We start from the raw sequence: 57671 nt of genomic DNA, 5'->3' as shown, positions 1-57671 counted from the left end.
CGTTTCCATTGACTTCTGCTGTCATCAGTTGATTGATTTCCGCAGCAGATTTAGCACTGCTCCATAACCTGAACTTCTTCATGTAACCAGTCATACCACGATTATTATCTTCGGGTTCGACAAAAGCCCACATTTTGAGGTTACGACTATTGGGTTGATATTTTTGCAAGATGCCAGCAGGATCTTTAATATCGTTAGATTTAGAAAAAAGCAATTGACCATTGATATACATTTTCAATTGATCTGAGGCCAGAGATTCGTCATAGACAGTTACAAGATGATTCCATGTGCCATAATTGGTCGGATAAGCCGCACCCCACTCTAATACACGATCTTGCTGAGGTCCCATTCCTAAGGTAGTACGGAGATTGCTACCCATAAAGTTGATCATCCAGCCCTCTTTTACGCCTTTACCATCGTGGCTAAATGTCGCCAAAAAATCACCGATCGCAAATTCAAAAAACCCAGGGTCGTATTTGATCCAAGACTCAATGGTGAATTGCTTAGAAGAGCTGAAGAGATTGGATTCTCCAAAATCGATATATCCTTTTTTATCAATACCAAAAACCTGCAGTTCGCCTGCTGTACCTGGGGATAAAGTTTCTTGATAGGAATTTCGAAAAGTTTGAATTGCTTTACTCGCGTCAATACAATAACTGTTCACTTCAAAGGGTAAAACAAAAAATCCCGCTTTCGCTTTGGAAATTCCTGTTTTAAGGTGATCAAGTGCCTGTTCGAATTCAACAGCATTCGCTTTAGGATATGTTCCGTCTACTTCACCAATTTGTGCTGTATCCAACAAGGTTTGCATGGTATCCAAATAATTGTTCAAACAGGAAAGATCCAGTTTAGTTGGTTCCTGTTTATTTTTGACACAGGCGGTCAAGAATAAGGCACCGCAAAAAATAAGAAGCAGTTTGCTTTTAGTCCATTTCATAATCAGATTGGTTAATTTATTATAATTGGAATATGTTATTTGCTAAATTGATTTACTAATCTTAGCATTCTCCGACATAATTCAAAAACAATATTAATCCAAGCTGGTTAATTCAAGGGTTAATCAAGAGGTTAATCCTAAAAAAAATGCACTAATCCTTATTGAATAGAGATTCAAAGGGTACGATATAGTCTGAACCCATCCATTTAAGATACCTTTTTTGAAATTTACGATATGATTTTTTAGCTTTTGTCTCCTCATGCATGTGTTGCCAAATGCCAATTTCAATTTTAAGTGCTTCAGTGGATACTGGGTCTGTCAAATAAAGAATCTGAATAAGCTGCAGTGCCATTTTTAGCTCGTTCAGTGAACAAGCTCGTTGGATTTCTTGCATCAAAAACTCAATGAGGTGTTGTTCATTTTGAGATTTTAAGGTATCAAGACCATCAGCACTTTCCTTAGATAAAAATTGTCCTCGGTTCAAAATTGTCCATAATTCATTGGTCATTTTGCCCTGATCGATCATCTCTTTAAAGCGATAGCTATCCAAGTAGGTGCCATCCAGTTCTATTTTATAATAAGGTTGTGTATAATTTAACTTAATACCTTCCAAATATTCCAAGGATTTTCGTAGATGATTCAAGGTAACACCACGTATGTTCTTTGACACCGTATGCTCCTTATCAGGCCAAAGTAAATTGCTGATCATTTCAGATCTAATTCCCCTATTTGGATCATGCAAAAGAATCAGAATAAACAGATGTTTTACCTTTCCTTTAAAAAGGTGTGTAATATCTACTCCTTTGGCATCTATGACTTGAAAATCACCAAAAAAATGAATACAGTTTTTAGAGGGGAACAAAAAATTATCTTCCAAAATCAATTCTCCGTAGGAGCTCTTGGATGACGTGACTTCTGTGAATGGTAAATGATCCGAATACTTCGAGACAGAATTTGATTCTGAAGTATTACGTTTCTTTAATCCCCAATAGAGCCCATAAACAATAAGAACTACACTGACAATGACCCAAGGCAAAACATTTAACTTTTTCTGATCTTGTTCCATCTCCCAAGCTGTTCTGGTTAAAACGGGCAACCTTAACCTATAGATTATTATTTCAGATTTTACCTCCTCATTATCATACACTTCTGTCACTGCGTACAACCTATTTAATGGTTCGAACTGAAAAAGATTTGCATTGGTCTTTATTTTATCAGATTTAATCGGAATCGAATCAGCCAAAACCTGATAATTAGGTTTATCAATAGAAAACTGATACAGATGCAAGAAGGAACTGGATTCATATTCTGCATACATTAATCCATAAAAATTTCGTTTACCATCATAAACCAATTGTCTAACCGGAACTTTATTTTTATCCTTCCATGTCAATTGCCACATTTTCTTGACCACGCGACTTTTTAGATCCAACTGGTACAAATCATAATAATAACTTCGCCCTAAATTATTATCACCCTGTGCGTTACCCATCCCAGCAAAGATGTAGAAGTTATTAGATCGATCGATAAAAGAAGAAGTAAAATAACGGGGATGAATTCTATCCCCTGTAGTGCTGAGGGTATCCCAAATCCCAGTTTTGATATTTAATTTAAGAAAGTGTCCATTGTAACGTTCATTACCAAAACCTCCAAAAATCATATAATCCATTTGTGAAAGCACTTGTCCCGTATGGTGATGAAGCTGCATAGGTAACTGGTGCTTACTCATGCAGACGAGGTGTGGATTATCCAAATCTACCTGAACAATCGAACAAATTCCTTCTGCCAGGTTATTGACTTCATATATGTATAATTTATTGTCCAGTAAGAAGCTATTACCAAGTTGAATCTGAAAAGGAAGATTGGCTGGCATAGGACTTACAGTCTCTTTTCCTGAATAGAGGTCAATTAATCGAATACTATCTTGTGAAAAGACAACCAATCGTCCACGCTCTTGATCCATTTGATACCCCCCTACGGATTTTAGATTCACAGTTTTCCATTTCTCCCAAAAGAAAGATTCCCTGGCCAACCAATTGGGATTGGTCACTTTTCCAATTACTTTTCCCTGATTGTCGTGGATTACATTTCCTTCTCGCTCTTTCAAAGGAATTCGGCATTGCAAATGTCCATTGGAAAGCTGTAAATCTTTAATCGTAAAATCTGCAACATCAATAACATATCCATGCTTTCCGAAGATCAGTTCTTGAGGTATCGCCTTATTTTTGAATCCGATAATTTCTGGTAAGATGACAGATTTGTCCATGACTTTCCAGGTAAGACTTTTTTTAATCAGATCAATATGTAAGGCTATAGGAAACCATTGTTGAATTTTGAGTTGGCTTTTATCAAAGACAAAATGTCCGAGTCCGCTTATTCCTTCCAAATTAAGGCTAAACTCAATTTTATCATCATGAGTATCTTTAAGATTCATCGAAATTACTTGGTCTGAACCAGCAAATTTCAATTTAAATATTCCACCCTGATTCGATTTCTCGTCAAGTGCCAGATGAAAAGAGAGTTGAAAATTTCCATTTTCAAATGATTCAATATCAGAGATTTGACTGAAAGAGATTTCAGCAGCTGAGCGTTTGTTGATAGGATAGCTATTCCCATTGATTCGCAACCCATTTGCACATACCTCTCCCAATAGGAAAAACAAGCCTATCGTGAATACATATTTAAAAAACGTATACCCTATGATTCTAGAAAAACACCTTCCCATGCGGCAAACAGTCAGAAAAATTAATGTTAAACCTCAATAATTGATTAATAAGTTTCACGAATCTAATAACAAAAAATGAAAGATAGTTCAGGTTTTCATTTTTTCGTATCATATTTTTATTTGATCAATTTCAAGCCATCAATAGTTCATTTATGGACTATTCTTCCCCAACATTTCAATCCAGTATTTACCCTACTCACCCAGTTCCATGAAAATGAATTTTCCTTGTAATAAGTCCACGCGCTTACTCCTCTTCACGGAGATCTGAAAATACTGGCATCAGAGATTGAAAAAACGAACAACAAAATGTATCGATTTTTATTCATATCGGATCATTTGTCAAAAATTCAGAAATTACTTCATCATATTTTTGTCAAATGAGCACATGAAAGGTTTAGTTTTTACAGAAAACAGACGATCATCCAATTTGAATTTTTATACCTTTGGCCAATGAGTATTTCTATTGAAAATACAGCAAATCTTTATAACTGTATTTCTGATCCAACTTTCGTTAAGTATCTGAATGGATTAAAATATCACATTTGACTAGGTGCTCACAAGCATATTGTTCTACGAAATTCCCAATACACGTATATTCATTATCGTAGACATAATCTTGTTATTAACATAACTGCATGAACAACAACATACATTCACGAAAATCCATTATTCCAACGCTACTTGCATTTGCTTTGGTTCCAGTCTCAGGTTTAGCTACTGATATCTATTTACCATCCATGCCTCAGATGGCACAAGAGCTAGGGTTAGCTCAAAGCAAGATACAATTGACGCTTTCCCTTTTCCTGATCAGTTACGGTGTCGCCCAATTCTTTACTGGTGCACTTGTCGATGCTTGGGGACGATATCGAATTACCTTACTTTCTTTATTTCTATTTATCTTAAGCTTTTGGATAACCGCTACGACACACAGCATATTGGTGATCTATCTGATGCGTATCCTGCAGGGAATTCTGTCAGCCTTTGTTGTGGTTTCAAAAAGAGCTTTTTTTGTGGATGTGTATGAAGGTGAAGAGCGTAAGCGCTATTTGAGTGTCATCACAATTGTTTGGTCTCTTGCTCCAATTATTGCCCCTTTTATTGGTGGTTATTTACAAGCTCAATGCGGTTGGCGTTCCAATTTTATGGTCTTAGCGGTTTATTGTGCTGTACTATTTGTATTAGAGTTAATTTTTTCAGGAGAGACCATCCGTCAGAAAAATCCACTACGTGTGGAATTTTTAATCAGCGAATTTAAAATGATGCTGCAGACCAAAGACTTTACTTATGGGGTCTTTATGTGTGGAGTCAGTTATGGATTGGTGATGTTCTATAACCTGAGTGGACCATTTTTCATCGAACATCAATTGGGATACAGTTCCATTACCACAGGATATATTTCGCTCATTATGGGTTTGGCCTGGATGTCTGGAGGATTTATAGGTCGAGCATTGATCAAGAAAGCATTATTACCAAAATTAAGAGCTGCAAACTTTTTACAGATCGGCTTTATCCTCTTGATGATCATTATATCGCCTTATGTTACGAACTTGTATACCCTATCCCTATTTGCTTTCCTCATCCATATGACAGCAGGGTTTATCTTCAATAATTATTTTGGCTATTGCTTAGGTCGGTTCCCATCATCCGCAGGTATAGCTGGTGGATTGGCAGGTGGAATTACCTACCTCATCACATCGTCCCTCAGCTATCTTGTTGTAAGTTTGGTTCAACCCGATACACAAGTACAAATAGGAATTGGATACATTATATTTGCCCTACTTGGATTCGTAATTTTGATTTTGATCAAACTAAAAAAAGCATATTAAATGATCCCGTCTAGTCGGAATAGATGCCGACTAGACAACTTATTCGTGTATTATTCCTGAGCTATGGCATAGTTAACCGATAAATTCTATCGAACAATAGCTAATTTTCAATATTTTAATATTGAATCACTTGACTCGATTCCATTGGTAAATCAGGCACTGAGATGGAAGCACCAGCAGCAAATACAGCTCTAAATTTCTCCATATGTTTTTGTTTTCAACTTATATCGGGCCTTTCTGGTATGTTTATGCATTGAATAAATTTGAGATTCTATGGAATGAAACTTTTCGTAAAAGTCACTGTCACTCATTAATTTTTTAGTATATTAGGTATACTATTTTATTTCTGTTACTCGTTAATATTTAAGACGAAAATAGAAAAATACAACATATAATAGATATGATTACTTCTACGATCAGTATACAAGCAAAGGCAGCCAATATATGGCAAGCACTCACCCATAAGGAGGAATTCAAACAGTGGTATTTTGACATTCCTGATTTTGAATTATCGGTGGGTTCAACATTTGATTTTTATGAACCAGGCGATGAAAAGAAATATCTACATCGTTGTACATTACTCGAAATCATCCCCAACAAGAAGCTTTCGTATACTTGGACCCACCCCGATTATAGTAAAGGCATAACGACTGTCACTTGGTTGCTGGAAGAAAAAAATGAGATAACTGAAGTTACCTTGCACCATCAAGGACTAAATCATATTCAGGATGCAGGTTCTCAATTTGCTCCAGAAAATTATCAACAAGGTTGGGATGAAATATTAGCTAATCTTAAAAAATATTTAATTAAAACCGTTTAATTGAGGAAAGGTAGTTACAATAAAATTCTAAAAAGATGAGGCCATTTTGCAAAAAATGGCCTCATCTTTTTGTCATAATCTAAGTACACTTTATTATTAAAATTGAACATCATATGACATCATTTGCTATCACAAGATAATTTTTTTTGAAAAAAAATATTTTATACTATCTTTGAGCAATTTAAATTCAATCTAAATAAAATTAATAATGAAAAGTACGTCCACTTTTTATGCTTTATCCTTAATAGGAATATTATTTTTTTGTCATTCTACCGCATGGGCACAACAATTTGAAGTAGTCATCAAAGACCCACAAAATAAACCACTGAGTCAAGTCAATATTACACTGAACGGTAAAAAAGCTGGATATTCAGATCAACAAGGAAGATTTGTTACAGAAAAAGGATCATGGAATAATCCCATTCAAATTCGTGTTTCTTATACAGGATTTACACCAGTAGAAAAGACGATCAACCTAGATACCGTTCAAAGCCCTATTTACTTCCAGCTCAATACCACTCGTGTTTTAGATGAGATTGTTGTGACTGCTGGTCGTAAACCAGAAAGCATATCAACAGTTCCTTCATCGATTTCCATTTTAAATTCCAAAGAAATAGAAGCACAAAGTCAGATCAGTACCAATCTTTCCACTATTTTGGGAAATACAATCCCAGGATTAGGTACCTCGACCAACAAAGCAACCAATTCAGGGCAAACGCTTCGTGGACGTGCAGTATTGGTCTTAATTGATGGAATTCCGCAATCTACACCCTTAATGAACGGTCAGCGAGATTTACGTACGATCGATCCAAGTGTTATCGAACGTATTGAGGTTATCAAAGGAGCAACTTCTATTTATGGAAATGGTTCTGCAGGAGGTATTATCAATTACATCACCAGAACTCCATCCGTAACTTCATCAGTGCTACAAGGATTGACGACTTTACGTACAACTTTCAATCCTGTTCATCCAGATGGAACAATGGGTTATCGTGCTAGTCAAACCTTTTTTGGAAGAAAAGAAAAATGGAACTATACGCTCAGTGGATCTGCAGATTATACCGGACTCCAACGCGATGCTGATGGTGTACCTTTAGGACAAACCGATGGATTATCTAATACATATCAATATAATGCGTTTTTTAAGCTCGGATATACTATTGACAGCAGCTCCAGTCTAACAGCTGTTTACAATTTCTACCGAAGCAATCAGCATAATCGTTACATTAGTCAAACGGGTGTATATGGAAAAAATCCGACCATCGGTATACGAGGTGAAGAACCTGGCAAACCAGCCGGAACACCTTACAACCACAATGCGATGTTAACCTATATTAAAAGTAATCTCATCGGACAAACTTCCTTAACAGCATCCGCTTATTATAACACTTTCCGTTCCATGAATCGGTATGTCCAAAATGCTTCTGCTTGGTACGGTCCAGGACAAACGCAGATCAATTCGGAAAAGAAAGGATTGCGTATTAACCTGAACACGCCATTCACATTTTTTCACTCTCCAGCAGATATTACATACGGATTGGATTTACTGAACGATGTTACTGATCAAAACCTGACGGATGGACGCGTTTATATTCCTTACATGGATATGCTCAATTTTGCTCCTTATGCGCAGATTAAAATTGATTTTTTCGAAAATTTAATCTTTAAAGGTGGGGTACGTTATGAGAATGCAACGGTTAAGATCAAAGACTTCAACACCATCGCCACTGGCCCAAATAACGAAGGGAGCATTGCGGTTAAAGGTGGTAAAATTCCTTATAAAGGAGCAACTTTCAATGCTGGATTGCGATATAATAAATATGCTGTATTCAATCCATTTATAAGTTTTTCACAAGGGTTTGCTATCAATGAACTCGGTCGTATTGTGCGTCGAGCTACAAATAACGACTTAGATAGTATACTCACAGATCCAATTGTAACCAACAACTATGAAATCGGGTTTTCAAGCAATTATAGCATTTTCCAACTTTCAGCATCCTATTATTATAGTACATCAAAAATGGGTGTTGAGTTAGTCGATGTTGGTGGGTATTTAACTGCACAGCGTCTTCCTGAGGATGTATATGGCTATGAAATTGCCTTAAATGCCAATCTTAACAGACAATTTACTGTTGGTGGAACGCTGGCCTATGTTGAAGGTAAATCTAAAAAAGAAGATGGGACAAAAACTTACCTCAATGGCTCTCGTATAGCACCTTTGAAAGCCACTGCATACCTTTACTTCACGCCAATCAAGCCACTTAGTTTCCAATTCTTTTGGGTACATACTGGCTCACGTGACCGTTTTTTACCTAATGATAAAGGCGTATATAAAAACAGTGAGGGAACGATTAAATCCATTGATCTGTTTAATATGAATGGAAATTACCAAGTCAATCAACAATGGTCACTGGGTCTAGGAATCGAAAATCTTTTTAACAAAAATTATTTCCCCGTTGTCAGCCAATACCGTGCACTAAATGAGGAATATGTAAAAGGCCAAGGTATGCTAGCTTCGTTCAACATAAACTATAAATTCTAGATGATAAAAAAAGCTGTGCTATGGGTGCATAAGTGGTTGGGTATCATGAGTGGGATAGTTGTGTTGATCCTAAGTTTAACAGGATGTATCTATACCTTTCATGATGAACTTAAACTATGGGTGTATCCTGAAAAATACTTTATTACAACAGAGACAACAACATCTCGACCACTTGCGTTAAGCCATTTAATCCGCCAAGCACAAGCAAGTCTGGAGAAGGGAGAGAAAATCAGCCGTGTTGATCTCTATCCTACCAAGAATCGGACTTGGATATTTCGGGCCGTAAAAACCGATGAACAAGCTTTTGGTCATTGGAACTATTACACCTATTACAAACGCGTATTTGTTAATCCTTATACCGGAGAAGTACAAACAATCGAGAATTCGAAAACCGAATTTTTCCAAGTGATGCTACAACTTCACCTCAATCTCCTATTGGGTAAAAAATATGGTAATACCGTTGTCGCTTGGTCCACTGCCATTTTTGTCCTCATTTTATTGACTGGTATCGTCCTATGGTGGCCAAAAAAATGGAAAGGAAAAAAAATAAAACGAAGTTTTTGGTTAGACAGTAAGGTTAAATGGAAGCGTCTGAATCATGATCTTCACAATGTTATTGGTTTTTATAGTTTACTATTTGCTTTGGTATTAGGTATCACTGGACTTGTCTTTGCCTTTCCAGGGTTTAAAAAAAACTATATCGCTGTCTTCAACATGTTTGAAACGAACACAAAAACAGCTGTCAAAAAACCAAAGCTATCGATGCCTTTACCGACTCTATATCCTAACGTTCAAGATAATGCCTTTGCGTATACTCTATTGCGTTACCCAACAGCACAGATGCTATCCATTCGCTTAAAAAAAGAAAAAGAATCAGAAATTGACATCCAAGTCAGAATGAATGAAAAACAAAGTGGACAATTCGAATGGCTATATTTTGACCAAACCACAGCAAGTTTACAAAAAATTAAATCGAGTAAAAATCTACCCTATGGGGATAAATTAGGATCGCTCAACTATGATATCCATACTGGAAATATAGGAGGCATGCCCACTAAAATATTGGCATTTGTCATCAGTCTTTTATGCGCATCACTACCCATCACAGGATATATGATCTGGATCAATAAGATGGGAAAAAAGAAGAAAAGAAATTAGAAAAAGGAGATTTGTCATCCTTCTAATTATTTGTTTCAGTTATTTCAATTTTTCTTGAACGCAAGAGCAAGTCAACACCAACATAGCCGTAGGACACAGCAAAGTATCAAAATGTAGTGCCAAACTTCCCGAAATCTTTTAGTCACACGTCACCAATTGGTAACTACAAAAGAATAGAAATAATTATTAAGTATATACAGAATAGTGTTGGACCATTTTAGACTTATATATTTAAAGCGTAACGAACTATTTAAAAGTCGTTATCCACAGAACAAAATCAACATCCGAGCTTATTTTCAACTTTTTTCTGATGCGGTACTTTCGATTCTCAACCGATCTAACCGTATCTTTTCGACATATGGCAATGTCCTTTGTCGCGAAACTTAATTTAGTATAGGCACAAATTTCCAACTCCGCATAATTCAATGAAGGGTCTGCCACCTCATTTAACTTTTGAACGAATAGCGGAAAGCATTCTTGGAATTTCACCATAAAAGAAATATCATTTTGTTTGGCAAGTTCATAGAGTTCCACAATCTGTTCTGCAGTAATGGACTCTTCCTCGCTATACGAAGATTCTCCTTTAACCTCTTCTTCTATAGCTTTATTAAGCCCTTTATTTTTCTTATTAGATATCTTAAAGAAGATAAAATAAAATACCGTATTTATACATACGAAAAGAATCAATACATACATTTGCAGCCCTTCTTCATTTCAAAATATTTGTTTACAACTCCTTTATTTGCAAATAGCGTAAGCATTGAGTAGAATTTTTTAAAGTGGTGACTACCTGCATACAATAACAATACATGCTACAGCATTTTTTAAAGTAATTATACTTAAGATATCCTAGTCATATGATTAGGATAAATCACTAAACAACTTCTAATAATCTCCCTTTAAATTCATTATTGATTCAGCGTTTTTGGCTACGCTCCATCAACAGACAATCCTATACTGATTTTTATTGGATTGCATTCCCTTTCTACAGATAACTCATATACATGAGTGCTATACTTATTCTTATTTGCAAACTATTCCACTATAGATTACAAAATAAAATTTTAACTATTTCGAACACCAAACAATTTAAGTAGCTTATGTTCTAAATCTTCTTAATAAAATAAATCTTTTAGCTGGTTATACAGCTCTAAGATAAACTATTTTTACTTTTTCAACCAGTCCATTTTGTCACAAAATAAAGACTAAGTAAAAGGCGGTCCCAAAAACTGAATACTGTTTTCAGAGACCGCCCTTTGATAGGTAGGTCAATTACTCGTATCTAATTTTTTACACAACGAATATTCGCACCATTTTCCACATCTAGATTTTCCTGAACGTCAAGAGCATATGTAGTAGAGTTCGAATAATATTGATTTATAAATAAGTAATAACCATCATTACTCGATTGTGGTGTAGAAGTCCAGTAATACCCTATTGCTCTATGATCAGTTCCAGTCCATCTATAGTCATCAATGGCTCCATTTCCTTGAACACGGTAACCAAGAGAAGGGAAAGTTACAGAACCTCCTGCAATGGTAAAGGTTACATAACGATTTTTAGCCGTTGTATTTTCTCCAACTGTTTTGGTAGAATTCGCAATTAAGTCTAGATAATCTTGTCTTGTAGGCATTCTCCATCTTCCAAGAGGATAAACCAATCTACATGGATCTTGATGAGGACCTGTAACAGAATGCACATAATTTGCAACATATGGAACCAAAGCATCCGGCATCCACTGCCAATATTCTTTGTTCATTTCTGCTGCATCAGTAGTCGTGTTGAATATATTGGAAGGCTCACTCCTGAATTTGTATTTGTAGCCATCTGGTGCTACAGCATCATAATACAGATTTCCTGGTGCCCAAATTGTTGGACCTACAGGTGAGCCACTCGGCACAATATTGATGATAGCCGTATGCGAGGTTCCTGCTACAGGTGTAAAACCCGTATTATTATTCGTATAAGAGAAAACAGTATTTGGTGTATAGTTTGTCTCTGTTCCAACATCATTCTTGATTTTGACAGAATGTAATCTTACTTTCAGGTCAGCAATAAGTGCAGCTGTATCCGCTGTGTAATAGTAAAGAGTTCTTACATTTTTTTCTGGAGCCGTACCATCCAGAGTTGTGGTAACAACTGGGGATGTAAGGTTTGATGTGGTACCTGTCTTCAGATTAAAAGTCCCTTCTTTAAAATAATTTTGTTCAAAAGAAACAACTGCCTGCATCACATCTCTGGCAAACATACCTGTTGCATTGATTTCTACTGCTACTCGACCTAGCCTACGTTTAAAAGTAATAGGCAAATAGTCGTTCGCTCCTACTGTTGACGAAATTGTAATTTGACCTGTTGCGTGTAACAGTTCTTTGGTCACAAAAGTGGGAATGCTTGGATTGGTAGCATTGACAATTTCAGCAATGGGTTCAGTCGTATTATATGAATAAGCAATCCAACTATATTTTTCACCTGCTCTTACTGGGATATTTGCTGGTGTTCCGGCAGTCAGCTCTACCGATTTACTAAACTGTCCATTTTCCAAATACAAAAGTAATCGGTATTTCATGCCATTTCCCATTGGTACATTTGCACGAATACCTTTCGATATACTTGGCGTACCTGATGATTGCGAAATAGGTGAAACACCATAACCGTCCTGTTTTAACGAAATTAAAGCATCAAATTCTGGTAATTTGATAGTCTCACCGTCACTTGCTTTTGTGATTCCATCTGTTGAGGATAAATTTGCACGACCTATTTTTGAATTACCTGTTTGGCTAACCAAAGTCTCATTACCAAATACACCAGCAACAAATACTTTCATTACAGCATTATCATTATTCACGACGTTCTGTTGATCATTTTTGGAACAGCTAAATAATAAAACTATACTGGATAACAGAATAGCGATCATTATACTTCTATTCAGAGTGTTTCCTAATATCATATTCATATCTATATAAATAAATTAGTTTAAATCAATAAAATACTACAGTTCTAAATTATTTTCACCTATTGGTCCGTTATCTTGCCACTCTTCTATATCTGGATTGTTATACACCCCCCCTGGGGTTAATATATTATCCGATGAAGTGGCAAGACCATATTCCATTTCTAGGTACACTACTTCTAAAATAGCACCTACATACTCTTTTTTCTTTTCCATTGTTTAGTAATTTTTTCCTCTCTTGTAGGTACTTGGAATGATGTAAACTACAAACAGAGAATAATGGTTTGTTTAAGTTGATTTTGATCAACACAAATTAGATACATCTTGCTACAGAAACGCCACTCACTTTTACTCACGATTTTTTTTGTAGGCTTTAAACGACACAACAGATTTCATTTACCTTCCAGAGCATGTCGTGAAACGAATAAGTATGATCAATTTTTTTTCAAGAAATAGTGATTTTTACATTTTATTGTAAAATTGAGTATAGGTGAGTATTTTATTGGTTAAAAAAATAAAATGCTAAAACCTTTTTTCTAATCAATTTTCAATCAATTACATAATTTTTATAAAAATATTATAAAAATTTTATTTGATATTTATACCTCAATTTTGATATTTTGTTATACAATAAGTGTGTTTATTTGATATGAGTATGCTAGAAGATGAACCTCAATACAAAACAACCAGTGCTATGTATTACATAGAAACCTTCTCTAATGATTTATTTTCAATTTATTTTATTGATCTTTAAGATTTACCAACACGTTATCAATCCCATAATGGTTTTCCAAGATTGTATCCCCTTTCTTAAGTTAGCTCATACATATATGAAAATCAAGTAGTCCGAGTTATCTTAAAGCTAATTCCTCTTAAGAAATTCAAGCGAGTGAATGCAATTATAAATTAGAAACAAAATAAAGGGCGATCTTAAAAACTAAACTAAATGCTGTTTTCAGAGACCACCCTTTAATAGATCGATTAAGTTGTTAACACGAGATATTAATTATTCTTTATACATCTGATACCTTTAGCAAAATCTTTGATTTCAGATTCTATTTGATAGAAACCTGATTCATCGATTTCAAAACCAGATCCATGATTAGTATTTATAGACTCTGAAGACCAATATTTTCCATCATCTGTATTGGTTACATTACAGCCAGGATTAATAATATGGCCATTTTCATGAAAGTAAACTCTTTCACCATCAGCTGCGTTAAAGTAACATACTCCTGGACTACTATTATGTCCTTGACCTAAGTCATTGAAATCTTGAACGGTTGGAGTTTTCCAAGTACCTTCAGGTAAGACTTTTGAACATGGATCACCAGGATAAGCTAGCGATTGATTCGTGATGCTTCTCGGATATATTGAATTGAAATTCCAGTAATAATTACATGAATGGATTGTTGCCGTTAAAAATGGTTCTGAAATTTTATATGGATTTGTAGGATCTGTTGGATCATAATACAGAAGTCCCTGTGCCCATTCTGTATTTCCAATCACACCACCTTTATATTTCAATGTAACCAATCCTCTTCTTAGGCTTTCCGGACTTGTCGAGAAATTCCCAATTACAGCAGCTTTTGGGTTTGATGCATTAATTAAGTTAACTGTACTCCCTGATTTGTTTATCGTCAGTTCTGTAAAATTTACCTGAAAACTGGTCAAAGCTGTTGATGTATAGAGTACATTTGTGGATATTTTTACTGCTGGAGAAGCTTCATTCACAAATGTAACCGCATTATTGTAGTTTACTGTTGAGAGTACTGGACTATTCAATGTACCTGTTTTTAACCCAAAACCTTGTGTTGTTAACGGTAGGTTAACAAAATTTGCTTGTATACTCGTAATACTGTTTGCAAACACCTGTAATGCATCTACTTTAACTTCGATCTTCGAAATCTTATGTTCAAATTGAATATCAACCATGCTTTCTGTTGTCGCGTTAGTTGTTATCTGTCCTTCGTCATACAAAAACGGAGCATCAGTACGTGTTGCAATTACCGGATTATTTACATCCGAAGGAAGAGGTATTGCATTTCCATCATTATAGGAATAAGCATACCAGTGGTAGGTTACATTGGATGCAAGATTTAAGGTATAACGACTTCCAGAGACTGAAATCTCTTCAGATGCACGATAAATTTGATTAGCACCCTGAACTTCATAAAACAATATCCTATACTTTTTCCCAGTTGCCATACTTGTAACTCCAGCAACAAATTGAGCAGCTGCTTTTTTTACAGAGCCACTGCTGTTTAAGCTAGCAGAATTCGTCGGCTGAGAAGTAACTTCAGGGGACAAAGACCATGAAAAGTTTTCAAAATCTTGTTCAGTACCCGATGTTGAACCTATCACCGCACTGGTTTTTTGAATAGATGCCTTTTTGGATTGTCCATCTCCAATAGCTGATGTTAAAAGCATGGGTTCTTTAATGCTATTGACACTGATGGAAACTGCACCAGATTTATTGCTATCATTTACATCGTTGCTCTCTTTTTTGTCACAACTCACAAAAAAGAGAGTAGTCAACAACAAACAGATTAAGACTGATATACTCGTAAATTTGTTATTATATATATGTGGTTTCATTCGATTTATTAGTTTCATTTTTAATTTTATTAAAATTCTAAGTCTTGGTTATTTTCTTCAAATGGTTGATCGAAAATATCAGGTTGTGCACTTCCATTAGGACCTCCAACAGATACTGTTGCTGTTGATCCAGTTGCAATACCTTCTTCCATGTAAATATTGAAAATTTCAATTTGAGGTTTCATGTACTCTTTTTTCTCTTTGTTCATTTTGTTTTTAATTTTTTCTCTTTTTCTTTTTAGCAATTCTTACTCTCCTCTGTGTAGATCGTTCAAATGAACAAGTGTTAAACAGATGAAGAATTTTAATTAGTTTTGATTGATGCAAAGAAGGCATATATTGGCCACAGAATGAATACTCACTTTCACGCACAGGTTTTCTTGTAGGTTTTTAATGACGGGAAAAGCTAGATTTGCCCCTTATACGATGTTACAACACAGATTGATGTAATCAAGATTTTTATTAATAAAATACTTACTTTTATGTTTTATAACGAAATTGAGTATAAGTGAGTATAATACCAATTAAAGAAATTAATTGCTAAAACCTTTTTTCTTTTCTTTTTTTTGATTTTGCTGTATAGTTTTTATCAAAATTTAATCTGTTTTTATAATTATTTAGATATTTTCTTATGTCCTAAGTGGGTTTAGTTTAATGGAAGTCGTTTTTATTTGGCAATATTACGTTCTTTAACTAGCCCCCATTGAGAATAACGATATTTGATGCTGTATCACTCCCAAATAGATGACACAATAACAGGTAGCATAAGTTAATCTTGAGATTAATTTTTCTCAAAAAAAATCCTTTATTCTATATAATACAGTTTTAAACTATTTTTAATTCAATCAATTTTATACTTCACCACAATAAATAAGGACAAAGTAAAAGGCGACTCCGAAAATAACATACTGCTTTCAGAGACCGCCTTTTGATAGGTAGATCAATATGTATATCTAATAATTTCTTACACAACGAATATTCGCCTCATTTTCCACATCAAGGTTTTCTGGAACTGAAAGTTCAAAAACACCAAGGTTTGTGTAAAATTGATTTGTAGTTAAATGATAAGCATCGTTAGATGTTTCTGTCATAGAACTCCAATAATAGCCTCTTGCTTTATGATCATTGGCAGTCCAATTATAATCTGCAATTGCTCCATTTCCAGCAATACGGTAACCGAGAGAAGGGAAAGTTACAGAGGCATTACCCGTTTGGTTCACCAAAACCTCATTACCAAACACACCGACAACCGATACTTTTAATACTGTATCATCGTTATTGATTTCCTAATATCATACTCACAACATTAGTGGATATTTATTTTTTTGATTCTATTGCTGCAAATAAGGGGTATATTGACAAAATGAGCACTACGCACTTACACGCATGCACTATCTTGTAGATTTTTAGCTACAGTAAAAATTGCATTTATTCTCATATGCTGTTTCAACAGAGATTAACAGGTTTAAAATTTTTGTTAAGAAAATAATAGATTTTTGATATACTATAATCAGATTGAATGTACTGCGTATTTTCTTGATTATTAAACCACTCATAAAGACTTGTTGTATACCTTTTTGCTTTACGAAGGCAAACATAGTATCTCAAGATGGGGTTTGTCAATAGCTAGAAGAAGCTTGTCGGTGATTTGTCGCTACTATTCAACAATATTGTCGGCAAACTGTAGGTGAATTTAACACACACATATATAGAATAGGTATATGGTCTTCAAAAAGAGAATCAATACTTTTTTACAATAAAAATTTATTTCGAAAAGGTCTAATTATTTACTATATTCATGATTTTCTCTTTAAAATTAAGGGAATTAATACTTGAATTTTATTTTATGCTAAAAACACAAACCTCAACAGCTTCATTTACCGATACTAAACCGCATTATAAGGTGCTCGATGGATTGCGTGGAGTGGCAGCTATCACCGTTGTCTGTTTCCATATATTTGAAGCTTTTGCGACCAGTCATGTGGATCAACGTATCAATCATGGTTATTTAGCCGTTGATTTTTTCTTTATTTTATCCGGATTTGTTATCGGTTATGCTTATGACGATCGTTTGAGGGCAACTTCAGTTAAAGATTTTATCAAACGTAGAATTATCCGGTTACACCCAATGGTTATCATGGGCGCTGTCATAGGAGCAATTCTATTTTATTTTCAAGTATGCTCCGTTTGGGATGTATCGAAAGTAACGGTCACAACTTTGTTTATCGCGACATTATTAAATGCACTATTAATCCCAGCTATTCCCGGACAGGAAATTCGAGGTTTGGGAGAAATGTTTCCTTTGAATGGACCAAGCTGGTCTTTATTCTTTGAGTATATCGGTAATATTCTTTATGTTTTATTTATTCGTAAATTTTCAACCAAAGTGCTTGCATGGTTAGTTTTTCTTGCCGGATGCGGTCTGGCAACATTTGCTATAGTAGGGCCATACGGTGATATATGTGCTGGATTTTCACTGACCAAAGTCGAGTTTACTGCAGGGTTCTTTCGGTTGCTGTTTTCTTTTTCTGCCGGATTATTCCTTTCTCGTATTTTCAAACCTACCAATATAAAAGGAGCTTTTTGGATATGTAGCCTAGCCATCGTTGTGCTCTTGGCTATACCACGGATTGGGGGAGCTGAACAATTATGGATGAACGGGCTATATGATACTGCTTGCTGTGTTGTGATCTTTCCAGTTCTTGTTTATCTCGGAGCTTCAGGAAAAAGTACCGACAAGTATACTGCTCAGCTATGCAAATTCTTAGGAGATATTTCCTATCCTTTATATACAGTACATTATCCCTTTATTTATCTGTATTATGCATGGGTAAAGAATAATAAGCTCACCTTTCAGGAGTCATTGCCTGGTGCAGCAGGAGTTGTTATCGGAAGTATGATTTTAGCGTATATCTGTTTGAAGTTTTATGATATACCACTTAGGAAATACTTGACAAACCGATTTTTAAAATCAAAAAGAGGTTAAAGAATTAGAAGCTAAATTTCTTCGTTTTTATGGAGAAATTGTAACAACCCTAGTTCTAAAGATTCGCAATAGTACATCTCAGTACTATTGGATACTTTTACTTATGAATATCTTTTTAAGAAGACCTTTGGAATTTTTTAACGTTAAAGTAACCTGTGTTTTTCCTTCTAATATTTTTGTTTTTGTAATCAGGTCACAAGGATTGATGTCTTCATAATTCATGTCATCAACAGCAAGCAATTCATCGCCTTGACTGATTTCATCTTTTAACTTTTCATCCCACACTGTTCCTATCACAGCTTTATTCTTTTTAATGCTAATTGTTATTGGAAAGTGCTTTTCTAATAGATCAACAGTTGTGTCAAATGGTTCGAAATAAAATTTCTTATTCTTATAATCGACTGTCACAATCCCATACTTTAATAAGTTAGCCCCTATTCTAGAATTCAGATTGGGAGTTGTTTGGATAGATACATTTTTAAATAGAGTACCATTAATAGTTAACTCAGGCACGCGCAACAGATGCTGTATAGTATCATTCCCGAGACCGTTTAGACCGAGTAAGCCTTGCCCATTTGATTTTGCCAACTCATCAAAAATATTTTCCTTTTCAAGAATAGCATAATGTTTCAATGCCAAATCAAACATTCCCTCCATCCCAGTATCAAAAAGTAATTCGATTTTTCCCTTACCTTTACCTTTTACTGTAGTTGTCAAAAAAGGAGAACTTTGTGCCGGTGTTAAAATCAGATCTGAACGTTGATTTTTATTTAAGGGTAATTGGATTGTCTCATCTGTTAGAATAATTTTATGATCTTTTGACGAAAAACGTACAATCGTATTTCTTAACATGTTACTACCAATAAAACCATCAACTTCATGACAATCGAAAATAAAGGTATCTTCTGCCACCAAAGTAGGTATGTTATTAAAAGTAACATTTCCCAGCTTAATTTCACTTAAGAGCACTACCGTTAAACTGTCGGTTTTATTATTCGCATCAGCGATGGGTATTTTTTTTAATATGGTAGGATTTAACGCTTCGAATACTTTTTTTGTAATCATATTAGGAGCCCCTGTGTCTACAATAAAGCGATAATTTTTACCATTAATAATCGCCTTAACGATTATCTTATCCCTCACAGATTCATAATTAACTTCAGAAAAATAAGCTTTTTGATCAGTACCACCCTGGTTCAACGTGAAGATCTCTTGTGAATAAGAGTATGAAACGATGAGGCTAAATAAGAGGAGAAAGTATGTTTTAATCATAAAAGATAAACTTTTGCTTCATTATAGAATAAACCAAATATATAAATAAAACGACAAATCAACTACAAACGTTAACCTTGATTTAGCTCAGCTTTTACAATTCACTACTACCTTCTATATTTTAAAATAAGCATTTTTTTCAAAAAAATAAAATAATTAGTTTTAATATTCAAATAATTTTAAATTATCTAATATTTTTAGTAATTTTAATCATCAAATTTTTAACTTTATAATCATGGAACAAGATAACGTTTATGATAATCAGGATTTACGGGTAGGTGACATTGTTCGCTTCCACACGCCTTATATTGATGAAGATCCCAATACAATCTTTATTGTACTATGGTCATACTATGATCCTGAAGGCAAGTCTTCAAGAGCAGAGGTTGTGAAATTCGATCGTGCACTGAAACATCATCCTTTGATTCAAAAATGGTTTATCCGTGATCTGGAAAGAGTGGCTCAGGTAAGCCCTGAACTTATGCAAGAGATTAAGGAATTTATGAAAAATAAGCTTGGCAATGCGATCGTAAGCAGATTGCTTATTTAAACTTTAGTAAAACACTAAATTATATAGGATAAAACCCTTATTAACAACCGCTTATTTTCATATATAAATCTCGACAATATACCTTCTAAATATACATCATGGAATCATTCATCAAACAAATTATCAGTTATCAACTGCCGAAAATAGTTCCTATAGAGGTGCGAAATCAAAATTGGCGCTACCAATTAATGGATCTAAAGGACAAAAAACTCTTAGACAAGCTTTCGGTATTAAAAAGGCAAGAACTGATTGTGTGGCTACAATGGAATGACCCGAATGGAATATATTCGGATAGTGAAAAGATAAATGAAGGACTCCCCTTACTTAGCAGACATCAAGCGCTTGCCCATGTATATCACGCAGTCATGCGTGACTTGGAGGAATGGGATGGTTATATGGGCAAAGAATATATAAGAGGGTTCGGGTTTTTGAAATGTTAAATCGCCAACATTTGATTTTTTGATGAGATCATATCGTATTCAGTTCTTGGATAGCGGGTATAATGGCAGACTAATTCTCTTGTAGATAATCAGATCGAGTTTTAAAAATTATGCTTACAATTTCTTATCTTTAGTAAACTTGGAGAAAATTAATGATTCAACAAATACTTTTGATTACAGGAATCGCTATACTATCAGTGGTTCTGGTAGATACATTTGGATCTATAGCTTCTAGAAAATTTCAATTCAATTATGGATTTTTCTTTATCTTCTCTTGTATCATATACTTCCTAACTGGTTATTTTTTATCCTCCGTTACTTCTTCCAATTGGATGTTACTTCTATCTGGTCTAGTGGGTTTATTTGACGGGACAGTCGGTTTAAAGATATCCTTGAAATTAAAGGCAAACTCAGGAAACGTAGATTATGATAAAATGAAACACCGACAATTATTGCCTATCGTTGCCTTCGCAGTCGCAATGCTAATTGGTTGTATCGGATCTTTATTGCCTAAATGATAGGCATTCTAATACCATAATGTACCAAAAGATACTTGCCAGTCGCCTCATATAATATCAGAGCTATCATCATTTCACTTCTAGAAAGGCTATTATCAGAAAATTTCCCATTTTGCTGAACAACTTTAAATTGCATTAATTCCCCCTACCGTTGGGTTACATATCTTTTTGAAGAATTATTCCTAAGCATTTCCTAAGATAAAATCATTAACAGTAATTAATAAAACCTACAGTTATGTATCTGATGAATTTATGGTAAAACAAATCTACTATGTGCACTAAAAATTACGCAATCGATTTCGTTTCAAGCATCGACAAATTGTACAGATAAAACTGCTAACTTGATAACATTGCGTTAACAGGAGTTGACGACAGACCATTATAAATAAATAATAATTATGAGAAAATTATGTTTTACCAGCGCCTTTATCGCTGCACTTACCACAATTTCTTGCTCTAAAGAAATTGTTAAATCTCCATTAGAAAATCCATCAGGATTAACGTCACAAAGTGACAAAGATCTACCCAACCTGATATTAACAGGAAGTAATGCGGCGCCGTCTCAGCATCTCGTATATAGTTTTGCAAACGATGCTGTATTGAAAATGAGTAAAATAAAGATTACGAATACAGCCAAAACGGAGTATTTCTCTGTTCTCAACTATGACGGGGGTTATATGGGACTACAAGATACACCAGATCCTAACTTTGGTACTTCCAATATCATGCTTGCATCGCTTTGGGACAAGAATACTGCAGCAAATAATTTAGCATTCTATTCTTATCTAGATAGCAAGACTATTCCCAGTCGCTTTGGAGGAGAAGGTGATGGACAAAAAACGGTAAATCCTTATAATTGGAGCGTTAATACCTGGTACAATATGGTCATACGTTCTTGGAAAGAAAACGGAAAGATATATATTGCCAATTTCGTTCAAGATCTATCTACAGGAAAATGGTTACACACCTCTACTGTTGGTCGTGAAGCGAGTGCAGGATATTTAGGTTCTGGCAGCGGTACATTCTTAGAAAATTGGATCGGAGATAATCCAAGCTATGATGGTAGATTTCATCGTAAAGCTTTTCTCAAAGATACTTGGAATTTAAGTGTTAATAATGTTTGGGAAAAATCGACTAGTCGTTATTTTTCTGCGAATGACAACGATGCAGGCCGAAATGGTCAATTTGATAGAGCTTTTAATGTGGGATACAGTAGTACTGAAGATGCATATTTCATGGAACATGGTGGTTCCACTACACCAGACCCTGCTTTTGGTACTGGTCGTGTATTAGATTTACCTGCACAGACAAATCAAGGTAGCGCACCCGTATTGACGACGATTGAAAATAGCTACAGCACCGCTCGTTACCACAACAATAAGTTAATTATTTCTTGGGGTATCAACGAGACTAAATCTCCACAACTGAGTTATAAGCTTGAACTATTGAATGCTACAGGTACAGTTTTGCAAACACAAGAAAAGATAAAACCAGAAAAAAGAATTGATACCCTTTCCAGTACCTTGGCAACTGGAAATTATACCGTTCGCATAACTTTGACCGATATTTTTAATCAACAAACACCAGCTAAATTGGTTCCAGTAACTGTTTTCAATGCCAATGACACTTATAAAATTAAGAATCTAAGTAGCGGGAAATATTTAAGTATACTCAGCAATAGTACCGCTAATTCTGCTCAGGTCGTACAATCTACGAGTAGCACAAGCAATTTTCAAAAATGGAAAATCGTAGCTGGTACTTACGGATATGCACTTGTTAATGTGGGAAGCTCAAAATCCATTGATATACCTGGTAGCATTGATGATATCAATACAGGTTTAATTCAATACACGAATTCTACAAATCAAAATCAACAATGGACCTTCAATTTCTTGGAAACAAGCAATAATGTTTTCATACGAACCACACTCAGCAAAGGATTCATTATCGACAATCCTGGAAGCAGTACAGCTGATAATACACAAGTTGTGTTATATAGTATCAATAACAATACGGGAACCAACAACCAGAGGTGGGTTCTTGAAAAGCAGTAAAGAGAAAATTTGACAGCTCCTCCTATTGTGAGAAGCAAATAAAACCGATCAGAACCTATAGGTTTTGTCGGATTATAAAACAATGGTGGCTTTGCTCCTATGTTGTTTCAAGGATCACATCGTTCATAAAATTCCCGAATGATGTCTTTCAAGCAAGTAACATGCGTGGAATTGGCCACCATTGTTGTTTTTGCAATTTTCAAAGTTGCTTAAAATATTATTTCTTAGCTACTCAATCGCTGGAATTTACTCGACTACTTTAACATTTAAGCTGCTATAAGATGGCAGATCTATTCCAGCAAGTTTGACGTTTAAAGAGCTATAAGATGGTACATCTAATTCCACGAGTTTGACGTTCATTACATCAGCCGATTTCAACTTCACATTGATACTTCCATCGGGATTTAAAGGTACTAATCCATAATTTTTATTCATGGCATTAGATTGATTGCCATTATTACCTGCTAGCGCCTGGGGAATTAAATCAATCGATTTTAATACCAGGAAACATAGACACACGGCTATTACTGTTAAAATCGTTTTTGTATAAAGATCTGTTTTCATAATAAGTTTTTATTTAAATATATTAATTTTAATTTTCAAAAAGAATCCAAATGGGTAACAAATAGGCATCAATTGGAAAAACCATTCAAGATTTTATTCAACCACTTCTTTTGAATATCAGAGATTGGAGGCTAGATGCAAAAATATGCACGTGACAATTGGACGATTACAAAAACTTAATATATACTTCATCTACAGTTTATAAAAAATCTGTAGATTTAGAGTAATAAATTCATATAAACTGTAGTTTAAATATTTGAATTATGAAAACGATCACGCATTTCTTCCAAAGAATAGTCTTTCTTCTCTTTCTTGGACAGTTTAGTTCATTTTATTCTCCCCTTAGGTCTCATAAAAATTAAAACGATATAAAAGAGATATGTTTAGCCCACTTTCGCAAAAATTAACCCGATAAATGCTTTTAACGAAAGAAGCCTTTGGCGAAGATTTTATTTGGGGAGTTTCTACTGCAGCTTATCAAATTGAAGGTGCCCATAATATACATGGAAAAGGACTTTCGATTTGGGATGTTTTCGTACAGAAAAGAAATAAAATATTTCAAAACCATAACGGTGATATAGCCTGTGATTTTTACAATCGCTACACAGAAGATCTGTACTTGATGTATCGCTTAAATATCCGTAACTATAGATTTTCCATTTCATGGAGCCGCATACTTCCAGATGGTACAGGTGAAATCAATCCATCAGGAATCGATTTCTATAACCGATTGATCGATCTTTCCCTGGAGTTGGGCATCACCCCTTGGGTGACGTTGTACCATTGGGATCTCCCCCATACGCTTGACAAAAAAGGTGGTTGGCTCAATCGGGATATCAAGGAATGGTTTGGTCATTATGTAGCGATCTGTGTTACTCATTTTGGTGATCGGGTAAAAAATTGGATGGTTTTAAATGAACCTACCGTATTTTGTGCTACCGGCTATTTTTTTGGTGTACATGCCCCTGGAAAAAAGGGAATAGATTACTTTTTGGCAGCCACACACCATGCTGCACTTGCGCAAGCCCACGGGGCACGAATCATTAAATCCATACAAAATGATAATACAGTAGGTACAACTTTTTCATGCTCTTACGTAGAACCATTTACGACTCGCGAAAAAGATATTGTTGCAGCTAAAAAAGCAGATGTATTGCTCAACCGGTTGTTGATAGAACCCTTGTTGGGAATGGGATATCCAACAAGTGAAATAAAAATCTTGAAGAGAATCGAGAAATACATCAAACAAAATGATGAAAAGGACTTGAAATTTGATATGGATTTTATCGGGATTCAAAATTATACGCGTGAAATTATCCGCCATGCAACCTTTGTTCCTTATTTACAAGCAAAAATTGTTAGTGCAAAAGATCGCAAGGTTACAACCACAGCGATGAACTGGGAAGTTTATCCAGAGGCGATGTACCAGATGTTGAAAAAATTTAGTGCTTACCAAAATATTCCACCTTTAACCATCACCGAAAATGGCGCTGCTTTTCCAGATCGGGTTGAAAACAATATGGTGGACGATCCTAAAAGAATACAATATTTACAAGATACATTAGAGCAAGTACTTCGAGCAAAACAAGAGGGTGTAAACGTGAAGGGCTATTTCGTTTGGACATTTCTCGATAACTTCGAATGGGCAGAAGGATATCAACCCAGATTTGGATTGGTGTACGTGAACTTTCAAAATCAACAACGTATTGTGAAGTCATCAGGAAATTGGTATGCCAATTTTATTAAATAGATAGCGATATATAAAACCCAGCAATTCTTATACGGGGTTTGGCCAGCAGAATAATCTCTTGGATGTACAACCTGTATTATTATGAGAAGATGATGAACTCTGTGGTACTTTACCCAATCTTAAATAACAATGCCCTCAGTAAGGATAATGACTTAAAATAATAACAAATATTCATTTTCTTGGTTTGGTTCAGGTAAGATCAATACGTCCTGCGTATCATGCAAGTGGGTTACTTTATAAGGATATTTGGAAATATACGCCTTTATCAATTGCATCATATAGTGATTGCCATAATAGCGTTTTAAACTGGAACGGATATCATCCATGGATGTCACTTGAGCATATTGGTCTAGATACCCCATCGCATAGAAATTTCCTTTCTCGACCCAGATGTAACTTTTCTCTTCCACAGTTCTTCCTTTATCCATGATCATGAATGTGGGCTGTTGCTCCAAAAGATAATCGATCGCTCTATCCACTTTTGTATTATGTTCGTTGATCTCCGGAAGATCAACTTGATCTTTATTTGCTATACTTCCGTATGGTATAGCGGATGCGCCAAATCTGCACATACGATGGTCCAACTCAAATGCGAGCATTAGCTGACGCAAAACATGGATTCCTTCGTTTTCTAGATTAAATACTTGGATGCAGTGACTATGTTTATGCAGTTTACCAACTGCCAGGTATTGATAGCCATTCATCGCTTCGTATTTGAACAGTCCAAATTTAGGTTCAAATCGTTTTAAAGCGCGATTATGAATTGGCCATAATCGTTTGATTTCCGTACATTCCAAAAGTAAGGCCATCAATTCTGTCGCACAGATTTCAAAGGTGATATGATAGATTTCCTTTAAAAAATGCTGTCGTTGTTTATTGATATTGTGTCCGGTAAAATGAGATGCAACACGCTTTTTGAGGTTGACGGCTTTACCAACATAGATAACATTCCCTTGCTGGTTCATAAAATAATAGACTCCTGGAGTATCGGGTAAAGCCTCAAAATCCTCTGGAGCTAGGTTTGGTGGGAATCGCTGATCGGTCGAGGTTTTCTTGAGCATTTCTTCCATTACCCCTTCCGTATCCCATTGCAGAAGATAGGAAAACAAAATCGTTGTTGCGTCAGTATCTCCTCCCGCACGATGACGATTGGAAATCGGGATAGCCAGACTATCGCACAGTTTTCCCAAACTGTAAGAACGTAAACCTGGCTTTATTTTTCGACTCAGCCGTACTGTACAAAGTTTTCGTGCTGTCCATTTATAACCTTCTTCCTCCAACTGATGGCGAATAAAGGAGTAGTCAAAATTGACATTATGGGCAACAAATATACGTCCTTCCAACATATCGAATACCTGTTGCGCAATATCGCCAAATACAGGAGCATCTGCAACTACATCATTATCAATACCCGTCAATGCAAAAATTGCCAATGGAATATCTCTCTCCGGATTGATCAACGATTCCCAACGGTCAATAACTTCCGTACCATTATGAATAGCAATAGCGATTTCTGTCATACGACTACCACGTGCATTTCCGCCCGTAGTTTCAATATCAACGATCGCATATTCTATATTTTTTACTTTATTCACGTCACTTTATTTAAATGATTTGCAATACTTAAAACTCAATCCCATAACGGCAGTAAGATACTTCTACCCTATCTAAATTCCATTCAACACAATAGACTTTGCCAGTAGACTGACATTTACCAATCTTTCTACTGATATAAAAACAGGTTTAAATCGACAGGTATGAGCTACTTATTTATCCATATTCCATATATTTTCATTAATATTGTTTCCAATAGAAACAATATAATGTTTCTAATTATAGCAAATGGAAAATAAAGTACCAAAAATATTTTTTGCCAGTAACTTAAAATTCCTTCGGGAGCGCGAAAAAATAAGTCAAACCCTACTTGCGGAAAGCATCTGTGTAACACGGACAAAGCTTGCGCTTATCGAAATTGGCAAGACCAAAGCGATGGAGCCAGATTTCATGTTATCCGTAGCCAATTATTTTAAGATCAGTATGGATACCTTGCTGACAGTGGATATGAGTCGACTGGGTGAATTAAAGATTCGCGAATTGCAATCTGGCAATGACATCTATATCAAAGGCGGAAATCTACGCGTTCTAGCGATCAGCATTGATAAGACAAATACAGAAAATGTGGAGTATGTACCCATAAAAGGCCGAGCTGGTTATACTTCAGGTGGATATTCTGATCCCATTTATATTGCAGAACTTCCCAAATACCATATGCCCAACCTTCCTCAGCAAGGTACTTACCGTACTTTCCCCATTATAGGTGATTCCATGCTACCCTTCCCAGAAAAGATGGATGTGACGGGAAAGTATATGGAAGACTGGAGTCACATCAAACCTGAAACGTTGGCCATTGTTGTTATGCATGGACAGGATATTGTTTTCAAGTCTATTTGCATCTTAGAGGGAGGCCTTCTGCAATGTCGTTCACTAAATGCGTTATATGAAGTCTACACGGTTCCTATTGAAGAGGTATTAGAAATATGGTCGTTCTACAGCTATCATACGACATTAATACCTGAAGCGCAGACAGATTTGGATACTGTATTAAATAGCTTAACAGAAATTAAAGGATTAATTGCTAAAAGATCTTTATGATCAATTGTTGAAATTAGATTTAAGGTGTATTGTTTATCATGAATTTACAATTCAAGTTATTTCTTCTTTTTCTTCGTTTTTGGAATGGGCAATTCTTTTACTGAAATGCGCACCAATTCACTCAACCATTCCCGATCCTCAATTTTATCTTCAATCAAAAAAAATGGTTTTGCTCCTGGGTATGGCGATGCTTCCACCACGTTAACAATAAATTCTCGTCCCGATGTTGTTGGTTTTAGAAATAGCCTATTATCGCAAATGAGTCCAAATATTTTTCTTTCGGAATAAATTCCATATTCGCCAAACATCTTTTTGGCGATTATTTCTCCAGCGTTTTCAATTTGATCCAGTACGAAGTCTACAAATTTTTGATCAGAAGCCATTTTACTTAATTATCTAATTTAAAATAAGGATTGTAAATAAGTCCAATACTATTGCCAAAGGGATCTTTAACGATCGCTGTCATTAATTTCCCTCCTACTTTACCTTCGCAGTCCCAATAAAAAGTCAATATAGTATCCTTCTTATGAATATTGAAAGTCAACTCTCCTCTCTTTTTAACAATTGTATCACCAGTACTTAAGTAAGGAAGAAATGTACAATACCACCTATTTCCCTCGTCAATCAATGTATCTTTTTGAGAAGCAACTCCAGTTCCCTTGAGTTCAAAATCATATGCAGAAGTGGAATCAAGTATTTGCTTAACAACAACTATACATTCCTGTTGTCTATATATTCCACTTAACTGTGGACAATCAATATTTTCACACGAAAACGTGAACAGCAATAGTGTAGGAAATAAAAATCGACCTTTTCTTGAAATCATTTTTTATAAACTTATTTTAATCCTTTTCAATATTAATAACTCAATCCAATTGATTTAAGAAGAAGATTCCTTATCCCTCTTCTGCTTCCTCTTGATGAAAGGTCTTGCGAACCATGCTATCAAATTCTTCGTCATAATATAGGTAAACTGTATCCTGACTATTCGTCTTGATCTGGATTAGTTGATGGATTGGAGATACAAATTCCGCTAATGAACTGGCCTCGGAGGGTAGTTGATCGCTCGTGCTATAGGTTTTGATTAGTAATTTATTATAAAATAACTCATTATAAAGGATGTTATATTTGTAATTCCGATCATCATAACAAATCACCAATACACGCTCTCGGTCATTTCCTATAGCATTTTTCTCTCGCAGAATAATCGCTAATTCGTTATTTGCTGTTTTATCTTGTTCGTTGATACCTGAAAAGGTACCGTATCGAATAATTTCTTTTGGTGGACGACGATCGTTTACAAAACCATATGGACTACCATCCTCACTTTTCAAGTATGCAAATAACACATTTTTAATATCAGCAGGAATATCTCTTTGCCAAGCAATTTGTGGATCAATGATCTCGGTAAAATTATCTTCAGAATCTTCCTTTTCTTCGGTTAATACAGCTTCTGCTTTGGCATATTGAGTTTCTGTGCCTAGAGGTTGATTGTATGCTTCCGCCTTTGCATAAAAGTTGTGGATGAGGGTTTCCACTTTGCTACCAAAAATAAAAATAACCAAAATCAAAAATAGACAACTGCCCAAGATCAGGATGATCATGTTTTTTTTATCCCATTTTTTAATTTCATACTTCATAAATGTTCATTATATTGAGTAAGAGAATTTCATACTGATCCGCTTAAAAATTACCAATTAAATATACATATTTTTAAGTACAAGGAATAATTACATCAGTAGTCATGCAGTATCTCAAAAAAATGATATTATTAACTGTTATTGTACAATAAGAAAGATTAACCGTATGAAGAAATTTTTTTGGATCATTTGTATCCTTATTCTAATCGTAATTGGTTACTTCATTTATGATAACCAGGTTGCATTTAAAAAGATTTATAATTACGTGTTCAACAAACATGTTTCTCTATATGATGATCAGGAAATTCCTCTAACTACATCTCCTAATCTCCAAGAAACATTGCGTTTTGCAGGACAAAATATACATTATGTCGGTCAATTTCATGACGATACAGTACATTACGCCTACTTAATAAAAGGTGCACTTCTAGATCCTAAACTTGAAGCATATTACAAACAGATTCCAGATACACTTAATTTGGGTTTTGGAGAACAAGTTTATCTTGTTGGCAATGAAAAGTTTAATTACGATTCTAATGATCTATTTGTTGATTTTCCAAAAGATGAAGTGGATACCGTCGCCTATACAGCCACGACAGACGAGACAATGGCTAAAAGAATGTATGCCAGAATGGTTTATGAAGGAAAAGCAAAAGGTATGCGTATCTATCCTGCTAAATTTTCTACAACTAAATACCTCTATAAGACGGATGATTTTATAAACAAGTACCACATTTTTAATACTGGAAGAAATCATTTTTTCATTACGGAATTAGATTACAACATCAAAGAAGTTGTCCTTCAATTCGTTCATAGTGAAGAAGGAAAGAATTTTAGACTACCCGATGATGAACGTACTTACAAAGAGATTATACAACTGGATAATTTTACAGGTACTGATCGAGAAGAAGCAGCAATCGTTTTACAAGATGAACTGGCTTCAAAAAAAGGAGAAAATAGAGATGCCCTACTAGTCATCGCATACAATCCACAACAAAACAATTATTATTTATTGCATAAAGCTGTATTTGATAGTAAAATAATCATCACGACGACCAATGAAGAACATGATGATAAAAATTTAGGCTGTACTTCATTACTCTTGAAAGTGCCTAATCGTAGAGATTTGATTATGACTTATGATAAAGAATTTGATGAAATGAAGGGAGTTGATACTCCCTAGAAATAGACAGATCATAGCATAAATTGAATATATTACCTCTTTGTTTGCTTCATCTGAATCATATCCCACAAAAAATTAAAATGTCAGTAAAATTATTGATCTCATAATCGATTAACAATAAAGTTTAATTTAAAAAGTTTATCTTTATCGTATCAACCTTTGGTGATTTTTGTAATATTTAAATCGCCATTTTTAAATTCTTTTGAACATAATGTATTTTTATGTTAGACAAATACAGAAATTCAATTAATTTTTTAATAAAAAAGAAATTATTATCAACATTCAAAAGCAATCGTTTTTATTTATTATTTTTGGATTGAGCCAATAATAATAGGAACTGATTTTTCTTAAAGTAACACACAATGATGAAATTTTTTCTTATAATTTTTTGTTTCCTTGTTATAAGTTGTGAACATCAGGTAGAAAATCCCAAGTATATCGATCAAAGGCTTAAAACTTCTGAAATGTTACTCAATGAGGGTAAAACGAAAGAGTATCTGGAGATCAACAATGGTCTTGCAAAAGAAGCAAGTAAATTCAATTATTCAAAAGGCATCGCAATCGCTAACTTTAGGATTGGTATGGCCTTAAATAGACTCGGGGAATTTAAGAAAAGTATTGATCATACGATCATTGCTGATGATGAGCCATACACGAAAAAAGATAATGAGTTAAAAGCAGGCATACTACGTTTGCTAGGAGAAAACTACCAGAAAATAGGTTTGTATAATGACGCTATTGAAAAAACCAAAGAGATCTTGACATTAGACATAAAGTCATCTGTTTTGTATTATGGTATGGCCTATAACAATATTGGCACATCTTTCATGAAACAAGATATGTTAGATTCTGCCTATTTTTATCATAAAAAAGCTTATCTCTTATTGCAGGATGTAACGTCAACAAAGGAAAAAATTTTATATTCCATTGTCTCAGGAAACCTGTCTGATTATTGGAATACGACTCCATATGCAGATTCTTCCAATTTCTATCTCAATAAATCTATGCAGTTGGCTTATGAAGCAGAGAGTCCATTTGCGATACAAATGGTAACAAAAAGAAAAGGAGATTTTCTTTTATTAAAAAAACAGTATGATTCCTGTGTGGTTTATTATCAAAAATCGCTGCAATTGGCTGAAAGCGCTAATCTTGTTTATGAGCGCAAAGACATTTACAAGAGCTTGTCCGATGCCTATAGATTAAAAAGTGATCAGAAGGCAGCCCTTCATTACCTCAGCCAGTACTCCAGATTGTCAGACAGTATCATGTTGGTTGAAAAAAATGCTGTACCTGCTACAGTGAAGACTAAGACAGCAGACAGTGAAAAACTATTTAACGAAAAAAGAAATAAGCTGATTTTAATTATATGTCTCATCACTATAGGCTTAATTGTTATTTCGTTGCAAGCCTATGAACGTTATAAATTATATTTATTAGAGAAATACTTACGTAAACAAGATGAAAAGAAATTTACAGATTCTTTAATAGAAGTAAAAAATCAAGCAAATGCCGAGGGATTAACGAAATTAATCATCCTTGCAAAACAGAAAGATCCTGCATTTTTCATAAAATTTAATGAGCTGTATCCTGATTTTAGAAAAGAATTATTATTAAGAGTACCCAATTTGATTAATACGGAACTTGAGATATGTTGTTATATGAAGATAAATTTCGACACCAAAGAAATAGCAAGATATTCAGATATGTCCGTAAGATCAGTAGAATCCAAGAAATATAGAATCAAGAAAAAAATAGGTATTGGCCAAGAAGAAAATCTCGATATCTGGATTGCTAATATTTAAAGGAGAAATAAGCGGTGTTATCCGCAATAAATTACAGAACACAATATTTAATTCAACAATTAAAAAAAATAATAAAAATAGAATCCTATCAAAAGGAATACGGTATACAAAACAATATAAATAAGTTGCTATCGTTATATGAAACACTAACACATTATAAACTAAACTAAGTTATGAAATTTAAGAATCAAATTATACCGCTATCATTGGGATTTTCTTTTATGCTGATGACACATATAGCTTCAGCACAATTAGGTGGTCTTTTGGAAAAGGCGGGTAAAATAGCGACGAGTAAAGCAAGCAAAACGCTTGGATTAGATAAACTATTAAAACAACCAGAAGCTATAACGACGAATTTTGAAGATGTAGATCGGAAAGGTGAACAACTACCAGATTTTCAAAATACAGCGACTTACAAACCCTTACAAGAGCTGCAGCGTAATGGAAATGATGGTTTTATTTTGCAGGCTGGACATTATGAAATGACGAATAAAAGTTACTGCTTGAAAGCAGGTACTTATGCGCCTTCAAAAGGAGATGGTTATATGTATACCCCTACTTTAGGTAAAAAAAGAGAGCTTGTAATCGCAATCCTTAAAAATGCAGAAAAACATCCAGACGTACAACAAACCGATATTCAAATGTTGTTGTGGACAATCATTGCGCGGACTAAATTCATTGACTATGCTGGGTCAGTTAAAGAAACAGCGATTCGCTTATTAACACCAAAGCAGTTGTTACAATTGGAAGGTGGTGCCTTGGGTATTTTACCTTTTGATGCCGTAAATGCGGCAAAGGAGCAATTACCAGCTTCGTTACGTGCTGTCTTTGAAGCGGAAAATAATATCAGAAATCTAGTGTCTTCAGGAAACTACTCTTACAATGAATTTGAAAAATATGCGATATTAGCAGGAATGGCTTCTCCCAGAACCGATGTGCCAAGTGGGATTTGGACCTTACATCCGGATGGATTTTACATCCGCTATTTTCCACAAGGTTATAGTAAAACTAAAGTGCAAATATTTGTTCCAGAAGACTTAATCGTAAAACAAAATGGTCAGCAACTGATTTATGATGCGACGGATGATATCTCCTGTCCTGCGAACAATGGATCTCAACGTCTAGCACAAACAAATGAACCTGCATTATTAAATTAAAAACACGAAAAAAAGATCTTTACGATACGGGGTACGCAATTGCGTATCCCGTATCGGTTATAGAAAATTTGATGTGAGCTGCATGCATATAACCAATGCCCTATGCAATAAAGCGATCTATTTTCTAAGTGAAATTACTTATTTGTCTACTCAACTGGTTTATTGTTCCGGAGGGTCACTTAAATCCTTATTAACCCTAGGTCTCCAGACCAAAATATAGCACTACGTAAATGTTATAGGAACAAGTTCTATTCTATTTCCTGACAGAGTCTTTGTTTTTATTGGATTTAAGTGGCCGCTGAAATAGCGAACACTTAAACCAGAGGAGGTTTTAAAAGTTCAATAACGTAACCCTTGATTCGGAAACTTTACCTGGTTTATTGTTCCGGAGGGTCACTTAAATCCTTATTAACCCTAGGTCTCCAGACCAAAATACAGCATTATATGTTATCTTACTTTTAATTTCATTGATTCTACTCTATTTCCAGACAGAGTCTTGATTTTTATATTAGATTTAAGTGGCCGCTGAAAAGAGCGAACACTTAAACCAGAGGAGGTTTTAAAAGTTCAATAACGTAACCCTTGATTCGGAAACTTTACCTGGTTTATTGTTCCGGAGGGTCACTTAAATCCTTATTAACCCTAGGTCTCCAGACCAAAATACAGCATTACATGTTATCTTACTTTTAATTTCATTGATTCTACTCCATTACCAGACAGAGTCTTGATTTTTATATTAGATTTAAGTGGCCGCTGAAAAAGCGAACACTTAAACCAGATGAGGGTTATTTAAAGCGTGGAGAATTATCCTTTCTTAAATTTGCATTACAGAGAAACAGCACATCTATTTTATCGGCGTAGCGATTTTCAATTCATTATTTGCATCAAAACTAACATCAGAGATGAAAACAATCCGCTCATCCTTTACCTGGTTTAAGTGTTCCGGAGGGTCACTTAAATCCTTATTAACCCTAGGTCTCCAGACCAAAATATAGCAACAATCTCTTTAACGGTTTTGATCTGTTATTTTCCTTTCGTCATTATACAGGTAAAGAGGATAAAAATGAGGGCGAACAAAGCACTCACTGTCCTGATGTTATTCAAAAAATTCCAACGTTTTTCAAAGATGTTTCTCATTTGTTTTATGGTCGCTTCCGTTGCGATAGAAAAATCAAATTGTTCCAGTTGATTGTTGAGTGGTACATTGCCAAAAACAGTTACGCCAAATACACCAATCAGGTAGCAAGCTGTTGCAATAAGTAGCAGGATGAATCTATTGCTATTATCATTGTAATGCAAAAAGGCAGTAATAGGAAGCAATAATAAGGGGCAAAAAAAACAGATAAAAAATAGTGTATTTTGCACTTCCCTATTTATGCTTTGCATACCACTCAGAAACTCTTTGTCTCCAAGTTTTCCTAATCCCTACATGACTGAAATGGAATAGGAAAAGAAAAAACCTGCCATCAAAGCGACGAATGTCGCCGATAGGATGAGTGTGATATCTTCAACTTTCATTTTTTTATTTTTAATTAGAGATGCTAACCGCTTTCTTGCTATAGTCTCGACTCTCCAGTTGACGCAACATAAAATCAGCAACATCAGCCCGTGTTATTTTTAAAGACAACTTCTTATACTTCCCATCAAATCCTACTTGATAACCTTTGGTAACTGCTCCGTCAATTAATGCACTTGGTCTTACCAGCGTATAATCCAATTGGCTATTTAAGATATAGTGTTCTTGTGCCTGATGGTCTTGAAATGCTTTTTTCAACAACATCCCGAACATGATGTGTTTCCAAATAAAATTGAGGTTTCCATAACTTTCGCCCATACCCAATGTGGTTTGACAGATGAGTCTTTTAATACCCATTTTATCCATTGCCTGAATAATGTTATGCGTTCCAATACCACGTATCTTACCCACTTTACCATCGCCTAATGCACACAGAACGGCATCTTGATGGTTTAAAGCTTCTTCTACATCAGGTAAATGGGCAACGTCTCCTGGATAGATCGATAAAGAATTGTCTTTGATTTGTACTAATTTTTCGGGATTACGAACAAATGCTGTTACCTCATGCCCCATCGCCAATGCTTGTCTAACGATTTCAATACCTACGGTGCCTGTTGCACCAAAAATGATTACTTTCATTTTCTCCTGTTTAAAGTTTAATAAGACAAAATTGCAATGTCTGCTCTTTAAAAAATAGAATAAAAACGACAGCAGGATTATTGTGTAAAATTTTTTGGTGTTTTCCCTGTAAAGGCTTTGAATACGCGTATAAAATGAGATTGATCAGAAAATCCATTCTCATAAACAATATCGGTCAATCTGCTGTAGTCTTTTACAGTAAGTTGTTTTAAGGATGCCTGAAACTGGATGATTTTGGCGAACTGTTTTGGTGCTAAACCCGTCTCAGTAAGAAATCTACGTTCAAATGTACGGACATGAAGATCTGTTTCTTTGGCAATCGCTTGCATGCTCTGCTGCCCTTTGCTTACGATAATAAGCTCAATGGCCTGACGGATTTTAAAATCAAGATTTTGTTTTTTCCGTTCAAAATAGAAAAGCAATAAATCAGATATGATCTTCACTCGTTGTTCTATCGTCTGATCAGCTAAAAGTCGTTTGTTGAGTTCCGTAATATTTGAACCTAGACTATCATCCAAATAATAACAGTTATCATTGATACTTTGAGGATCAACATCAAAAAAGGTCCGTAAGACAAAGGGATACAACTGAAAAATAAGGATCAGATACGGTCCAGAAAGCTCCAGTTCAATAGGTTTAATGGTTTGTCCATAGAGAAAAATGGTGGGCATCTCTTTATTGTGCGGATATATAATCAATCCATTTTCCGCCTGTTGAAACAGCAGTCCAGGATAGCCGTCAGCGAAAAACGGCAACCTTGTTTTTGCATTTTCATCACCTCCTTCAAATACCCAAATGTTTTTCACGAAAAGAGCAATAGTTTGATCTGGTATGATGTCTTGAAAATTCATGTTGATCCTGAAAACTGTTTATGCAAATATAGTATTATTAAAGAGTGGAAAATTCCTTTATTAAATTTTCATCACCAAGAGATACAACACCTCCACTGGTTTATTGTTCCAGAGGGTCACTTAAATCTCTTTTAACCTTAGGTCTCCAGACCGAAATATAGCACAACATAAATGTTATAGGGACGAGTTCTATTCTATTTCCAGACAGAGTCTTACTTTTTATATTAGATTTAAGTGGCCGCTGAAAAAGCGAACACTTAAACCAGTTATGTGAGGATAAGCTTTTAATCTTTCTCTGGTTTATTGTTCCGGAGGGTCACTTAAATCCCTTTTAACCACAGGTCTCCAGACCGAAATACAGCACGACATAAATGTTATAGGGACGAGTTTTGCTTCATTTCCAGACAGAGTCTTGGTTTCTATATTGGATTTAAGTGACCGCTGAAAAAGCGAACACTTAAACCAGATGAGGGTTATTTAAAGCGTGGAGAATTATCCTTTCTTAAATTTGCATTACAGAGAAACAGCACATCTATTTTATCGGCGTAGCGATTTTCAATTCATTGTTTGCATCAAAACTAACCTCAGAGATGAAAACAATCCGCTCATCACCCGTTTTTGTTGTTCGACCATGATAAACACACAATAGTTTCCCATTCCGATCTCTAAAAAGACTATTGTGTCCAGTACCCGATAGCATTCCTCCTTTGTCGGTATTCTTTTCCAATATTGGGTTGCTAGCAGATTTACGATATTTTCCCAAAGGTGCATTTGCCGTAGCATAACCTACAGCATAATTCTCACCAGCAAAATAATTAGCAGAATACATCATGTAATAGCGATCATTTTCTTTGATTAAAAATGATCCTTCCGTCCATCTTCTATTGATCTCACCTGAAGTGACAGAACGACTCTCCCATTCTGATTGATCATCGTTCATCGATTGTGGGGGCTTGATCAACAGTTTAGGTGCTCCGATTACTTTGCTTAAACTGCTGTCCAGCTCTACGCCATACACCCAGCTCTCTTCAATAGCTTTATATCCTAGTTTCTTTTTTGCCCATGTAGCGATCTCGGACTCCACTGGATGTTCATAACAACATCTCGAAAAAAACAAATAGTTTCGATGATCTTCATCTCGGAATACATTGGCGTCAATAATCGGATACCCTGGATCGAATATAGGCGATCCCGTTATATCGATAAACGGACCTAAAGGATGATCGGCTACAGCTACTCCTATCCGATAGTTTTCTTGTTCCTGATTAGGGTTCTCCTTCCAATGTGCGCTGTAGTAGATATAGTATTTGTTGTTTACCTGATACACTTCTGGTGCCCAAAAATCTTTTATCCCCCAAGCTTTGGGCTGATTGCCATCATATACTTTCCTTTCTTTTTTCCAGTTCTTTAAATCTTTAGAACTATAAGCCATAAATCCATTCGCTGTTCCTCCGGTACCATATAAATAATAGGTATCGGATTTACGATCGTAGAGGATAAAGGGATCTCCGAAAGCTACATCCGTAGCGTATGCGCTATTCTTATTGGTATCGGTTTTTATCAAACTAAACTTGTTACCATCAAATACAGGTACGGAAACTCCATCCTTTTGTTTGTCAAAATGGAAAGGTACAATTGCTGATCGTCGTGGCGCGACTTTATTTTCTGAATAATGAGTATGACACACATAATACCACTGATTGTCTTTTTTAAATACATCTCCATGTCCAGTTCCTGACCATTTGCTGTTTGCTTTACTCAATAGTGGTTGTGTGCCTATTCTTTTCCAAGGGCCGTATACGTTATCTGCAACGGCTACTCCCACGGCATAATCTGGATTTCTAAAATCGTTGGCAGAATAAAATAAGTAATATTTGTTGTCTTTCAAGAGTACTGTTGGCCCTTCAACAACTGGCCATGATGCTTGTGCTGTATTTTCCCAAGGCAAACTCGCATGAAGACATTCTTTTAATGTCTCTTCTTTGATGCCTGAATAATCAGCTTTTAATTCAGCAACAACTATTCGATTTCCCTTATCTAATCGAACATGATAGAGGTATTTCTTCCCATTGCTGTCTGTAAAGACAAACGGATCAATCTGTTTTCCTGTATTAATTAGGGGTTTGGATGTTGTTTGTTTAAAAGGTCCAATTGGAGAATCGCTGGTAGCAATGGCGATATTTTCATTTGCGGTATAGGCCATGTAGAATTTACCCTTTTCGTACCAGACCTGCGGCGCCCAAAAGCCAGTTGTTCCAAACGAATCACCCTTACGAAGCACAAAACCATTATTTACACCAACTGGCCCTTCCCAATGCGCAAGATCTTGCGATCGGTAAACTTTGAATCCTAATATAGTATCCTGATCACCATTTGTTCCATATAAATAATAATAGCCATCATGGTAAAATACGGTAGGATCTGCTTGAAATAGACCCTGATTGCTACTATCCACTTTTGACCACTCATGATTTTGATCAGGAAGAACACGGCATCCCAAGTTGAGAAAACCAATTCCAAGTATGAAAAAAGAAAAAATAAAGAAAAAGAAATTCGATTTGCTAGCTACCATCTGTTATCCTAATTGAATCAATACACGAATTTGAATAAACATTTTTATAATCGTCATCATTTTTGTATCAATGAAACATCAATTTGTATCATCTCCTTTTATTCAACTTATCTCATAGGAAGCTGGAGAAATACTAGAGACTAGTTCAATTACGATTTTCCATAATTTAATTTTATCTTTAAAACACGATGCTACAAGTAACCTGCGCCATTATCGAACATCAAGGAAAAGTGCTGATCTGTCAACGATCAGCAGCTATGCTATTGCCGTTAAAATGGGAATTCCCGGGAGGAAAAATCGAACAAGGCGAATCCATGAAAGCCTGTTTAGCGCGTGAGATCATGGAAGAACTTAACGTGACCATTCAGGTTGAAAAAGGTCTGTCTATGGTTGAGCATCATTATCCTGATTTTTCCCTCTGCCTCCATCCTTTTATCTGCACATTGATCTCTGGAGATATCCAAGCATTAGAACATGCACAAACGTTATGGGTAGATCAGACAGCACTACTGGACTACGACTGGGCAGAAGCCGATCTACCCATTGTGCGCGAATATTTGAAATTGCGTCCGTAGATTAAGATAGTCGTTGGTCAAAATACTTGCTTTGTATCGCTTTTTTCCAAAAAAACCTATTATCAAATAGGCGATCCTAAAAACAAAACAATTATCCGCTTGCTCAAGCTCAGAGCACTCCTTCGTTGATAGCTTTACATATTGAAAAATACAGTATTGAATACTGCTGTCAGCGTTCCATATTAAATTGTTGTTGACCTTATTGCTTGCAAGACCATATTTTAATGCATGAAGACAATCTCATTAGTTAGAAACGCGCAAGACAGAATATCAACTAGTAAAATAACTCATGTCTAAAACGTAGCTCATGCGTGTTTCAACCGTACCTCATTCGCTTTTGTTCGAACGAGGTACGAACAAGGTACGTTTGAGGTACGAACCAGCTCCCTACTATTTTACCAGTTAAATACCATGTCTTATCCTGAATTATCCTTACAGCATTCGGATAGTTAAACGGTTAAATCCTTACAATTATAAAAAGTTATACGGATATATCCTTACATTGTTTTTTCTTTGTCCGTGTATACCCTTACAATCGGGTTGTACTGTTTCTTGTTTTAGTGATTTCCTGACTATGTCTTTGCGCCGGTGTCATCATTTTACAGCTCATGTGCGGTCTGACATTATTGTATCTTTCTATCGCTCTGCACACCGGTTCAATAGCCATTGAATAGGACTCAAAGGTGTTATAGAGCTCAAATTCTGTTTTCAGTATACCGTTTACCCTTTCGGCAATTGCATTATCATAGGGTGATCCGGATTGAGTCATACTGATCTGGATATGGTTTCTCTGCAATAGTTCCACATAGGCATCACAGCAGTACTGTATCCCCCTGTCCGAGTGGTGGATCAGCGGCCTTTGCTTATATTCCCTGCCGTTTATAGCCTTTTGGAGTGCCGATAGGCATCCGGAAGCTTTTAGTGACTGGCTGAGATGGTAGCCTACGATCTTTCTGGAATAGGCATCTGTGATCAGAAAAAGGTAGATAAATCCCGTGCCTGTCCGCAGATAGGTAATATCGCTTACCCAGACCTGCTCGGCCATCAGGGGCTTTGCCCGGCTGATCATATCCGGCCATTTCCTGTAATGATGGTAGGACATCGTGGTGGTCACATATCTCCTTTTGGGATAGATCAGCATGCCATTGTCCCTGATCAGCCTGGAAAAAGCATCCCTTCCGATGGTAATATGATGCGCTTTGAGGTTCTGCTGCAGCATATGAAGAAGCTTTACGCATCCTGTACGCGGAAGCACTGATCTGATTTCCCGGACCCATTCTAGTATCATTCCATCCTGAATCACCGAAACGTCCCTTCTGGCGTTCATTTCATACCAGGACTGTCTTGTTCTGCCAAACAGCGAGCAAATGGTACTCAGGGGAATATTGATAAATATCTCCTTCATTTTACTGGCGGTTTGGTACCAGACTTTTTTCGGATATCGATATCCAGCTCCTGCTCTGCAATATGGATCATCATCTCAAGGGCGGTAATCTTCAGCCTGGCAAGCCGGAGTTCCTCCTGAAGCTGCTCATCAGGACTGCTGGATGCTAAAGGCGGCAGCTCGCTGTCAGGTGAAATAAGGCCTGAATGGATTTGGGCGATGTTCTTTTTGTACCAGTTGACAAAATAGCGAACCACCTCGCCACTCTTAAGTCCATGTTTACGCCCAAGCTGTGACTGGCTCAGATTGCCCTCAAGGTATTCTCTGGCAACTGCAATCTTAAAAGATGATTCGTAGGTAACAGGGGCTCCTGTATGTTTCCCTTTTCTCGGTGTTTCCATATTATATAAAATTAATAATTACTCCGATTTGTGTAAGGGTAATTTAGGAATAGACACCATTTGAAACGAATTTCTCCAGTAATTCTATTTTAAAATCGGACTCTGGTAATGAATCAATTTCTAGTCTTTATCAAGTTTGATATGTATAAAGAATTTTCATTATAAAGATCGTTCAACAACTCAGGCAATGATCTTGATAAGCACGATAGCGATAAAGCTGTAACTGATCAATCCTCGACGATAATACCACTTATAAAACAGGAAAAGATGCGTAGCATGAAAAGATATCATGGAAATCCATGAATTAAAGGAGATATTTTTTACTAGATTTGATGGACATGGGACAAAAATTCAGATTCAAAAAATACGAAGCGGCTGATTATCCGGAATATTTTGAAATGGTTCAGGATGATCGCGTGATGAAATACATCACGGGTAACGGTCTATCGAACGCAGAAGCTAAAAAGAAATTTGCCTCTATTTTGGATATCAATCATGCCGATGAGTTCTTGGGATATTTTCAGATCTGGGATAACGAAACACAACAAATTATTGGAGACTGCAAACTGGTTCCGTATCGGCATAACCCTGCGGTTTTTGAAATTGGCTATTTGCTACAAGTAGATTATTGGAGAAAAGGCTATGGCACGATGATTTGTACACATTTGCTTGATTTAGCAACAGCTATTGACACAACGAAAGCTGTCATTGGCATCATTCATCCTGAAAACCAGGCATCAAGAAAACTCTTGGAAAAATTTGGATTTGTTCGTTATTTTATTGGAATTGAAAACAATTTGGCGACCGAAAAGCTTATTTTAAAAAGAAATAAGCATACCGATTCATGGATAGAATAGGTGGATAGGACATCGGGAAAAATACAGGAATCTTAACAAGCTTTTATTAGGACAATGCAATCGAAATCAACTATGGAAAAACAAGTAAATGCAGACGAGTTTGTAGAACGGTTTATGTCCGGAAGTTTGAGCCATCTGAAATATACGCAATCTCCTGTCAAGATCTTTCGCCTTAGTGAAATTGCCCCTTATATTAAGATTCCAATCCCTCCTATTTTTCTTGGTTACAATTTACTGGTCCATATCACTGAAGGCTATTTTGAACATCAAATTGGTTCGGATGTCTATGTGGTTAAAGCACCAGCCATCTTGATGAGTAACTATGGTAATATCTCCGCGATTAAATCTGTCGATAAATCATCTAAAGGACATTGTGTACTGGTCAAAGACGGCGCGATGACTTCTATCTTTCGAGAACAGGAGATTTTAAATATTTTCACCATTTCCCCTCTTCTCAATTTATCGCTTGAAGATAGTCAGGATCTGCATCCGTTGCTTCGACTTTTATATAAAGAATTACATACTTCAAATCCCTACAAAGAGCTGTATGAAAGTCTTTTAAAATCGTTGTTATCGAAAATTATCAAGCTTTCAGCATCCAACAAGATGCTCGATCGGCGACAAGAGATCGCGATTATGTTTAAACAACTCGTACATAAGAATTTCAAAAAAGAGAAAAATATCGGATTTTACGCTGATAAACTTGCTGTATCGACCAACTACCTCAACCGCTGTGTATCTTCTACTTTTAAAAAATCATCCAAAGAGGTCATTCTCGAAGTAGCCATTATGCACAGTCAATTACTCTTGTTCGAATCCACCAAAAGTATTGCCGACATCTGTTATGAACTGGATTTTTCCGATCCGTCCTATTTTTCCCGTATCTTTAAGAAAATTGTCGGTATGTCACCAACATCTTTTCGACATAAATCATAATAGGCGATAATAGCATATGCACGATTTGTCCTAGTCTTTATACGAAATCAAACAAGAAGAATACATGCATAGGGGTTATTTTTGTAAAAAGCAATTGTGAATATACAGCCCGTTTTCAAACAGCTTGATGCTATAGCAAAAATCTGCTGCTCTATAACAGCAGCGAATACAGTATGTGCTCATAGCTGTTACTTGTCCGCTGAACAGGTAAGAAACAAGGTACAAGAATCGTATCTGCATCAATGCTTTTGTAATTGTTCATCATTTAATACGATATGTTAAGATGCTTAACCTTTTAGAACAACCCAGTATGATCCAAGATTTCGATACGTACATTTCCTCTTTCAAGGAGCGATTGTCTAGTCTATTTAATTCCGAATACGACTATAATACACTCAGTTTAACGCGAGGTCTCCCCCCTTCATTTATGAAGGAGATTATGGATATGAATCCCCTTTCGGTTGCTATTCCAGAAAACTATGGCGGTCGAGGTGTACAGGTCAAGGAATGCTTAAGTGTTCTTGCAGCGGCTTCTTATGAATCTTTATCGCTTTCGCTTACGTTCGGTATTAACATTGCTTTATTTTTAGAGCCATTTGCTAAATATGGTCATCCTGCTGTTCAGGCACAGGTGTTCAAGCAGTTCTTAAAACAGCAAGCCATGGGTGGACTGATGATCACCGAGCCAGGCTATGGTAGCGATGCCCTGAATATGCGTACGGCTTATGAACAGCAAGCTGACAGCTATCAGATTAAAGGTCAAAAACATTGGCAAGGTTTAACAGGTGCAGCCAATTATTGGCTTGTTACGGCACGCAAAAAAAATGAAAATGGCGAACTGACCAGGGATATTGATTTCTTCTTAACAGATAATGGACAAGAAGAACAAAAAATTGATGTGCAACAACATTACAACAGTCTAGGTTTATATGCGATCCCTTATGGAATCAACAATATTGATATCACCGTACCGACAGATCATAGATTGACCCCAGAAAGTACGGGCATCAAACTGATGTTGGATACCTTACACCGAAGCCGACTTCAGTTTCCAGGGATGGGCATGGGATTCATCAAACGCATGTTGGACGAATCGTTACAACATTGTGAGACTAGACGTGTTGCAGGTCTGCGATTAAACGAAATGGACTCGGTGAAATTTCAATTATCTCGTCTTCAAGCAGCTTACACGATATGTTCAGCCATGTGTTCCTACAGCTGCTCAATCAGTTCTATCCACAACGACCTTTCCGGTCATGCTGTGGATGCCAATAGTATCAAAGCTTTGGTGACAGATTTGATGCAAGAGGCAGCTCAAATATGCCTACAGTTATCAGGAGCCAATGGCTATCGTTTAGATCATATTGCAGGTCGAGGTGTGGTGGATAGCCGACCTTTTCAAATTTTTGAAGGATCCAATGAAATGCTCTATACGCAAATTGCAGAGGCTATTGCGAAACTGATGCGGAAAAGTAAAGAACCAAACCTGCTTGCATTTTTGAAGAAAAATGTGGCAACAGAGTACGCTGCACCTTTCTTCTCTTCACTGTTGAACTTTAATCTAGCTGATCAACCGAAGCAACGCGATATGGTTACTTTAGGTCGGATCATCGCTAGGGTGGTTTGTTTTCAATATGTACTCTCGATCAATAACGCTGGATTTAATGATAAAATGACAGAAATAACCCGTCAACATATGCTGATGGATGTATCCATGTTTGTCGGACAATTAAACAGCAATAACGATGCGGAACCGCTCTTAAATTACAATGAGCATAGCGATTGGATTAATTTCACTTCGCTTTAGATAGCATTCAGACATGCAGCATAGGATTGTCCATGCTGCATGCTTTTTTTACCGTGTTCCTATTCCATTCTTTTCATCGACTTGCTGTTAACGGATTATTTTTAACAATAGTCTCCTTTTATCATGCCTCGTACATTGCTTTTATGATGCTAAATGGGTAATTTACTTTCAATTCATATATCAGCACATCGTTTATATCCATGGAAATTCACAAGCATGAAATAAAGGGCAATGCAATTGCCGAAGTCATTACGGACAATATCCTGATCAGCACGATCGACGACGCGATAGATCTGCTAGGTAATTTATATTATCAAGGTTATGATAGCATCATCCTCTACGAAAAGAATATAATTGCAGATTTTTTTGATCTGAAAAATAAAATGGCAGGTGAAATTCTTCAAAAATTCAGCAATTATCGGGTTAGACTTGTACTGATCGGCAACTTCTCACCATACACGAGCAACAGTTTGCAAGATTTCATTCGGGAGAGCAACAAAGGAAAACACATTCATTTTAAGGAGACTTTGGAAGAGGCACTTGATTCCTTTGCTAGATAAAAATTGCAGTGGCTTGATCATATCTATAGTGTAAAATATGACCATTACCCCTATTTTTTTACAGTTCCTTCTCCTTTCTACGGCAAACCGTTTGAAGAAATCGATCGTATATCGGTTAAACGGATAGACGATCGATTTCTTGTGTTGTGTCGAACCACAACTAGATAGCACATGGGTGTAAGGAATGCATGCTTCATATGCTTAAAAATTGATCAGTGGTAATGTTCGTCTTCCATTCTTATTCCACAAGCCGAGTTGCAGTCCTTGAAGAGATTTGGTCGAATTAAAAAATCCGATTTGAATACCCGTCAACTTTTGAGAAGTATTGAAAATTCCAATCTGCACCCCTTTCATCTGCACATTGTTATTAGCAAAACCGATATTAACTCCTGCCGCATAATCCGAAAAATTACCAATACCCGAAATATGCAAACCATGAAGTCGTTCGACATCCACATATGTTCCATTGATGCTAAGTCCATTCGTTTCTTTTCCAAGATTATATAAGGTGATCATGACTCCATTATTGATCATACCCCTATAGTATCCCCCTAAGGCGACATTTAATCCATTCGTGATTAAACGAGTCGGCTCCTTTCGCGTAGCTGGATGAGGACCATCAGCAAATCCTAAAAAGACTAAAGATAAGGGTAATACATCTACATTTACCCCATTAATCCGTTGTATCTGATCGGATTTTGGAAAATGTCCAATACCTAAAACCATTCCATTGACCTGGGTCGTTGTCTTCGATAAAGGAGATAAACTAAAGATTTTGGTCTGTTGTGCTGAAAGTTCCATCGAACCCAGCAGAAGACATATACTTGCTAATATTATTCTCATGTTTTGTATTGCTTGATTTATAAAGCAAACATATTGTGATTTTCATAAAATAAATTGCTATAAACAATAATAATATTTTATAAATTTGTGATTATCACAAACAACAAGCTCATGTATCAAGAACGGCTTATCCATGCTATCCAAAAGCGAATTGGACAGAAAAAATCAATTTTAGAAGCCATATCACAGGCTTTAGAGATCAGCTATGATGCGGCTCATCGTCGCATTTCGATGAAAAGTAAGTTTTCTATCGAGGAGACGGTGAAATTAGCACAGCATTTTGGAATTTCCATGGATACAACTTTTCAGGGAGCTGATCAGGTTTTGGTTAAAAAGACAAAGGAGATCAAAAGCTTAACCGATCTTGCCGATTATTTCGATCAATCCATCAAATCTTTTTCCGATTATAAGCGATCAGCAGATACAACCTTATTTTACTCTGCTAAAGATATTCCTTTATTTTACCTGATAGAAAGCAATCTTTTATCCAAATTCAAGCTGTATGTCTGGTCCAATCTTTTGAATTTTGAAAAAGAAGAAACTAAATTTGAATCGTTTCAAGTGCAGGCGCCCCTATCCTTAAAAACGCAAAAGATGCGTGATTTTTATCAGGACATCTCCCGACATGAAATATGGAACGATACCACCATCAACAGTACTTTACAACAGATTTTGTATTTCTTTCAATCGGGTTTATTAGCAGCTGAAACGGCAAGATTATTATGTGATAATCTACTGGAGCTTATCTCTTCTGTAGAAGAGAAATGTACGGCTAAAAATGAGCAATATAAGTTATATTATCATGAGCTGCTGATCTTAAACAATAATGTATTGATCAGCGATACAGAACAAATGTCACTCTTCGTTCCTTATACGATGTTGGGGTATTTTATTACCAAAGACTTGCATACTTGTCAAAATGTGTCTGATTTTTTTCAGCATCAACTTAAAAATTCCAAATTGCTGAATAAAGCCGGTACACGTGATAAAAAGATGTTTTTCAATAAAATGTACCAGAAAATAGCGTTCTTCAAAAATCAAATTGAAGCGATAACGGAATTTTAACATAGAAACCACGCGCAATAAGGAAACGATAAGAGTAGAAGTATGGATCTCATGAATAAAGATTTTCTTACGGAAAATACAACTTTGACTGCTATAGCATGCTAACCTCTTTCAGATGTCCTTGCCTATATTTTGACCTGTATGTTTATCATCTTCATTGAAAATTAAATTTATAATAAATCTACATTTGGACTAGGATTTATCGATTCTATTTGCTTAAATTTAGACAGAAAAATAGATAAGCTGATTACTGATATACTTAAATTTTACATGCAACTCATATTCAAAAGAATTCTATTCCTTGTTTTATTCACTTGCGTTTTGCCATTTTTCGCATTTTCGCAAACTCATGAACTACGATTGGGCATTACTTCTGGTTTTTCCAATTTTACGGGAGATGGAAGTGTAGCCAAAAGCACCTTGAATGGAACTGACGCAGAAAGCTATTATACCAATAATCCTTTCGGAGAAAAACGTGGGGTTAACCTGGGTGGAGCCATCAACTATCGCTATATCTTCAGTAGTAATTTTCTATTGGGTCTCGAAGGAGCCTTCGAACGGCTACAAACCAAAGTGGATTTAGAAGGAGATGGTTTTTTAAACGATAATCGTGGGTTGACAAAACTAAATCAGCAGTTTTTAAACGTTAATCCTTTTTTTGGTTACCGCTTTTCTTTTGAACCCATGACCATGGATGTCCAATTGGGTATGGATATCGCCAAAACGCTCAGCATACGAGAAAAAGGAAGTGTCGAAACGAACCAAGGAAAACAAACGGATTTTGAATATAACAGAGGTTCTGATCTCATGAAACTAGATCTTCGGCCTCGCTTGCAATTCAATGTGAACTATGATCGCTACACGGTATTTGCCGGATATGCCTGGGGAATGAAAGATTATACCAGTAATATGATCGGTTCTCCTTCAACAGATGCACGTCTTCGTGTCTTTCGATTTGGTTTACAATATCAATTGTTGCCTCCTGTCGCCAAGTGACAAAAAGCAGCTAAAGTACGTTAGTATAACAAAATCTGATGGACGAACTCCTAAACCATAAGAAAAACAGTGCTGAACTTGGCTTTTCTGTTATCAATTCGATCTTTTCCAAAGATGAAATAACCAACATGATTACAGCCATAGACAATGCAAACAGCTCGAAAGATACCTTTAGAAAATCAGCTGATCTATTTGCCATTAGACAAGTCCTCCAAGAAGTTCCAGCATTATATGATCTGGTATTTACGGATAAACTGAAAACTTTGATTGACCAACTATTTGGTGAACAGTATTTTCTAGTCAAAAGTATCTATTTTGATAAACCCGAAACTTCCAATTGGTATGTCGCTTACCATCAAGACTTAACCATATCCGTTGATAAAAAGATGGATGTCCCTGGTTTTAGGTTATGGACAAAGAAGCAAAATCAATTTGCCGTCCAACCCCCTATTGCTATTTTAGAAAACAATTTCACAATCCGGATCCATTTGGATCAAACAAATGAACAAAATGGCGCCTTAAAAGTCATCGAAGGTTCTCATCTAAAAGGAGTTAATCGACTGGAAACCATAGATTTTGCAAAAGAAAAAGAAACGATTTGTTGTGTCGAAGCTGGTGGAATTATGATTATGAAGCCATTGATCCTGCATGGTTCCAACCGTACGACCAATAATCAGCGAAGAAGAGTGATTCATTTGGAGTTTTCAAACTCAGAATTACCGAATGGTTTGCATTGGTCGGAAAGAATAAATTAATCCATCTCCCCATATGGATCAGGACTGTTTCGATCTGATAAAAAATAAGAGTAACAAACGACACAATTTCAAGACAAGTACAATCAAAAGATTTAGCTGTTCCCAACAGTTCAAAATTGATTTTGCTATAATATAAACAAAAAAAATAAAAATCAAACTATAATTAATAAAAATTACACTGTACATTTCCGAAAATAAATGTACAAAAGTTGTACATTTCAGGTTTTTGTCAAAAATGCTATTGATTTACAGTAAAAATGCCTGTTATTTTATAAGAAATTTATAAAACATCTACAGGTATGAAAACATCAATTAGTACAGCATCTGTTCCCGTCATGTGGAGCAAATCAGCCCTATTCTCTTTTGGGAAACTGCAATTCAGTCTTGTCTATATGACTGCTGATTTTCTTGGGTCTATACCGAGCTATTTTAATGCTCGCAATTACCCCATCATGTTAAACCAGATTGGAGGATCGGGACTTCCCCATTTTATTACAATAACCAATCCCATGGCTTTTCTCTTTCCAATTTGGAATCGACATCCTGAATGATATATATGCACGTATTTGTTGGATCACTTAACGTCAATTTTGCTGATCTCCAATCGATGGGATAACATAACCTGTCCTTTTCATTAGCGTATTATAAAGAAATCTGTCATTTGTAAAAAAAACCAATTCACCATGGAAGAATATAAACACAATGTTATTAAACAGTATATAAAAAACAATTTAAACATGACACCAGATCGGCAAGAATTACTATTCAAACGAGTAGAACGTTCCTGCCAGATTCAAAAAGCGCTCAAATACCAAGAACTGGAATCGGAAGGTCCAGGTGAAGAAGGTCGCATCTGGCTTTCTACGGAAGGTATGGCACATAGCTATTATTATAACAAAACCAAGGGTACGAATTGTGGTACGCAAATTTGGAAGAAAAACGAACTAATGCTCTTTTCTTCCAGTCTAAGCCGAGGTGAATATCGGAACAATTATATCCAAATGCTCGAACCTGGTACTGTATTATCGATGAGTTATAAAGAAATCCTTGCTATACGCGGCGAATTTCCTGAGGTTGCTTCACATCTGGAGCATATTTCCAATGTGAATGAGCAAGCCTTTCAACATCGGATCCGGTTACTGAATGAAGCTTCCGTACAGCGTATTATCCAATTTGAAGAGGAGAACCCTTTGTTCTGCAATATTGCTTCTGTCTGTACCAAAGCCATGCATGTCGGACTCACTCGACAAGGCTATTCGCTGTTGAAGAAAAAGATATTAGAAAAAAGACGAGGTAAGGGTTAAGGAGGTATCTTCTTAATCTTTATTAAATCTTGAAAAATAAAAAGGAATTCCCGTTGTAAAGTGAGGGCACTGAAAAACTACCGATAAAATTAGGGCTTGTACATTTTTGTTTGTACAAGCCCTTTTCCTTTCAATATTTGAGAAATAACATACTTATTGTAAGAAATAAGCGATTCTCAGAGCCTTTGGCTCGTGTTTTTAGATTTTTTCTTCTTGTCTTTTCTAAAGGGAACTTTTTCAGTGCCCTCTTGTAAAGTCGGGGATTTCTTTTTTTAAGAGACCTTTAAAGCCTTCTTGATCGTTTTGTCTTAATCATTAGCTATACTTGTCGACTTCTCGTCAATAAAACTGTCAAGCTTTTGCTAACCCCACCATCCAATTTCTCTTGAACTTAGTATCAACAAACGAGTCGTTATGGAAAAAGTGCAGTATATGTAACCGCGTTATTTCCATATCGACCACCAATATAAACCAAAAGGAGGTTGCCGAAAATCCTATAACAGAGTAGGCATTTATTAAAGTTTAAGCTTTTTGATCTATAAAAGCAACAAAATTATGCCTTGGTATTTATTTACACCCACCTCTCCTTGTCTTCCTTGCGATCCCAATAATTATACATTATTGGGGGCTGTACCTCCTCCATGTCCACCGCCAAATAATTTTCTTTGTGCAATACAGGCGAATGACAATGCGGGAAAACCTGTTATCACAGCTGCACTCTGTGCAGAAATTGCTTATGCTCTTCAATGTAGAATAGATACGACAAATGTACGATTGTCTAGCAGCAATCAATGTCCAATGTGTTAATTCAACTAATATAAGATTGAAGCCTTAGAATGAAATACATAGACCTATTTTGAATGGATAATAAGAGATTGTCATACAAATTACAATCTCTTATTTCAAAACAAGGTACTTAAATTTATTTCATATTCTTGTCCAAGTTAAATAAGAGAATCTTTTGTTATGTAATATTATTTCAGTTTATACAAAATCGATGCACGTAGGACTCACTAGACGAGGGTACTTGTTGAAGAAAAAGATCTTAGAAAAAAAATGAGGTTAAAAGCATCTTTCTTGTTTTTATTAAATCTTGAAAATAAAAACAAGAAAATCCACGTTGTAAAGTCGGTAATTTCTTTTTAAAGGGTATTTAGACAGTCTTCTTATTCAATTTTGTCATAATCATTAACTGTATTTGTCCACTTTTTATCAATAAGACAGACAAGCTTTTGCTAACACCTTCCTTCTATTTCTCTTGAACTTAGTATCAATAAACGAGTATATGTGGAAAAATGCAATATGTAATTATTCTATTTCCATATCTACCATCCAATATAAACAAAAGGAGGAAGCCGAAAATCCTATAATAGAGTAGGTAATTCATTAAAGTTTAAGCTTTTTGATCTATAAAAGCGCTATAATTATGCCATGGTATTCATATATTGGAGGATCTGTTTGCGGTCCAAACAGTTACACACTTGTAGGAAGTAATCCTCCATTCTGTCCAACTCCAAAAAAATTCCTTTGTGCAATACAGGCGAATGACAGTGGAGGACAGCCAATTCTCACCTTCGCCTTACTTTGTGAAATAGGTAATGCCCTACAAAACAGGATGGACAGTACAAACGTCAAGTTGAAACCTTAAAAACAAAACACCTAGACCTATTTTGAGTGTATAATAAGGGGCTGTATCATAAATAGTTGATACAGTCTTTTTTTGTATTATATATTTTCTTGTTTTATTTATACAATCATTTGATTTTCATATATTTATATATTATAAATCGATGATTATGTCTCGAAAATTACCTAATTTCAAACCCTATTATCAGCATCAATTGATGGCCTTTCCACCAACCTTTGATGAATTGATTCCCCAGGACCATCCTGTTCGGATCATTGACCAAGTGATCAACTCCATTAACATTGATGGTATTCTTGACAAATATTATAAAACCGGTGCTTCAAGTTATCATCCTTTGATGCTTTTGAAGGTATTGATCTACGGCTATGTTTCCAATATTTACTCCAGCAGAAAGCTTTCCGTTGCCTGTAAAGAGCATATTCCATTCATGTGGCTCAGCGGCATGAGTAGGCCTGATCATAATACCATTAACCGGTTCCGTGGTGTTCGCCTTAAAGGTTCTTTGCGGGAAGTATTTAATCAAGTTGTTATCTTACTTAATGAAGAGGGGTTATTATCAATCGAAGAGGTTTATACAGATGGTACTAAGCTTGAAGCAAATGCAGGTAAGTACACTTTTGTTTGGAAAAAGTCCATCCAGACCAACAAGCTCAAGATGAAACAGCAATTGCAGGACATCTGGGATTACGCTTGTGTTATTGCCCAAAAAGAAGATGACGAGCTCCCACCGGAACCTCCAACAAACAAAGGGCTTAATAGGGAAAATCTAGAGGATACTGTTGAGCGGATAAATGAAGTTCTTGGCAGCAGCAAAAAGGTGGATAAGAAACATCGGGCAAAACTTCTGTACATCAAGAAAAACTTTGGCAAAAACCTGGAAAAGTATGACAGGCAGGAAGAAACACTAGGTGAGCGTAATAGCTATAGTAAAACGGATACAGATGCGACTTTTATGCGCATGAAGGAAGATCATATGCGCAATGGCCAGCTCAAGCCAGGTTATAATGTTCAGATATCAACCTGCAATCAGTTTATCGTGAACTACAGTATCCATCCTGAGGCGACGGATACCAATACCTTAAGATCTCATTTAGAACAACATATTGAATCCTATGGTGCAGCCCCTAAAATCCTTGTTGCCAATGCGGGATATGGTTCACAGGAGAACTTCGAACTCTTAGAAAACCTAGGTACCCAAGCCTATGTGAAGTATGGCATGTTCGATAAACAACAACAGGAAGCCATTCAGTACTGACAGACTATTTCACAATAAAGAACTGGATGTGGTGATCTGTCCAATGGGTCAACAAATGGCATCAATCGGAAAGGCCCATAAAAAAACAAAATCGGGCTTTATTCAGACGTACACCAGATACCAAGCAAAAAACTGCTCCACCTGTCCATTAAATGGAACCTGTCATAAATCGGCAGGAAATAGAATTGTGGAGATCAACCATGACCTGATTGGATATCGAGACAAAGCTTATCATTTGTTGAATTCTGAAGAAGGAATAAAAAAACGAAAAAAGCGGTGTTGCGATGTTGAACCAGTCTTTGCAAACATTAAACAGAACCACCGGTTCCGCCGCTTTATGCTCAAAGGCAAGCAAAAAGTGGAAATTGAATGGGCATTATTAGCAATTGCACAAAACTTAAGGAAAAAAGCAGCCTAAAAAGGTACTTTTTAACCCTTTTTTGAAAAAAAGAAAAATAGATCAGATCCAGGAAATACTCAGGCAAGAAGCTGGCTATTACAAAAAAGAAGCTGTATCTAACTTTTAACGTTTTGATACAGCCTCTTACTATTTCAGAACAGTATACTTAAAAACATATATCACTAATAACCAATGCTTACAACTATTCCATCTTTTTATCCACCGTAGGTTTTGTCTTAGCATTCGCTAATTCCCAGGCTGTATAAAAAATTAATTGTGTTCGTTTGCACAAGAGATCAAAGTCAATTTTGGAAAGTTCATCGCTAGGTTTATGGTAATCCGAATGAAAGCCACTGAAGTAAAAGGTAACGGGTATGCCTTGCTTAGCAAAATTATAGTGATCTGATCGGTAATACAATTGAAATGGATCATTACGTACATTATACCGCTCATCCAGTTCAAGTTTCGTATAGGTAGCATTTGTTTCTTTTACAATCCGATCTAGGTCAGAACTCAGTTTATCCGCACCTATGATATAGATATAATTGTTATCGGAGTGCGACAACGTATCAGTACGACCAATCATATCTACGTTGAGATTAGTAATAATCTTGTTTAAAGATATCACAGCATGATTGATATACCAAGACGAACCGAGCAATCCCTTTTCTTCACCAGTTGTCGCCATAAACAAAATACTGCGTTTAGGCCCCTTACCTGCCTTAACAGCCTGCATAAAAGCATCTGCCATAAGTAACAGACCAGTAGTTCCCGATCCATTATCATCCGCGCCATTGTTGATACTATCGCCCACACTATAATGATTTATTCCCAAATGATCATAATGTGCACTGAGCAATATTACCTCATCTTTCAATATGGGGTCTGACCCCGGAATAAAACCCAATACATTGGCTGGATGAACCGTTTCCAGTGCTCTTGAGGCTGAAGCCGAAAAGTCAGTTTTAAAAACAAATGGATAAGGCTTATTGTTTTCTGTAAGCTTTTTTCTGATCGCAACAAGATTGGTGTTTGCGGACTTTAATAATACATCAGCAACTCTTTGTCCGATATAAATGAGCGGCATACTCTGTGTCATCTTTTCTACAGTAGATAATTCCGTCGAACCCTCTAAGAGCATCTGACTGTTGGTAAGGTGTTGCAAAAGTCCATCCGATTTATTATCCACCACAGGTTCGACCATCAAAACTGCTTTCGCTTTATGGAAAGATAAATACTTGATTTTATCTTGGAAAGAGAATGTTTCATCTCGTGATCCAGATCCAAGCAACATCACGACCTTACCAGTTACAGATTGATTTTGAAAATCGTTATAGGATTCAAATCCTTCTTTAATAATTCCATAACCTGCAAAAAGTATGCTATCCGCTTCCAAATGGAAACCAGACAAGGAAACAGAGCCAGGTATATTAAAAAAATCGAGCACAGGTTTAAATGACATCTTCTGAACTTGTAAAGATTCGGACAATGGGATACGCATAGCGGTCACTTCTTGCATGTAGCCCCCATTATTAGCACCTTTTATCCCTATTTTTTGATAGTAATCCGCAATATATTGTGCTGCTCTTTGACCATCAACGGTTCCAGCCTCTCGACCACGCCATTCATCCGAAGCCAATATAGTAAGATGTTCTTTAGCATTTGTGCTATTGATCACTTTTGCAAAGGCTATAGCATCTTTATTTTGAGCAAAAGACGAGGTGGCTAGCAGTAATAAAAGGATGAGTAGAAATGGTTTATTCTTCATAAAATTTATTGAAAGCATATTCGTGAAATTTATAGGTATGAAATGCATTTTAACGTAAGTATACTAATAAGAAGTTCTCATACGGAGCCACTTCCCTAATGGATATGTATAGATATTTGTTTTCGGGGAGATAACACAAAAATTTTAGTTTTTCTTAGGTTATGCCTAATTACTATTATCTGAATCTGAACTTCATAAATATTTGAATAAACCTGTTCAATGGAATTGCGCAGATCGATAAAGTACCTCTTCATAAGAAAATATCGCATGAATAGCCTTTAATTAAACATACTAGTCAATATTTTACATTTAAGGTGCAACGTGTTTAACAATCCATTTATCTTATTATTAGCTATAAAATTGTTCAATTTCACTCATTAAAACTGACAATCTTTTGCTAACACTCCAACTCCATTTCTCTCGAACTTAGTATCAGATTAATTCAACAAATAAAAACGCATATGATAACAGCTACTTTAAATATACATCTATTGTTCAATTCTTTACATCTTGGATGTAAAGTGCTTGATAGTTCTTTTGGCCTATTATTGACTAAAAAATTGTTCCATTTTCATCATTAAAACTGACAATCTTTTGCTAACTCCTAAACTCTATTTCTCTCGAACTTAGTATCAGATTAATTCAACAAATAAAAAGAATATTATGATTGCGACTTTAATTATATATCCCATTGTTACTTTATTCGTCCTACTTTGGGCGTATACATCGATACCGAAATTTTTTAAGTTCAAGTACTTTTACGAAGTGCTGAAATCTCAAGCAATCCCGAAGTGGACCGTCCCAATCTTGACAGGCTTGCTTCCGATCTTAGAGCTTTCAGTAGTCTTTATGCTACTGTTCCCCTCAACTAGATTAATGGGCTTGTACTTCTCATTCGGTCTAATGCTGATCTTTACAATCTATGTTTCTGGAATCATCTACCAGGTATATGATAGTTACCCTTGCCCTTGCGGAGCAATGTTCCGGAGAATAGGTTGGAAAAAACATTTTAAAGTCAATATATGGCTAACGGGCATAGCTCTGCTGGGCATACTGGTTATAGAGTTCAATTTATTTAAATAACTAAAGTTTACGCTTTTTGATCTATAAAAGCACCTTATTTATGCCTTGGTATTCATTCACCCCCTGCTGTAAAAAAGACGGTAATCCAAAAGACGAGCATCAGTACACTTTGTATGGCGAACATCCGCCACATTGCGAAGGATATCTCGTGGTCTGTGCTATACAGGCAAACGATCACTGCAAAAAACCGATCATTACCTGTGATCTAGAAGAAGAGATCTGTTGTGCATTGGAAAATCAAACCAACACAACCAATGTATTGCTAAAAGGTAGTCATTGTAAAGATTGCGATTAATGTTTGACTGTTTTAAATTTCCTCCTGATATAGGTGC

50 protein-coding genes and 1 pseudogene (1 of these 51 only partly in view) are annotated in these 57671 nt (G+C 35.8%); 29 read left to right on the top strand and 22 right to left on the bottom strand.

The window, feature by feature from the left end; genetic code table 11:
* Positions 1–937, bottom strand: the 5' portion of a protein-coding gene (locus LZQ00_RS06405; RefSeq protein ID WP_234513435.1) for a LamG domain-containing protein. The gene continues 125 nt to the left of window position 1, outside the view; only the first 937 of its 1062 coding nucleotides appear in the window; its start codon is at positions 935–937; the stop codon falls past the left edge of the window.
* 151 nt (positions 938–1088) lie between these two features.
* The gene (locus LZQ00_RS06400) at positions 1089–3662 is read right to left on the bottom strand and encodes a hypothetical protein (protein ID WP_234513433.1); all 2574 of its coding nucleotides are present in this window, start codon (positions 3660–3662) and stop codon (positions 1089–1091) included.
* A 635-nt stretch (positions 3663–4297) separates the two neighbouring features.
* Between LZQ00_RS06400 and LZQ00_RS06395 the strand changes: the two genes are divergently transcribed.
* From LZQ00_RS06395 to LZQ00_RS06380, 4 genes are all read left to right on the top strand, one after another.
* A complete protein-coding gene (locus tag LZQ00_RS06395) occupies positions 4298–5488 on the top strand; it encodes an MFS transporter (protein ID WP_234513431.1) in 1191 nt (396 codons plus the stop codon).
* Between the two features lie 400 nt (positions 5489–5888).
* Positions 5889–6308 (top strand): SRPBCC domain-containing protein, encoded by a 420-nt coding sequence (locus tag LZQ00_RS06390; RefSeq protein WP_234513422.1) that lies wholly within the window; start codon positions 5889–5891, stop codon positions 6306–6308.
* 208 nt (positions 6309–6516) lie between these two features.
* On the top strand, positions 6517–8850 hold the full coding sequence (locus LZQ00_RS06385; RefSeq protein ID WP_234513420.1) for a TonB-dependent receptor: 2334 nt from the start codon (positions 6517–6519) through the stop codon (positions 8848–8850).
* Positions 8851–10008 carry a PepSY-associated TM helix domain-containing protein gene (locus LZQ00_RS06380; RefSeq protein WP_234513418.1) on the top strand — a complete coding sequence of 386 codons (1158 nt, stop codon included), beginning with the start codon at positions 8851–8853 and terminating at the stop codon, positions 10006–10008.
* 246 nt (positions 10009–10254) lie between these two features.
* Here LZQ00_RS06380 and LZQ00_RS06375 read toward each other — a convergent pair whose 3' ends face one another.
* The 6 genes from LZQ00_RS06375 to LZQ00_RS06350 form a co-directional block, all read right to left on the bottom strand.
* A complete protein-coding gene (locus tag LZQ00_RS06375) occupies positions 10255–10704 on the bottom strand; it encodes a helix-turn-helix transcriptional regulator (RefSeq protein WP_234513408.1) in 450 nt (149 codons plus the stop codon).
* A gap of 586 nt (positions 10705–11290) precedes the next feature.
* Complete coding sequence (locus LZQ00_RS06370) at positions 11291–12961, bottom strand: fimbrillin family protein (RefSeq protein WP_234513398.1); 1671 nt, start codon at positions 12959–12961, stop codon at positions 11291–11293.
* A 36-nt stretch (positions 12962–12997) separates the two neighbouring features.
* Entirely contained in the window at positions 12998–13174 is a 177-nt protein-coding gene (locus LZQ00_RS06365) for a hypothetical protein (protein ID WP_234513390.1), read from the bottom strand.
* A 786-nt stretch (positions 13175–13960) separates the two neighbouring features.
* The gene (locus tag LZQ00_RS06360) at positions 13961–15574 is read right to left on the bottom strand and encodes a hypothetical protein (protein ID WP_234513380.1); all 1614 of its coding nucleotides are present in this window, start codon (positions 15572–15574) and stop codon (positions 13961–13963) included.
* Positions 15575–15585: 11 nt separating this feature from the next.
* Complete coding sequence (locus LZQ00_RS06355; protein WP_234513378.1) at positions 15586–15765, bottom strand: hypothetical protein; 180 nt, start codon at positions 15763–15765, stop codon at positions 15586–15588.
* Between the two features lie 744 nt (positions 15766–16509).
* Positions 16510–16797 (bottom strand): hypothetical protein, encoded by a 288-nt coding sequence (locus LZQ00_RS06350; RefSeq protein WP_234513376.1) that lies wholly within the window; start codon positions 16795–16797, stop codon positions 16510–16512.
* A gap of 605 nt (positions 16798–17402) precedes the next feature.
* Here LZQ00_RS06350 and LZQ00_RS06345 point away from each other — a divergent pair.
* A complete protein-coding gene (locus LZQ00_RS06345) occupies positions 17403–18542 on the top strand; it encodes an acyltransferase family protein (RefSeq protein ID WP_234513374.1) in 1140 nt (379 codons plus the stop codon).
* A gap of 84 nt (positions 18543–18626) precedes the next feature.
* Here LZQ00_RS06345 and LZQ00_RS06340 read toward each other — a convergent pair whose 3' ends face one another.
* Positions 18627–19814: a retropepsin-like aspartic protease gene (locus LZQ00_RS06340; RefSeq protein WP_234513373.1), complete on the bottom strand. Its 1188-nt coding sequence runs from the start codon at positions 19812–19814 to the stop codon at positions 18627–18629.
* A 235-nt stretch (positions 19815–20049) separates the two neighbouring features.
* Between LZQ00_RS06340 and LZQ00_RS06335 the strand changes: the two genes are divergently transcribed.
* The 4 genes from LZQ00_RS06335 to LZQ00_RS06320 all read left to right on the top strand — a co-directional run bounded on the left by LZQ00_RS06335 (position 20050) and on the right by LZQ00_RS06320 (position 23376).
* Positions 20050–20364: a hypothetical protein gene (locus LZQ00_RS06335; protein ID WP_234513362.1), complete on the top strand. Its 315-nt coding sequence runs from the start codon at positions 20050–20052 to the stop codon at positions 20362–20364.
* A gap of 98 nt (positions 20365–20462) precedes the next feature.
* Positions 20463–20804 (top strand): hypothetical protein, encoded by a 342-nt coding sequence (locus LZQ00_RS06330; RefSeq protein WP_234513361.1) that lies wholly within the window; start codon positions 20463–20465, stop codon positions 20802–20804.
* 152 nt (positions 20805–20956) lie between these two features.
* Positions 20957–21322 (top strand): hypothetical protein, encoded by a 366-nt coding sequence (locus tag LZQ00_RS06325; RefSeq protein ID WP_234513359.1) that lies wholly within the window; start codon positions 20957–20959, stop codon positions 21320–21322.
* Between the two features lie 398 nt (positions 21323–21720).
* Positions 21721–23376, top strand: a complete 1656-nt coding sequence (locus LZQ00_RS06320) for a DUF3472 domain-containing protein (RefSeq protein ID WP_234513357.1) — start codon at positions 21721–21723, stop codon at positions 23374–23376.
* A 246-nt stretch (positions 23377–23622) separates the two neighbouring features.
* Here LZQ00_RS06320 and LZQ00_RS06315 read toward each other — a convergent pair whose 3' ends face one another.
* Positions 23623–23940, bottom strand: a complete 318-nt coding sequence (locus tag LZQ00_RS06315) for a hypothetical protein (protein WP_234513349.1) — start codon at positions 23938–23940, stop codon at positions 23623–23625.
* Positions 23941–24355: 415 nt separating this feature from the next.
* Between LZQ00_RS06315 and LZQ00_RS06310 the strand changes: the two genes are divergently transcribed.
* A complete protein-coding gene (locus tag LZQ00_RS06310) occupies positions 24356–25690 on the top strand; it encodes a GH1 family beta-glucosidase (protein ID WP_234513347.1) in 1335 nt (444 codons plus the stop codon).
* 152 nt (positions 25691–25842) lie between these two features.
* On the opposite strand, the gene LZQ00_RS06305 is transcribed toward LZQ00_RS06310, so the two are convergent.
* Positions 25843–27285 carry an exonuclease domain-containing protein gene (locus tag LZQ00_RS06305; protein ID WP_234513345.1) on the bottom strand — a complete coding sequence of 481 codons (1443 nt, stop codon included), beginning with the start codon at positions 27283–27285 and terminating at the stop codon, positions 25843–25845.
* A gap of 247 nt (positions 27286–27532) precedes the next feature.
* Between LZQ00_RS06305 and LZQ00_RS06300 the strand changes: the two genes are divergently transcribed.
* Positions 27533–28342, top strand: coding sequence for an XRE family transcriptional regulator (locus LZQ00_RS06300; protein WP_234513343.1), 810 nt, complete (start codon positions 27533–27535; stop codon positions 28340–28342).
* A 56-nt stretch (positions 28343–28398) separates the two neighbouring features.
* Here LZQ00_RS06300 and LZQ00_RS06295 read toward each other — a convergent pair whose 3' ends face one another.
* The 3 genes from LZQ00_RS06295 to LZQ00_RS06285 all read right to left on the bottom strand — a co-directional run bounded on the left by LZQ00_RS06295 (position 28399) and on the right by LZQ00_RS06285 (position 29982).
* Positions 28399–28725 (bottom strand): TfoX/Sxy family protein, encoded by a 327-nt coding sequence (locus tag LZQ00_RS06295; protein ID WP_234513333.1) that lies wholly within the window; start codon positions 28723–28725, stop codon positions 28399–28401.
* 5 nt (positions 28726–28730) lie between these two features.
* Positions 28731–29168, bottom strand: coding sequence for a hypothetical protein (locus tag LZQ00_RS06290; protein ID WP_234513331.1), 438 nt, complete (start codon positions 29166–29168; stop codon positions 28731–28733).
* 70 nt (positions 29169–29238) lie between these two features.
* Positions 29239–29982, bottom strand: a complete 744-nt coding sequence (locus LZQ00_RS06285; RefSeq protein ID WP_234513329.1) for a carboxylesterase family protein — start codon at positions 29980–29982, stop codon at positions 29239–29241.
* A 166-nt stretch (positions 29983–30148) separates the two neighbouring features.
* Between LZQ00_RS06285 and LZQ00_RS06280 the strand changes: the two genes are divergently transcribed.
* The 3 genes from LZQ00_RS06280 to LZQ00_RS06270 all read left to right on the top strand — a co-directional run bounded on the left by LZQ00_RS06280 (position 30149) and on the right by LZQ00_RS06270 (position 34124).
* Positions 30149–31165: a hypothetical protein gene (locus tag LZQ00_RS06280; RefSeq protein WP_234513319.1), complete on the top strand. Its 1017-nt coding sequence runs from the start codon at positions 30149–30151 to the stop codon at positions 31163–31165.
* 464 nt (positions 31166–31629) lie between these two features.
* Positions 31630–32967: a hypothetical protein gene (locus tag LZQ00_RS06275; RefSeq protein WP_234513318.1), complete on the top strand. Its 1338-nt coding sequence runs from the start codon at positions 31630–31632 to the stop codon at positions 32965–32967.
* Positions 32968–33140: 173 nt separating this feature from the next.
* Positions 33141–34124, top strand: a complete 984-nt coding sequence (locus tag LZQ00_RS06270) for a hypothetical protein (RefSeq protein ID WP_234513316.1) — start codon at positions 33141–33143, stop codon at positions 34122–34124.
* Between the two features lie 1023 nt (positions 34125–35147).
* Here LZQ00_RS06270 and LZQ00_RS06265 read toward each other — a convergent pair.
* From LZQ00_RS06265 to LZQ00_RS06250, 4 genes are all read right to left on the bottom strand, one after another.
* Entirely contained in the window at positions 35148–35510 is a 363-nt protein-coding gene (locus tag LZQ00_RS06265) for a DUF1772 domain-containing protein (RefSeq protein ID WP_234513315.1), read from the bottom strand.
* A gap of 142 nt (positions 35511–35652) precedes the next feature.
* Positions 35653–36279 (bottom strand): NAD(P)-dependent oxidoreductase, encoded by a 627-nt coding sequence (locus LZQ00_RS06260; RefSeq protein WP_234513314.1) that lies wholly within the window; start codon positions 36277–36279, stop codon positions 35653–35655.
* Between the two features lie 77 nt (positions 36280–36356).
* Positions 36357–37130 carry a helix-turn-helix domain-containing protein gene (locus tag LZQ00_RS06255; protein WP_234513312.1) on the bottom strand — a complete coding sequence of 258 codons (774 nt, stop codon included), beginning with the start codon at positions 37128–37130 and terminating at the stop codon, positions 36357–36359.
* A 532-nt stretch (positions 37131–37662) separates the two neighbouring features.
* Positions 37663–39702 carry a glycoside hydrolase family 43 protein gene (locus LZQ00_RS06250; RefSeq protein WP_234513310.1) on the bottom strand — a complete coding sequence of 680 codons (2040 nt, stop codon included), beginning with the start codon at positions 39700–39702 and terminating at the stop codon, positions 37663–37665.
* 188 nt (positions 39703–39890) lie between these two features.
* Here LZQ00_RS06250 and LZQ00_RS06245 point away from each other — a divergent pair, with 188 nt between their 5' ends.
* On the top strand, positions 39891–40277 hold the full coding sequence (locus LZQ00_RS06245; protein ID WP_234513308.1) for a (deoxy)nucleoside triphosphate pyrophosphohydrolase: 387 nt from the start codon (positions 39891–39893) through the stop codon (positions 40275–40277).
* A gap of 529 nt (positions 40278–40806) precedes the next feature.
* On the opposite strand, the gene LZQ00_RS06240 is transcribed toward LZQ00_RS06245, so the two are convergent.
* Both LZQ00_RS06240 and LZQ00_RS06235 read right to left on the bottom strand, forming a co-directional pair.
* Complete coding sequence (locus tag LZQ00_RS06240) at positions 40807–41682, bottom strand: IS3 family transposase (RefSeq protein ID WP_234509244.1); 876 nt, start codon at positions 41680–41682, stop codon at positions 40807–40809.
* Positions 41679–42062 (bottom strand): transposase, encoded by a 384-nt coding sequence (locus LZQ00_RS06235; RefSeq protein ID WP_234509243.1) that lies wholly within the window; start codon positions 42060–42062, stop codon positions 41679–41681. The genes LZQ00_RS06240 and LZQ00_RS06235 overlap by 4 nt, the downstream gene beginning before the upstream one ends.
* A gap of 338 nt (positions 42063–42400) precedes the next feature.
* Between LZQ00_RS06235 and LZQ00_RS06230 the strand changes: the two genes are divergently transcribed.
* The 4 genes from LZQ00_RS06230 (at position 42401) to LZQ00_RS06215 (ending at position 46222) form a co-directional block, all read left to right on the top strand.
* Positions 42401–42919 carry a GNAT family N-acetyltransferase gene (locus LZQ00_RS06230; protein WP_234513306.1) on the top strand — a complete coding sequence of 173 codons (519 nt, stop codon included), beginning with the start codon at positions 42401–42403 and terminating at the stop codon, positions 42917–42919.
* Positions 42920–42991: 72 nt separating this feature from the next.
* A complete protein-coding gene (locus tag LZQ00_RS06225) occupies positions 42992–43855 on the top strand; it encodes a helix-turn-helix domain-containing protein (protein WP_234513304.1) in 864 nt (287 codons plus the stop codon).
* 310 nt (positions 43856–44165) lie between these two features.
* A complete protein-coding gene (locus LZQ00_RS06220; RefSeq protein WP_234513302.1) occupies positions 44166–45662 on the top strand; it encodes an acyl-CoA dehydrogenase family protein in 1497 nt (498 codons plus the stop codon).
* A 200-nt stretch (positions 45663–45862) separates the two neighbouring features.
* Entirely contained in the window at positions 45863–46222 is a 360-nt protein-coding gene (locus tag LZQ00_RS06215; RefSeq protein ID WP_234513300.1) for a DUF4180 domain-containing protein, read from the top strand.
* Between the two features lie 201 nt (positions 46223–46423).
* On the opposite strand, the gene LZQ00_RS06210 is transcribed toward LZQ00_RS06215, so the two are convergent.
* The gene (locus tag LZQ00_RS06210) at positions 46424–47065 is read right to left on the bottom strand and encodes an LA_2272 family surface repeat-containing protein (protein ID WP_234513289.1); all 642 of its coding nucleotides are present in this window, start codon (positions 47063–47065) and stop codon (positions 46424–46426) included.
* A gap of 111 nt (positions 47066–47176) precedes the next feature.
* Between LZQ00_RS06210 and LZQ00_RS06205 the strand changes: the two genes are divergently transcribed.
* The 8 genes and pseudogenes from LZQ00_RS06205 to LZQ00_RS06170 all read left to right on the top strand — a co-directional run bounded on the left by LZQ00_RS06205 (position 47177) and on the right by LZQ00_RS06170 (position 54506).
* A complete protein-coding gene (locus LZQ00_RS06205) occupies positions 47177–48130 on the top strand; it encodes a hypothetical protein (RefSeq protein WP_234513287.1) in 954 nt (317 codons plus the stop codon).
* Between the two features lie 321 nt (positions 48131–48451).
* Positions 48452–49126 (top strand): hypothetical protein, encoded by a 675-nt coding sequence (locus tag LZQ00_RS06200; protein ID WP_234513285.1) that lies wholly within the window; start codon positions 48452–48454, stop codon positions 49124–49126.
* 38 nt (positions 49127–49164) lie between these two features.
* A complete protein-coding gene (locus LZQ00_RS06195; protein WP_234513283.1) occupies positions 49165–49881 on the top strand; it encodes a phytanoyl-CoA dioxygenase family protein in 717 nt (238 codons plus the stop codon).
* A gap of 299 nt (positions 49882–50180) precedes the next feature.
* Positions 50181–50432 (top strand): hypothetical protein, encoded by a 252-nt coding sequence (locus LZQ00_RS06190; protein WP_234513282.1) that lies wholly within the window; start codon positions 50181–50183, stop codon positions 50430–50432.
* 132 nt (positions 50433–50564) lie between these two features.
* The gene (locus tag LZQ00_RS06185) at positions 50565–51185 is read left to right on the top strand and encodes a hypothetical protein (protein WP_234513280.1); all 621 of its coding nucleotides are present in this window, start codon (positions 50565–50567) and stop codon (positions 51183–51185) included.
* Positions 51186–51740: 555 nt separating this feature from the next.
* Positions 51741–51992, top strand: coding sequence for a hypothetical protein (locus LZQ00_RS06180; protein ID WP_234513269.1), 252 nt, complete (start codon positions 51741–51743; stop codon positions 51990–51992).
* 619 nt (positions 51993–52611) lie between these two features.
* Positions 52612–52833, top strand: coding sequence for a hypothetical protein (locus tag LZQ00_RS06175; RefSeq protein ID WP_234513267.1), 222 nt, complete (start codon positions 52612–52614; stop codon positions 52831–52833).
* 148 nt (positions 52834–52981) lie between these two features.
* Positions 52982–54506: pseudogene (locus tag LZQ00_RS06170) on the top strand (IS1182 family transposase).
* A 184-nt stretch (positions 54507–54690) separates the two neighbouring features.
* Here LZQ00_RS06170 and LZQ00_RS06165 read toward each other — a convergent pair.
* Positions 54691–56256 (bottom strand): M28 family peptidase, encoded by a 1566-nt coding sequence (locus LZQ00_RS06165; protein ID WP_234513265.1) that lies wholly within the window; start codon positions 56254–56256, stop codon positions 54691–54693.
* Positions 56257–56919: 663 nt separating this feature from the next.
* On the opposite strand from LZQ00_RS06165, the gene LZQ00_RS18505 reads away from it, so the two are divergent.
* Positions 56920–57339 carry a MauE/DoxX family redox-associated membrane protein gene (locus LZQ00_RS18505; RefSeq protein ID WP_411028061.1) on the top strand — a complete coding sequence of 140 codons (420 nt, stop codon included), beginning with the start codon at positions 56920–56922 and terminating at the stop codon, positions 57337–57339.
* Positions 57340–57379: 40 nt separating this feature from the next.
* A complete protein-coding gene (locus LZQ00_RS06160; RefSeq protein ID WP_234513254.1) occupies positions 57380–57634 on the top strand; it encodes a hypothetical protein in 255 nt (84 codons plus the stop codon).
* Positions 57635–57671 lie beyond the last annotated feature (37 nt).

The sequence above is a fragment of the Sphingobacterium sp. SRCM116780 genome, assembly GCF_021442025.1.
GTDB lineage: Bacteria > Bacteroidota > Bacteroidia > Sphingobacteriales > Sphingobacteriaceae > Sphingobacterium.
This window is presented reverse-complemented; position numbering and strand designations above follow the sequence as displayed.

Bases quoted from the DNA above. Each gene is read 5' to 3' on its own strand.
- LZQ00_RS06310 (WP_234513347.1), top strand. From the start codon at position 24,356: ATGCTTTTAACGAAAGAAGCCTTTGGCGAAGATTTTATTTGGGGAGTT.
- LZQ00_RS06265 (WP_234513315.1), bottom strand. From the start codon at position 35,510: ATGCAAAGCATAAATAGGGAAGTGCAAAATACACTATTTTTTATCTGT.
- LZQ00_RS06160 (WP_234513254.1), top strand. From the start codon at position 57,380: ATGCCTTGGTATTCATTCACCCCCTGCTGTAAAAAAGACGGTAATCCA.
- LZQ00_RS06205 (WP_234513287.1), top strand. From the start codon at position 47,177: ATGTATCAAGAACGGCTTATCCATGCTATCCAAAAGCGAATTGGACAG.
- LZQ00_RS06340 (WP_234513373.1), bottom strand. From the start codon at position 19,814: ATGATTAAAACATACTTTCTCCTCTTATTTAGCCTCATCGTTTCATAC.
- LZQ00_RS18505 (WP_411028061.1), top strand. From the start codon at position 56,920: ATGATTGCGACTTTAATTATATATCCCATTGTTACTTTATTCGTCCTA.
- LZQ00_RS06285 (WP_234513329.1), bottom strand. From the start codon at position 29,982: ATGAAGTATGAAATTAAAAAATGGGATAAAAAAAACATGATCATCCTG.
- LZQ00_RS06255 (WP_234513312.1), bottom strand. From the start codon at position 37,130: ATGAATTTTCAAGACATCATACCAGATCAAACTATTGCTCTTTTCGTG.
- LZQ00_RS06225 (WP_234513304.1), top strand. From the start codon at position 42,992: ATGGAAAAACAAGTAAATGCAGACGAGTTTGTAGAACGGTTTATGTCC.
- LZQ00_RS06345 (WP_234513374.1), top strand. From the start codon at position 17,403: ATGCTAAAAACACAAACCTCAACAGCTTCATTTACCGATACTAAACCG.
- LZQ00_RS06370 (WP_234513398.1), bottom strand. From the start codon at position 12,961: ATGAATATGATATTAGGAAACACTCTGAATAGAAGTATAATGATCGCT.
- LZQ00_RS06320 (WP_234513357.1), top strand. From the start codon at position 21,721: ATGAGAAAATTATGTTTTACCAGCGCCTTTATCGCTGCACTTACCACA.
- LZQ00_RS06365 (WP_234513390.1), bottom strand. From the start codon at position 13,174: ATGGAAAAGAAAAAAGAGTATGTAGGTGCTATTTTAGAAGTAGTGTAC.
- LZQ00_RS06270 (WP_234513316.1), top strand. From the start codon at position 33,141: ATGAAATTTAAGAATCAAATTATACCGCTATCATTGGGATTTTCTTTT.
- LZQ00_RS06360 (WP_234513380.1), bottom strand. From the start codon at position 15,574: ATGAAACTAATAAATCGAATGAAACCACATATATATAATAACAAATTT.
- LZQ00_RS06315 (WP_234513349.1), bottom strand. From the start codon at position 23,940: ATGAAAACAGATCTTTATACAAAAACGATTTTAACAGTAATAGCCGTG.
- LZQ00_RS06355 (WP_234513378.1), bottom strand. From the start codon at position 15,765: ATGAACAAAGAGAAAAAAGAGTACATGAAACCTCAAATTGAAATTTTC.
- LZQ00_RS06390 (WP_234513422.1), top strand. From the start codon at position 5,889: ATGATTACTTCTACGATCAGTATACAAGCAAAGGCAGCCAATATATGG.
- LZQ00_RS06210 (WP_234513289.1), bottom strand. From the start codon at position 47,065: ATGAGAATAATATTAGCAAGTATATGTCTTCTGCTGGGTTCGATGGAA.
- LZQ00_RS06325 (WP_234513359.1), top strand. From the start codon at position 20,957: ATGATTCAACAAATACTTTTGATTACAGGAATCGCTATACTATCAGTG.
- LZQ00_RS06235 (WP_234509243.1), bottom strand. From the start codon at position 42,062: ATGGAAACACCGAGAAAAGGGAAACATACAGGAGCCCCTGTTACCTAC.
- LZQ00_RS06240 (WP_234509244.1), bottom strand. From the start codon at position 41,682: ATGAAGGAGATATTTATCAATATTCCCCTGAGTACCATTTGCTCGCTG.
- LZQ00_RS06335 (WP_234513362.1), top strand. From the start codon at position 20,050: ATGGAACAAGATAACGTTTATGATAATCAGGATTTACGGGTAGGTGAC.
- LZQ00_RS06185 (WP_234513280.1), top strand. From the start codon at position 50,565: ATGGAAGAATATAAACACAATGTTATTAAACAGTATATAAAAAACAAT.
- LZQ00_RS06215 (WP_234513300.1), top strand. From the start codon at position 45,863: ATGGAAATTCACAAGCATGAAATAAAGGGCAATGCAATTGCCGAAGTC.
- LZQ00_RS06295 (WP_234513333.1), bottom strand. From the start codon at position 28,725: ATGGCTTCTGATCAAAAATTTGTAGACTTCGTACTGGATCAAATTGAA.
- LZQ00_RS06220 (WP_234513302.1), top strand. From the start codon at position 44,166: ATGATCCAAGATTTCGATACGTACATTTCCTCTTTCAAGGAGCGATTG.
- LZQ00_RS06175 (WP_234513267.1), top strand. From the start codon at position 52,612: ATGCCATGGTATTCATATATTGGAGGATCTGTTTGCGGTCCAAACAGT.
- LZQ00_RS06180 (WP_234513269.1), top strand. From the start codon at position 51,741: ATGCCTTGGTATTTATTTACACCCACCTCTCCTTGTCTTCCTTGCGAT.
- LZQ00_RS06245 (WP_234513308.1), top strand. From the start codon at position 39,891: ATGCTACAAGTAACCTGCGCCATTATCGAACATCAAGGAAAAGTGCTG.
- LZQ00_RS06380 (WP_234513418.1), top strand. From the start codon at position 8,851: ATGATAAAAAAAGCTGTGCTATGGGTGCATAAGTGGTTGGGTATCATG.
- LZQ00_RS06290 (WP_234513331.1), bottom strand. From the start codon at position 29,168: ATGATTTCAAGAAAAGGTCGATTTTTATTTCCTACACTATTGCTGTTC.
- LZQ00_RS06195 (WP_234513283.1), top strand. From the start codon at position 49,165: ATGGACGAACTCCTAAACCATAAGAAAAACAGTGCTGAACTTGGCTTT.
- LZQ00_RS06165 (WP_234513265.1), bottom strand. From the start codon at position 56,256: ATGAAGAATAAACCATTTCTACTCATCCTTTTATTACTGCTAGCCACC.
- LZQ00_RS06230 (WP_234513306.1), top strand. From the start codon at position 42,401: ATGGGACAAAAATTCAGATTCAAAAAATACGAAGCGGCTGATTATCCG.
- LZQ00_RS06400 (WP_234513433.1), bottom strand. From the start codon at position 3,662: ATGGGAAGGTGTTTTTCTAGAATCATAGGGTATACGTTTTTTAAATAT.
- LZQ00_RS06375 (WP_234513408.1), bottom strand. From the start codon at position 10,704: ATGTATGTATTGATTCTTTTCGTATGTATAAATACGGTATTTTATTTT.
- LZQ00_RS06275 (WP_234513318.1), top strand. From the start codon at position 31,630: ATGTTACTCAATGAGGGTAAAACGAAAGAGTATCTGGAGATCAACAAT.
- LZQ00_RS06385 (WP_234513420.1), top strand. From the start codon at position 6,517: ATGAAAAGTACGTCCACTTTTTATGCTTTATCCTTAATAGGAATATTA.
- LZQ00_RS06250 (WP_234513310.1), bottom strand. From the start codon at position 39,702: ATGGTAGCTAGCAAATCGAATTTCTTTTTCTTTATTTTTTCTTTTTTC.
- LZQ00_RS06280 (WP_234513319.1), top strand. From the start codon at position 30,149: ATGAAGAAATTTTTTTGGATCATTTGTATCCTTATTCTAATCGTAATT.
- LZQ00_RS06190 (WP_234513282.1), top strand. From the start codon at position 50,181: ATGAAAACATCAATTAGTACAGCATCTGTTCCCGTCATGTGGAGCAAA.
- LZQ00_RS06395 (WP_234513431.1), top strand. From the start codon at position 4,298: ATGAACAACAACATACATTCACGAAAATCCATTATTCCAACGCTACTT.
- LZQ00_RS06260 (WP_234513314.1), bottom strand. From the start codon at position 36,279: ATGAAAGTAATCATTTTTGGTGCAACAGGCACCGTAGGTATTGAAATC.
- LZQ00_RS06330 (WP_234513361.1), top strand. From the start codon at position 20,463: ATGGAATCATTCATCAAACAAATTATCAGTTATCAACTGCCGAAAATA.
- LZQ00_RS06300 (WP_234513343.1), top strand. From the start codon at position 27,533: ATGGAAAATAAAGTACCAAAAATATTTTTTGCCAGTAACTTAAAATTC.